General features: G+C 55.1%; 51 protein-coding genes (1 of these 51 running past the window's edge). 19 read left to right on the top strand and 32 right to left on the bottom strand.

Translation table 11 applies throughout. From position 1 onward, the window contains the following. Nucleotides 1-1266, top strand: partial view of an LTA synthase family protein gene (locus BCV73_RS30735; RefSeq protein ID WP_256993056.1) — the 3' portion only. The gene continues 579 nt to the left of window position 1, outside the view; only the last 1266 of its 1845 coding nucleotides appear in the window; the start codon falls outside the window, past its left edge; the stop codon is at nucleotides 1264-1266. 267 nt (nucleotides 1267-1533) lie between these two features. Continuing rightward, nucleotides 1534-2514, top strand: a complete 981-nt coding sequence (locus tag BCV73_RS30730) for a glycoside hydrolase family 113 (protein ID WP_089550476.1) — start codon at nucleotides 1534-1536, stop codon at nucleotides 2512-2514. A gap of 186 nt (nucleotides 2515-2700) precedes the next feature. Here BCV73_RS30730 and BCV73_RS30725 read toward each other — a convergent pair whose 3' ends face one another. Next, nucleotides 2701-3771: a LacI family DNA-binding transcriptional regulator gene (locus tag BCV73_RS30725; RefSeq protein WP_089549657.1), complete on the bottom strand. Its 1071-nt coding sequence runs from the start codon at nucleotides 3769-3771 to the stop codon at nucleotides 2701-2703. Between the two features lie 334 nt (nucleotides 3772-4105). On the opposite strand from BCV73_RS30725, the gene BCV73_RS35245 reads away from it, so the two are divergent. Genes BCV73_RS35245 through BCV73_RS30710 form a run of 3 tightly spaced genes read left to right on the top strand, consistent with a single transcriptional unit; the run spans nucleotide 4106 to nucleotide 8094 of the window. After that, nucleotides 4106-4507: a hypothetical protein gene (locus tag BCV73_RS35245; protein ID WP_179232100.1), complete on the top strand. Its 402-nt coding sequence runs from the start codon at nucleotides 4106-4108 to the stop codon at nucleotides 4505-4507. Between the two features lie 10 nt (nucleotides 4508-4517). After that, nucleotides 4518-6263 carry an ABC transporter ATP-binding protein gene (locus tag BCV73_RS30715; protein WP_089549656.1) on the top strand — a complete coding sequence of 582 codons (1746 nt, stop codon included), beginning with the start codon at nucleotides 4518-4520 and terminating at the stop codon, nucleotides 6261-6263. After that, nucleotides 6247-8094 (top strand): ABC transporter ATP-binding protein, encoded by a 1848-nt coding sequence (locus tag BCV73_RS30710; protein ID WP_481855813.1) that lies wholly within the window; start codon nucleotides 6247-6249, stop codon nucleotides 8092-8094. The genes BCV73_RS30715 and BCV73_RS30710 overlap by 17 nt, the downstream gene beginning before the upstream one ends. A 195-nt stretch (nucleotides 8095-8289) precedes the next feature. On the opposite strand, the gene BCV73_RS30705 is transcribed toward BCV73_RS30710, so the two are convergent. The 3 genes from BCV73_RS30705 to BCV73_RS30695 form a co-directional block, all read right to left on the bottom strand. Further along, nucleotides 8290-9294 (bottom strand): alpha/beta hydrolase, encoded by a 1005-nt coding sequence (locus tag BCV73_RS30705; RefSeq protein WP_089549655.1) that lies wholly within the window; start codon nucleotides 9292-9294, stop codon nucleotides 8290-8292. Nucleotides 9295-9462: 168 nt separating this feature from the next. Continuing rightward, nucleotides 9463-9879: an OadG family protein gene (locus BCV73_RS30700; protein ID WP_089549654.1), complete on the bottom strand. Its 417-nt coding sequence runs from the start codon at nucleotides 9877-9879 to the stop codon at nucleotides 9463-9465. A gap of 10 nt (nucleotides 9880-9889) precedes the next feature. Beyond that, complete coding sequence (locus tag BCV73_RS30695) at nucleotides 9890-10438, bottom strand: NAD(P)H-dependent oxidoreductase (protein ID WP_076171918.1); 549 nt, start codon at nucleotides 10436-10438, stop codon at nucleotides 9890-9892. Between the two features lie 178 nt (nucleotides 10439-10616). Between BCV73_RS30695 and BCV73_RS30690 the strand changes: the two genes are divergently transcribed. The 3 genes from BCV73_RS30690 to BCV73_RS30680 all read left to right on the top strand — a co-directional run bounded on the left by BCV73_RS30690 (nucleotide 10617) and on the right by BCV73_RS30680 (nucleotide 13630). Next, the gene (locus BCV73_RS30690; RefSeq protein WP_089549653.1) at nucleotides 10617-11252 is read left to right on the top strand and encodes an HlyD family secretion protein; all 636 of its coding nucleotides are present in this window, start codon (nucleotides 10617-10619) and stop codon (nucleotides 11250-11252) included. Between the two features lie 12 nt (nucleotides 11253-11264). Further along, nucleotides 11265-12809 carry a DHA2 family efflux MFS transporter permease subunit gene (locus tag BCV73_RS30685; protein ID WP_076171922.1) on the top strand — a complete coding sequence of 515 codons (1545 nt, stop codon included), beginning with the start codon at nucleotides 11265-11267 and terminating at the stop codon, nucleotides 12807-12809. A 191-nt stretch (nucleotides 12810-13000) separates the two neighbouring features. Continuing rightward, nucleotides 13001-13630 (top strand): LysE family transporter, encoded by a 630-nt coding sequence (locus tag BCV73_RS30680; RefSeq protein WP_076171924.1) that lies wholly within the window; start codon nucleotides 13001-13003, stop codon nucleotides 13628-13630. On the opposite strand, the gene BCV73_RS30675 is transcribed toward BCV73_RS30680, so the two are convergent. Next, entirely contained in the window at nucleotides 13572-15011 is a 1440-nt protein-coding gene (locus BCV73_RS30675) for an amino acid permease (protein ID WP_089549652.1), read from the bottom strand. The genes BCV73_RS30680 and BCV73_RS30675 overlap by 59 nt on opposite strands. Before the next feature lie 173 nt (nucleotides 15012-15184). Beyond that, on the bottom strand, nucleotides 15185-16444 hold the full coding sequence (locus BCV73_RS30670; RefSeq protein WP_076171929.1) for an alkaline phosphatase: 1260 nt from the start codon (nucleotides 16442-16444) through the stop codon (nucleotides 15185-15187). A gap of 236 nt (nucleotides 16445-16680) precedes the next feature. Here BCV73_RS30670 and fumC point away from each other — a divergent pair, with 236 nt between their 5' ends. Beyond that, nucleotides 16681-18069, top strand: coding sequence for a class II fumarate hydratase (fumC, locus tag BCV73_RS30665; RefSeq protein ID WP_089549651.1), 1389 nt, complete (start codon nucleotides 16681-16683; stop codon nucleotides 18067-18069). An 84-nt stretch (nucleotides 18070-18153) separates the two neighbouring features. On the opposite strand, the gene BCV73_RS30660 is transcribed toward fumC, so the two are convergent. The 13 genes from BCV73_RS30660 to BCV73_RS30605 form a co-directional block, all read right to left on the bottom strand. Beyond that, the gene (locus BCV73_RS30660) at nucleotides 18154-19410 is read right to left on the bottom strand and encodes an MFS transporter (RefSeq protein WP_089549650.1); all 1257 of its coding nucleotides are present in this window, start codon (nucleotides 19408-19410) and stop codon (nucleotides 18154-18156) included. Between the two features lie 180 nt (nucleotides 19411-19590). Further along, the gene (locus BCV73_RS30655; RefSeq protein ID WP_076171937.1) at nucleotides 19591-20178 is read right to left on the bottom strand and encodes a TetR/AcrR family transcriptional regulator; all 588 of its coding nucleotides are present in this window, start codon (nucleotides 20176-20178) and stop codon (nucleotides 19591-19593) included. Nucleotides 20179-20358: 180 nt separating this feature from the next. Beyond that, nucleotides 20359-20520: a hypothetical protein gene (locus tag BCV73_RS35240; RefSeq protein WP_163881934.1), complete on the bottom strand. Its 162-nt coding sequence runs from the start codon at nucleotides 20518-20520 to the stop codon at nucleotides 20359-20361. 94 nt (nucleotides 20521-20614) lie between these two features. Next, a complete protein-coding gene (gene cydC / locus BCV73_RS30650; protein ID WP_089549648.1) occupies nucleotides 20615-22384 on the bottom strand; it encodes a thiol reductant ABC exporter subunit CydC in 1770 nt (589 codons plus the stop codon). Further along, nucleotides 22381-24243, bottom strand: a complete 1863-nt coding sequence (locus BCV73_RS30645) for an ABC transporter ATP-binding protein/permease (protein ID WP_089549647.1) — start codon at nucleotides 24241-24243, stop codon at nucleotides 22381-22383. Before BCV73_RS30645 ends, cydC begins: the two co-directional genes overlap by 4 nt. Nucleotides 24244-24248: 5 nt before the next feature. Further along, on the bottom strand, nucleotides 24249-25268 hold the full coding sequence (gene cydB / locus BCV73_RS30640) for a cytochrome d ubiquinol oxidase subunit II (protein ID WP_076171943.1): 1020 nt from the start codon (nucleotides 25266-25268) through the stop codon (nucleotides 24249-24251). Then, on the bottom strand, nucleotides 25252-26664 hold the full coding sequence (locus BCV73_RS30635) for a cytochrome ubiquinol oxidase subunit I (protein WP_089549646.1): 1413 nt from the start codon (nucleotides 26662-26664) through the stop codon (nucleotides 25252-25254). Before BCV73_RS30635 ends, cydB begins: the two co-directional genes overlap by 17 nt. 285 nt (nucleotides 26665-26949) lie before the next feature. Next, complete coding sequence (locus BCV73_RS30630) at nucleotides 26950-27432, bottom strand: hypothetical protein (RefSeq protein ID WP_076171947.1); 483 nt, start codon at nucleotides 27430-27432, stop codon at nucleotides 26950-26952. Between the two features lie 280 nt (nucleotides 27433-27712). Next, complete coding sequence (locus BCV73_RS30625) at nucleotides 27713-28015, bottom strand: hypothetical protein (RefSeq protein WP_076171949.1); 303 nt, start codon at nucleotides 28013-28015, stop codon at nucleotides 27713-27715. A gap of 61 nt (nucleotides 28016-28076) precedes the next feature. Then, nucleotides 28077-30155 carry an iron ABC transporter permease gene (locus BCV73_RS30620; protein ID WP_256993055.1) on the bottom strand — a complete coding sequence of 693 codons (2079 nt, stop codon included), beginning with the start codon at nucleotides 30153-30155 and terminating at the stop codon, nucleotides 28077-28079. After that, on the bottom strand, nucleotides 30152-31183 hold the full coding sequence (locus BCV73_RS30615; protein ID WP_076171951.1) for an ABC transporter substrate-binding protein: 1032 nt from the start codon (nucleotides 31181-31183) through the stop codon (nucleotides 30152-30154). The genes BCV73_RS30620 and BCV73_RS30615 overlap by 4 nt, the downstream gene beginning before the upstream one ends. A gap of 201 nt (nucleotides 31184-31384) precedes the next feature. Continuing rightward, nucleotides 31385-33019 (bottom strand): hypothetical protein, encoded by a 1635-nt coding sequence (locus BCV73_RS30610; protein ID WP_089549645.1) that lies wholly within the window; start codon nucleotides 33017-33019, stop codon nucleotides 31385-31387. Next, a complete protein-coding gene (locus BCV73_RS30605) occupies nucleotides 33016-33813 on the bottom strand; it encodes an ABC transporter ATP-binding protein (RefSeq protein ID WP_076171955.1) in 798 nt (265 codons plus the stop codon). The genes BCV73_RS30610 and BCV73_RS30605 overlap by 4 nt, the downstream gene beginning before the upstream one ends. Nucleotides 33814-34004: 191 nt before the next feature. Between BCV73_RS30605 and BCV73_RS30600 the strand changes: the two genes are divergently transcribed. Further along, nucleotides 34005-34430, top strand: a complete 426-nt coding sequence (locus BCV73_RS30600) for a DUF2500 domain-containing protein (RefSeq protein WP_481855846.1) — start codon at nucleotides 34005-34007, stop codon at nucleotides 34428-34430. 173 nt (nucleotides 34431-34603) lie between these two features. On the opposite strand, the gene BCV73_RS30595 is transcribed toward BCV73_RS30600, so the two are convergent. Next, nucleotides 34604-35353: a YheC/YheD family protein gene (locus BCV73_RS30595; protein ID WP_089549644.1), complete on the bottom strand. Its 750-nt coding sequence runs from the start codon at nucleotides 35351-35353 to the stop codon at nucleotides 34604-34606. 237 nt (nucleotides 35354-35590) lie between these two features. Between BCV73_RS30595 and BCV73_RS30590 the strand changes: the two genes are divergently transcribed. Continuing rightward, nucleotides 35591-36676 carry a glycosyltransferase family 4 protein gene (locus BCV73_RS30590; protein WP_089549643.1) on the top strand — a complete coding sequence of 362 codons (1086 nt, stop codon included), beginning with the start codon at nucleotides 35591-35593 and terminating at the stop codon, nucleotides 36674-36676. Between the two features lie 33 nt (nucleotides 36677-36709). Here the strand turns inward: BCV73_RS30590 and BCV73_RS30585 are convergent, their stop codons facing one another. The 3 genes from BCV73_RS30585 to BCV73_RS30575 all read right to left on the bottom strand — a co-directional run bounded on the left by BCV73_RS30585 (nucleotide 36710) and on the right by BCV73_RS30575 (nucleotide 40491). Next, nucleotides 36710-37585, bottom strand: a complete 876-nt coding sequence (locus BCV73_RS30585) for a hypothetical protein (RefSeq protein WP_256993054.1) — start codon at nucleotides 37583-37585, stop codon at nucleotides 36710-36712. Nucleotides 37586-37925: 340 nt separating this feature from the next. Further along, nucleotides 37926-39245 carry an MFS transporter gene (locus BCV73_RS30580; RefSeq protein ID WP_089549642.1) on the bottom strand — a complete coding sequence of 440 codons (1320 nt, stop codon included), beginning with the start codon at nucleotides 39243-39245 and terminating at the stop codon, nucleotides 37926-37928. A gap of 67 nt (nucleotides 39246-39312) precedes the next feature. Beyond that, the gene (locus tag BCV73_RS30575) at nucleotides 39313-40491 is read right to left on the bottom strand and encodes a winged helix-turn-helix domain-containing protein (RefSeq protein ID WP_218828208.1); all 1179 of its coding nucleotides are present in this window, start codon (nucleotides 40489-40491) and stop codon (nucleotides 39313-39315) included. A 176-nt stretch (nucleotides 40492-40667) separates the two neighbouring features. On the opposite strand from BCV73_RS30575, the gene BCV73_RS30570 reads away from it, so the two are divergent. Together BCV73_RS30570 and BCV73_RS30565 are read left to right on the top strand one after the other, a co-directional pair. Then, nucleotides 40668-41243 (top strand): hypothetical protein, encoded by a 576-nt coding sequence (locus BCV73_RS30570; protein WP_089549640.1) that lies wholly within the window; start codon nucleotides 40668-40670, stop codon nucleotides 41241-41243. A gap of 40 nt (nucleotides 41244-41283) precedes the next feature. Beyond that, a complete protein-coding gene (locus BCV73_RS30565; RefSeq protein ID WP_089549639.1) occupies nucleotides 41284-41622 on the top strand; it encodes a hypothetical protein in 339 nt (112 codons plus the stop codon). A 223-nt stretch (nucleotides 41623-41845) separates the two neighbouring features. Here BCV73_RS30565 and BCV73_RS30560 read toward each other — a convergent pair whose 3' ends face one another. From BCV73_RS30560 to BCV73_RS30545, 4 genes are all read right to left on the bottom strand, one after another. Next, nucleotides 41846-42823 (bottom strand): siderophore ABC transporter substrate-binding protein, encoded by a 978-nt coding sequence (locus tag BCV73_RS30560; RefSeq protein ID WP_244169317.1) that lies wholly within the window; start codon nucleotides 42821-42823, stop codon nucleotides 41846-41848. Between the two features lie 235 nt (nucleotides 42824-43058). Further along, nucleotides 43059-43817 carry an iron ABC transporter ATP-binding protein gene (locus tag BCV73_RS30555; protein WP_089549638.1) on the bottom strand — a complete coding sequence of 253 codons (759 nt, stop codon included), beginning with the start codon at nucleotides 43815-43817 and terminating at the stop codon, nucleotides 43059-43061. Further along, the gene (locus BCV73_RS30550) at nucleotides 43814-44770 is read right to left on the bottom strand and encodes an iron chelate uptake ABC transporter family permease subunit (RefSeq protein ID WP_089549637.1); all 957 of its coding nucleotides are present in this window, start codon (nucleotides 44768-44770) and stop codon (nucleotides 43814-43816) included. Before BCV73_RS30550 ends, BCV73_RS30555 begins: the two co-directional genes overlap by 4 nt. After that, nucleotides 44767-45726 carry an ABC transporter permease gene (locus BCV73_RS30545; protein WP_089549636.1) on the bottom strand — a complete coding sequence of 320 codons (960 nt, stop codon included), beginning with the start codon at nucleotides 45724-45726 and terminating at the stop codon, nucleotides 44767-44769. Before BCV73_RS30545 ends, BCV73_RS30550 begins: the two co-directional genes overlap by 4 nt. A 268-nt stretch (nucleotides 45727-45994) precedes the next feature. Here BCV73_RS30545 and BCV73_RS30540 point away from each other — a divergent pair, with 268 nt between their 5' ends. Continuing rightward, nucleotides 45995-46123: a DUF4023 family protein gene (locus tag BCV73_RS30540; RefSeq protein ID WP_076171988.1), complete on the top strand. Its 129-nt coding sequence runs from the start codon at nucleotides 45995-45997 to the stop codon at nucleotides 46121-46123. A 307-nt stretch (nucleotides 46124-46430) separates the two neighbouring features. Beyond that, nucleotides 46431-47057, top strand: coding sequence for a DedA family protein (locus BCV73_RS30535; RefSeq protein ID WP_076171991.1), 627 nt, complete (start codon nucleotides 46431-46433; stop codon nucleotides 47055-47057). Between the two features lie 146 nt (nucleotides 47058-47203). Here the strand turns inward: BCV73_RS30535 and BCV73_RS30530 are convergent, their stop codons facing one another. The 4 genes from BCV73_RS30530 to BCV73_RS30515 form a co-directional block, all read right to left on the bottom strand. Next, nucleotides 47204-48022, bottom strand: a complete 819-nt coding sequence (locus BCV73_RS30530; protein WP_089549635.1) for a carbohydrate ABC transporter permease — start codon at nucleotides 48020-48022, stop codon at nucleotides 47204-47206. Beyond that, nucleotides 48022-48888 (bottom strand): carbohydrate ABC transporter permease, encoded by an 867-nt coding sequence (locus BCV73_RS30525; RefSeq protein ID WP_089549634.1) that lies wholly within the window; start codon nucleotides 48886-48888, stop codon nucleotides 48022-48024. Before BCV73_RS30525 ends, BCV73_RS30530 begins: the two co-directional genes overlap by 1 nt. 29 nt (nucleotides 48889-48917) lie before the next feature. Next, nucleotides 48918-50141: an ABC transporter substrate-binding protein gene (locus BCV73_RS30520; protein ID WP_089549633.1), complete on the bottom strand. Its 1224-nt coding sequence runs from the start codon at nucleotides 50139-50141 to the stop codon at nucleotides 48918-48920. A gap of 192 nt (nucleotides 50142-50333) precedes the next feature. Further along, nucleotides 50334-50711 (bottom strand): c-type cytochrome, encoded by a 378-nt coding sequence (locus BCV73_RS30515; RefSeq protein ID WP_089549632.1) that lies wholly within the window; start codon nucleotides 50709-50711, stop codon nucleotides 50334-50336. A gap of 182 nt (nucleotides 50712-50893) precedes the next feature. Here BCV73_RS30515 and BCV73_RS30510 point away from each other — a divergent pair, with 182 nt between their 5' ends. The 4 genes from BCV73_RS30510 to BCV73_RS30495 all read left to right on the top strand — a co-directional run bounded on the left by BCV73_RS30510 (nucleotide 50894) and on the right by BCV73_RS30495 (nucleotide 54659). Continuing rightward, the gene (locus BCV73_RS30510) at nucleotides 50894-51670 is read left to right on the top strand and encodes a gluconate 2-dehydrogenase subunit 3 family protein (RefSeq protein WP_076172005.1); all 777 of its coding nucleotides are present in this window, start codon (nucleotides 50894-50896) and stop codon (nucleotides 51668-51670) included. Between the two features lie 33 nt (nucleotides 51671-51703). Beyond that, nucleotides 51704-53425, top strand: coding sequence for a GMC family oxidoreductase (locus BCV73_RS30505; protein ID WP_076172008.1), 1722 nt, complete (start codon nucleotides 51704-51706; stop codon nucleotides 53423-53425). Nucleotides 53426-53469: 44 nt separating this feature from the next. Next, complete coding sequence (tatC, locus tag BCV73_RS30500; RefSeq protein ID WP_089549631.1) at nucleotides 53470-54198, top strand: twin-arginine translocase subunit TatC; 729 nt, start codon at nucleotides 53470-53472, stop codon at nucleotides 54196-54198. Nucleotides 54199-54458: 260 nt separating this feature from the next. Then, a complete protein-coding gene (locus BCV73_RS30495; protein WP_076172013.1) occupies nucleotides 54459-54659 on the top strand; it encodes a twin-arginine translocase TatA/TatE family subunit in 201 nt (66 codons plus the stop codon). A 2187-nt stretch (nucleotides 54660-56846) separates the two neighbouring features. Here BCV73_RS30495 and BCV73_RS36000 read toward each other — a convergent pair. Continuing rightward, nucleotides 56847-57671, bottom strand: an 825-nt coding sequence (locus BCV73_RS36000) for an ABC transporter ATP-binding protein (protein ID WP_256993053.1), incomplete at its 5' end; no start/stop codon positions are given.

The raw sequence follows: 57671 nt of genomic DNA, 5'->3' as shown, positions 1-57671 counted from the left end.
ATTTTCTCCAAGAAGAAAGAGGACATCGTTCCGCTGAACAGCATTACCCAGGCCTCGATCGATGAGCTCAAAGGCATCAAGAAGACCGATCAGCCGCAGCATTTCGGGGATGCCAAAGGCAAGAACGTCATCATTATCCAGCTGGAATCGTTTCAGAATTTCCTGATCAACCTGAAGATCGACGGCCAGGAAATTACGCCTAATATGAACAAGCTGGCCAAAGAGCAGTACTACTTCCCGAACTTCAACCAAATGGTCGGCCAAGGCAATACATCAGATGCCGAATTCGTCGTGAACACCTCGTTCTATGTTCCGCCGAGCGGAGCAGCCACGCAGAACTATGTCGACAAGAAGCTGCCGAGCCTGCCGAGGCTGATGGAGAGCAACGGTTACTCGACCGCGACCTTCCATACGAACGACGTGGAGTTCTGGAACCGCGGGGAGCTGTATTCGTCCCTTGGCTTCCAGCATTATTACGACAAGTCCTTCTTCGGTGACGAAGATTCCTTCTTCTTCGGCCCATCGGATGAAGTGCTGTATAAGAAGACTGCCGCGAAAATGAAGGAAATGGACCAGGAAGACAAACCGTTCTATGCCCAGGTCATCTCGATGTCGGCGCATCATCCGTTCACGATTCCGGAGAGAAAATACCACATGCAGCTCCCTGAGCGATACGACGGTACGTTTGTCGGGGATTATATCCGCGCCCAGAATTATGCGGATTATGCGCTGGGCCAGTTTATCGATGAACTGAAGACTAACGGCCTCTGGGAAGACAGCCTCATCGTCATCTACGGGGATCACATGGGACTGCCGCTGTACTCCCTGGACCGTGATGATAAAGAATTGATGAAGGAAATTTACGGACATGAATATTCCTATTCGGATATGATTAACATCCCGCTGATTCTGGCGGGCGGCTCGATCCAACATCCGGAAGTGAACAACACGGTGGGCGGACAGGTCGACATCCTGCCGACGGTCGCCAATCTGACGGGCGTTTCCGTCAAAGACCATATTCATTTCGGACAGGATCTCTTAAATCAGAGCTATAATCTGATTCCGGAGCGTTATTATTTGCCGACCGGTTCCTTCCTGACCGACAATGCGCTCTTCGTGTCGGGAGCCGGATATGAGGATGGAGCGCAGTACCCGCTGAGCGGCCGAACCTCAGTGGACGGCGGCACTACGGAAGAGGAATATAACCGGGCGCTTAAGCTCCTTAATTTGTCCGACAGCTACGTGAATCAGCAGCCGCTTAAATAGAGAATGGCCTCATGCATATCAAGCCTTGCCTGTACAATTACGGGCAGGGCTTTTATTTTTCACCTTTGTTATCAATGTGTTATCTATTTTTCACGCACCCTATCTCCACACCAAGACGGGTATACCATCTATAATCATCATATTTTCACAACCGCACACTTGATCTTCAGACGCATTTTGTTTATAACAAGTATATAAAGTTATCATAACTAAATAACGAAATACGCTAACAAAATAACACAAGAAGAGGTGCACACGGTGAATTTAATGCGCAATAACTTGCTGGAAGGATATATCGGCGGCATGACCTGGGGATGGACCGGCATCCGGGGAACATGGAACACCCCTGAGGCCGGACATTCGATGGAGGAAATGGTAAAACGCCTCGGCGTGAACTGGACGGCCGTCACCTTTGCGGCCCTGCAGGATACGGCCCATTCGACGGAAATCCACTTTGCGGAAGAGCCGACCGTAACGGATGAAGAGGTTCGCCATGCGATTGCCTCCGCCAAACGTCTCGGCTTGCGCGTCTGCCTGAAACCGGTCGTCAACTGCACCGACGGAACTTGGCGGGCCCATATTAACTTTTTCGATATTGACGTGCCTTGTGAACCGAAATGGTCCGAGTGGTTTGACTCTTATACCCGGTTTATGCTGCACTATGCGGCTATGGCCGAGGAAACCGGCTGCGAAATGCTGTGCATCGGGTGCGAGATGGTGCAGACCGACCGAAGGGAACGGGAATGGCGCGAGCTCATCCGCCAGGTTCGGCAAGTATACTCCGGCATCGTTACCTATAACTGCGACAAATATCAGGAAGGCCAGGTGGCATGGTGGGATGCCGTGGATGTCATTTCATCCAGCGGCTATTACCCGATCGACAGTTGGGAAGAGCAGCTGGACCGCATTGAGCCGGTCGTCCGCCGGTACGGCAAGCCCTTCTTCTTTATGGAGGCGGGATGTCCCAGCCGGACCGGTTCGAGCCGGATTCCAAACGACTGGGGACTGCCCGGAGACCCAAACGAGGACGAACAAGCCGCTTATTATGAGCGGATGTTTGAAGCCTGCGCCAGCCGTTCATGGGTGGGAGGATTTATGCTGTGGGACTGGCCGGCGGCGCTATATGCACCGGGGGATGCCGCAGGGAATGATGATTACTGCCCTTATGCGAAAAAGGCGGAGGGCCTCATCCGCGATCATTACACGGCACAAATCCGCGAATTCGATGGACTGCCTGCCCAGCCGTAAGCGATCTAAAGGGCGCACAGGAAGATTGAACCTCGCGATTTCAGCTCTTTCAACTCGCACAACGGCAACCCTGTGCACTTTCCGGAAACTTCGAAACTTCCTTTATCGATAAAAAGCATCCCGCCTGTTGGGCGGGATGCTTTTTTTGTTATGACCGGCTGAGATTGTATCGTACCTGCCGTGATGTCAGCTCCCGGAGCCATCCGGCGCCTGCGCCGTGGAATCACGGTAGACGATATCGCCGGCGAGCAGGATTTTTTCCAGAGGCGTATCCGCCTTGTCCATTCGTTCGAGCAGCTTCTCGACAGCCCGGCGGCCCATCGCCTCCTTCGGAACATGAACGGTCGTCAGGGACGGACTGCCCTTGGCCGCATCGGCGATATTGTCAAATCCGGAGACCGACACCTCCTCCGGAACCCGCACGCCAAGCTCGATCAGGATATCCCGGGCCGTCAGCGCAATCGCATCGTTGGCGCAGACCAGTGCGGTCGGCAGCGATTTGGATTTGATTTTCCGCGAGATCCACGACCGGATCTCGGGCTCGAAGCTGCCGTTCTCCAAATCGGGAAGCGGAATGACCAGCCCTTCCTGGCTCGGCAGCCCCTGCTCATCCAGCGCCGTCCGGTACCCGATGGAGCGGTCCCGGAAGCTGCGCGAATACCGGTCGTTTCCGATGAACTGCAGCCGCTGATGGCCGATGCCGATTAGGTGGGTCGTCAGCCGGGCCATCACATCCATATTGTTCGCAAAGACCGTGTCGGACGGAATGAGCGGATCCTCCATGTCGACCAGCACGATCGGCAGCCCCATCCGGTGCACCTCCAGCAGCAGCGGCGTGGAAATTTCCCCGACCCCAATGAGTCCGAGAATCCCTTCCGGATTCAGGAGACTGACAAAGTTGTCCACGTTCTGCTCAGAGATGATCACCATGCCCAGTCCCCGTTCCTCAAGGCTGATCGAAATCCCCTCCATAATCTTGCCCCAGTACAGCGATTCCCTGTTCTGAAAACGGATATTGGGCATCAGGACGATCACGGAATGCTTGGCGCCGCTGCGCTTAAGCGTGTTAGGTTCCGTGCGGGGGCTCCTCATATAGGCTTTCTTTTGCGAAAAATAGCCGAGCTGGGAAGCCGCCTGGATCACCCGCTCCCGGGTCATTTCATTAACTCCGCCCTTGCCGGACAGCGCTTTGGATACAACGAACTTCGAAACGCCCAGGTGGTCGGCGATTTGCTGCATCGTAATCTTTTTGGCCATCGTCTTTATTTCACCTCAAATAAACTGTCATTCATATTACGAATATCGTAAAGGGCTGCATCGGGCGTGCCGCTTCCAAGGCGGTTTAGACGCCGGTGATGCTCCGGGTCCGGATACAGCCGTTTCTGGAACCATGTTTGTTAGTCTGCGGAATCAACAACATTATAACAAAATGGACGCTGGCATTATATAGAGACGATAACGAAGATCAGAGAAAGCTGGATTTATCCAGATTTAGGGTAAAAAGAATTGACTCTCACCACACAATTGTATACATTTGTATACAAACAGCATTACACGTATACACATCCACTAATTCTAAGGAGTGACGTCAATGAAAGAAGATATGAACAACGAGGGCGGCCGCTGGGAGCGAGGCGACCGGCGCGGCGGGGGCCGCGGACACGGGCACCACGACCACGGCCGGCGCGGCAAAAGGGAGCATCACGGCGACGACGAGGGCGGCCGGAGCTTTCAGAGCGCCCAGACGTTTCGGCGCGGCCGCGTGCTGATGTTTCTGGAGCGTATGCAGGTCATGCGCAGCACGCTGATGCAGCAGCTGAGCCAGCCCGAGTTCCAGCCGATCCAGCAGGTCATTACCGGTGAGCTGAAAGCCGTTGACCAGATGATCCAGGAGTACATCCATACGTTCGAGCTGCGTGAAACGGCGGATGGCGGAGCCTCGGGTTCTTCGCCGGGAGGCCAGGCGCAGGCTGCCGATTCTAATACCAAGTGAGGTCCCGCCCATGTGGAAACTGATGATATCCTACCTTCGTCCGTATAAGGTGTCGGCCCTGCTGGCTCCTCTGCTGATGCTGCTTGAGGTATCCATGGACCTGCTGCAGCCAGCGCTGATGGCGAACATCGTTAATAAAGGAGTTATCCCCGGCGATCTTGCGTACATCGAGCGAACGGGTCTTCTGATGATCGGGGTTGCCGTAGTCGGCCTGCTGGGCGGCGTGGGGTGCACCATCTTTTCAACTTATGCCTCTCAGCATTTCGGCACCGATCTCCGGGACCATCTGTTCCGGAAAATACAAACCTTTTCCTTCCGCAATCTTGACGAGCTGAAGACCGGATCGCTGATCACCCGGCTGACGAATGACGTCGTTCAGCTGCAGACAGTGGTCCAGATGATCCTGCGGAGCATCCGCTCCCCGCTGCTGTTCCTCGGCAGCCTCATCCTGGCCCTCTGGATCAGTCCCCGGCTGACGCTGGTCCTGGCGGTATCGATCCCTGTCCTGGTCGTCTTTCTGGTGCTGCTGATCCGGAAGTCTTTTCCGCTGTTCGGCCGGGTTCAGTCGATGCTGGACCAAGTGAACGGCGTCCTGCAGGAGAACCTCGCCGGCATTCGGGTCGTCAAGGCCTTCGTCCGCGCAGGTTATGAACGCAAGCGCTTTGCCGGCGCTAACGGTGATTACACGAAGGAGGCCATCTCGGCCAACCGGCTCTTGGGGCTGAACATGCCGGTCATGACGCTGATCCTGAATTTGAGCATCGTCGCGGTGCTCTGGTACGGGGGTGCCCTTACCCGTGACGGATCCCTTCCCGCCGGCGATTTGATCGCTTATATCAATTACGTGACACAGCTCCTGTTCGCCATGCTGATGGTAAGCAACATGCTGACCTTCATCTCCCGGGCCAGAGTCTCCGCGGCCCGGGTGCAGGAAGTGTTTGACGCGCAGCCGGACATTGTCGATCCCACCGGCGCCCAGGCCAAGGAACCGGCGGCCGCGGACGTGGTCTTCGAGAATGTATCCTTCGGTTACGGGGAGCATCCGTATGCCGATCCGGTGCTCAGTGGGATCAGCTTTACAGCCAAACCGGGACAGACGACCGCCATTCTCGGCGTTACCGGATCCGGCAAATCCTCGCTCGTACACCTGATCCCGCGGCTCTATGACCCCACCGGAGGCCGCGTGCTCATCGGCGGCACGGATGTCCGCGACATCCCGCTGGACATCCTGCGCGGGATGGTGGGCATGACGCTGCAGCAGTCCGTGCTGTTCAGCGGCACGGTGCTGGATAACATCCGTTACGGCCGGCCCGCCGCTCCGCTGGAGGAAGTGACTGCGGCGGCCAAGGCCGCCCAGGCCCACGATTTTATCATGCAGATGCCGGATGGCTATGAGACCGTGATCGGGCAAAAAGGCGTCAACCTGTCCGGCGGGCAGAAGCAGCGCCTGTCGATCGCCCGCGCGCTGCTCGTTAAGCCGCGGATCCTCATCCTGGACGACAGCACGAGCGCGGTCGACGTCGGCACGGAATCACGCATCCAGGCGGCGCTGAAGGAGCTGATGAGCCGCAGCACCAACATCATCATCGCGCAGCGGATCAGTTCAGTCATGGAGGCCGACCAAATTCTGGTGCTGGAGAACGGCTCCATTGCCGCCCGGGGGACCCACGAAGAACTGCTGCGGACCAGCGCGATCTATCAGGATATTTACCGTTCGCAGCGGAAGGAGGAAGATACGCATGCCGCAGCCAACTAAACCCGCCGGCGCTGAAGCCGGCCGCGGGGGCCCTCCCATGATGGGCCATGGACCCGGCCGAAACATGGTCATGCAGAAAGCCAAGCCCAAGCAGGCTGGTGCTACCCTCAGAAGACTGTGGGCCTATCTGAGCCGGCAGCAGTTCGGGTTGATCATCGTATATATTACGACCATTCTCAGCGCGGTCATTTCCCTGATCGGCCCTTTCCTGCTCGGCAAAGCGATCGACCGCTTCATTATGCCGAAGGAGCATGAAGGCTTCTGGTCGCTCTGCTTGCTGATGATCGGCATCTATGCACTGGGCAGCGTCGTTTCCTGGATTCAGGTGTACGTCATGACGGCGGTCTCCCAGCGCACCGTCTTGGCTCTCCGCCAGGACCTGTTCGATAAATACCAGCAGCTGCCGCTGCGCTTTTTTGATACCCATCCGACCGGAGAGCTGATGAGCCGCACGACCAATGACATCGAGAACGTGTCGAACACGCTGAACCAGAGCGTAACGCAGCTCCTGAACAGCATCATTACGCTGGCCGGGTCGCTGGTCATCATGCTGAGGCTCAACCTGCCCCTTACACTCGTCAGCCTCATCAGCATTCCGCTCGTGCTCGTGGCAACACGTCAAATCACGCGGCTGACCCGAAAGCTGTTCAAAGCCCAGCAGCAGCACCTCGGCGAGCTCAACGGCTTTATTGAGGAGACCGTCAGCGGGCAGAAAATCGTCAAGCTGTTCCGGCGGGAGCCTGTCGCGGTCGAGCAGTTCCAGAAGATCAACCACAAGCTGAATCAGGTCGGCATCCGCGCGCAGATCGCCTCCGGCATGGTCGGGCCGGTCATGAACATGGTGAACAACCTCAGCTTCGCCCTGATCGCGGCGGCCGGCGGCTGGATGGTGTTGCAAGGGCACACCTCCGTCGGCATCGTCGTCAGCTTTCTGAACTACTCCAAGCAGTTCGGCCGGCCGATCACCGAACTGGCCAACCAGTTCAACCTGATGCAGTCCGCCATTGCGGGTGCCGAGCGCGTATTTGAGATTTTCGACCTCGACACCGAGTATACAGAAGACCACAAGCGGGCCGTCGCGGAGCTTGGAGAGGTAAAGGGCAGCGTCGAATTCCGGAATGTAACTTTCTGCTATAAACCGGGAACGCCGGTGCTGCAGGACGTATCCTTTACCGCCGAGCCCGGCCAGATGATCGCCCTCGTCGGCCCTACGGGTGCAGGCAAAACGACAATCATCAACCTGCTGACCCGGTTTTACGAGATCGACCAAGGCGACATTTGCATCGACGGGGTGAGCATCCGCGATATGGATAAAGACAGCCTGCGGAGCAAGGTGGGGATCGTCCTCCAGGACGCCTACGTTTTTTCCGGCAGCATCCGCGAAAACATCCGGTTCGGACGGTTGGATGCGACCGATGCCGAAGTGGAGCATGCCGCCAGGCTGGCGAATGCTGACCGCTTTATATCCCGTCTGCCGGACGGGTATGATACCGTCCTGGCCGCCGAGGGCAGCAATCTCAGCCACGGCCAGCGCCAGCTGCTGACCATCGCCCGGGCGATCCTCGCCGATCCGGCCATCCTCATACTGGACGAAGCCACCAGCAGCGTCGATACCCGGACCGAAATGCATGTCCAGGAAGCGATGCAGACGCTGATGAAGGGACGGACCAGCTTTGTCATCGCCCACCGGCTGAGCACGATTCAGGATGCGGACCGGATTCTGTTCATCCACGGCGGACGCATTGCCGAGCAGGGGGACCACCGTCAGCTGCTGGAAGCCAAAGGTTTTTATTATGACTTGTACACCAGCCAGTTTCAGCGGGCGATATAACTTATTGGGTATAAGAAAAACGTCTATCGACGTACCTTCAAAGAAGACAGACCGCGTCTAAAGGAAGTTTTTCTTGCGAGATCAGGAAGCAGAAGCTCCGAAATTTATACTTTCTGATCTCTTAAAAAAACTCCGGATGCCTTCACAGGCGCTTCCGGAGTTTTTTTCGAATGAACGATGTTGTCAGGTCAGGATTTAACCCTCCACGGGGGTCAGAACAGCCTGCGGCTCCGATCCGGGAATCATCTCCTTTTCCGTCCCCTTCCCTAACCGGATATAACGCCCAATAAATTGGCGTATCTTGCGTTCGTACTCTTTTTTGTCCACAAAATAAGCGTTCGCATGCGAAGCCCCCTGAACCACATAGACTTCCTTATCCCCTGCCGCGGCATCCACAAGACGGTGCAGCATCGCGTATGGGACAAAGGTATCGCGGTCCCCGTGAATAAACAGAATCGGGAGCTTCGTCACGGCGACCTGCTTCAACGCTGAGGCTTCTCCGAAGGAGTATCCTGCCCGCAGCTTGCACATCAGGCTGGTTGCCGGCAGCAGCGGAAATGGCGGGAGCTTATACATCTGCTTGAGCTGATGGGTCAAAATGTCACGCACTGACGTGTAGGCACAGTCCGATACGATGCACTTCACCTGACCCGGGAGCTCCTCCCCGCTTACCATCAGCACCGTCGCTCCGCCCATGGATACGCCGTGCAGTATGATTTCCGCCCCGGGTCCGCTGCGGTCAATGACCGTGCCGATCCACCGCATAATATCCCTGCGGTCCGGCCATCCAAACCCGATGTAATTCCCTCCGCTTTGGCCGTGCCCCCGGTTATCCGGCATCAGCACGTTCATGCCCATCTCATGGTACAGCTTAGCAAAAGCCCCCATTTCCCGGCCCTGGCTGGAATAGCCGTGCACGACGATGGCGGTTTGGCGGGCAGGCGTCGCTGCGGGGATGAAATATCCTTTGAGGGCAATACCGTCCGAGGACGTCAGTTCCAACGTCTCTACAGGCTGGCTGCGGAGCCACTCCTCCTCAAGCTCCCAGGGGTGCTCTTCTTTGACCAGCGCCGGATCGGCTTCCAAAAACTCCTTCGTGCTGCGCTTGATGCCCACATTATAAAAATAAGCACTTGCCGCGGCCAGCAGCAAAACGATCACGGCCAGGCAAATGATGGCGACCCATACGGCGGTGAACATGATGGTGATCTTTCCCTCCCGGTCTTAGGCGATTATTGGATATGTATAAAATAACATTCCGCAGCACGGCATACAATGGCGGTTCTGCGTCCGTTCCTCACGATCACGCAAAAACAGCCCTTTCGGTCCATCACCGAAAGCGGCTGTTCGCTGTGCTGCAGGATCGTGCTACTTTTTGTTCTTCGCCATCGACCGCAGCGCTTCCCGGTAGGCGTTGTCCGTACTGTAGTCCGGCTTTGGCGCCGGGGGCTCCTCCTCCTTGGCCGGCGTGCCTCCGGCGAACTGCCGGAGAGCATCGCGGTAAGCCCGGTCGCCCTGCTGCTCCGCAGCCTGCGGCCTCCGGGTTGTCACCGGCACCGGCTCGGGTCTTCTTACCGGTTCAGAGGTCACCGGTCCGGTGGTTGCCGGCGGCGGTTCTGCCGCCTTCACTGGTTCAAGATGCGCAGCTGGCTCCGCCGCCTCTGGGTTGTTTGGGGCGGATTCCGGAGCATCCTTTTTTTTCGCCGTTTTCTTGGACATTCGGGCATTGTAAATAAAAAGAAAAACCAGGGCGAGGACAGCCAGAACGATAAAGGCGATAATCATAGCCTGTACCTTACCTTGCTGCCGAGGAGAATCGTCCGGCCAATTCGGCTACGCGCTTGCCTAATGCTCGGCCCAGGGCGAGGTCGTTTTCGCCGGGCAGGTTTTTGGGATCGTCATCCGAAAGCTCCACGGGACACGTCACACCCACGCCGTAATACGATCCGTACAGGGCATTCTCCGGTATGTTTCCGGGAAGACCGACAACGATCATGCCGTTGTGAAGCATCGGCGTCAGCAGGTTGATCATGGTGGATTCCACCCCTCCATGCACGGTTGCTGTCGTGCAGAATACGGCCCCTACTTTGTTGACCAGTTTGCCCTGCGCCCACAGGTAGCCGAGCCGGTCAATCCAATTTTTGAGTCCTGAGCTGATGGTTCCAAAATGCCCCGGGCATCCCCATACGATGGCGTCCATATCCTCAAGTTTATAAATGTCCGCTTCATTGACGTGAGCGATCTCTGCTTCAGCTCCGTCTACGCCCTTAGCCCCTTCCCATACGGAACGCGCCAAGGCTTCCGTGTGGCCGTTTTCGCTGTCGTAAACCACGTACACTTTCATGCATAACTCCCCTTTCATCAACTGGATTTCTTATTTATCCCCAGGGCAGCGTTCCTTTATCCTAGCAGTGATCCGGGAAATTCCTCTGCTGAATATGAATGGGGCAATTAGGAGATGCTCTTGGATATCTGTTTTCAATCGATAACTAGGAAGCAACTTTAGGAGGGATCATGCTTTTATGAACTCGCGTGCACTGCTGGTCAACGTTGTAGTCGTCATCATTGTGCTCGTCCTAGGCGGCGCGGCCATTTATTACTACAACCAGACGTCCAACTACATTAAAACCGACAACGCCCAAGTCACCGGACAGGGGGTATCCATCACCGCACCAGCGGCCGGCAAGCTTACGACCTGGAACGGATCCGTCGGTAAATATTACAATTCCGGCGATGTCGTAGGAAGCGTAACTTCCGGAGGTACCCGGGTCGATATTTCGTTCCCTGTGAACTCCACCATCGTTCAGCAAACAGCGGTTCCCAATTCTTTTGTATCCCCGGGAACTTCGCTGGCAAGAGCCTTCAACCTGAACAACCTGTGGGTTACAGCCAATATTGAAGAAACCAAGCTGGATAAAATCAAGGTCGGCCAAACCGTCGACGTCTACGTTGATGCTTTTCCGGATACAACGCTAACTGGCAAGATCGATCAAATCGGACTGGCTACCGCGTCTACGTTTTCGCTGTTTCCAACGACTAATTCCAACGCCAACTACACCAAAGTGACGCAAGTCATCCCTATCGTCGTAACCATTGAAGGATATAAAGGCCTCGGGCTCGTTCCAGGCATGAATGCGACTGTCCGAATCCATATTTAGGGGGCTTGTCTAATGGAAAATATACACTTGGGGCGGACGTTGACGGTACTCATGCTTGGGGCGTTCGTCTCTATCCTGAACCAGACGCTGCTGAATGTGGCGATCCCCCACCTGATGAACGATTTTAACGTGTCCGCAACGACGGTGCAGTGGCTGTCCACCGCCTACATGCTGGTGAACGGCGTGCTCGTTCCGGTCACGGCTTTTCTGATTGAGTCCTACGGGACCCGGGTGCTCTTTATTACGGCCATGAGCCTATTCACCATCGGGGCGGTGCTCTGCGCCGTCAGCACCAACTTTCCGCTGATGCTGTTCGGCCGCGTTGTGCAGGCCAGCGGGGCAGGGATCATTATGCCCGTCGTGATGAACGTGTTCCTGACGGTGTTCCCGCCCGAAAAACGCGGGACCGCGATGGGCATGATGGGGATTGCCATGATGTTCGCACCGGCGATCGGACCGACGTTATCGGGATGGATCGTGGAGCACTATACGTGGCGCATCCTGTTTTTCATGGTCATTCCGCTGGCCGTTCTTGATATACTGTTCGCCCTGAAGTGGCTGAAAAACATCAACCGCCTGACCAAACCGAAATTCGACTTCTGGGGCGTCGTCTTCTCTACCCTGGGCTTCGGGATCCTGCTGTACGGATTCAGCTCCGCCGGAGACAAGGGCTGGACCAGCTTTACGGTGCTTGGCTCGCTGATTGTTGGCGCCATATTTATCATCCTGTTTATCGTGCGCGAGCTGAACATGGAATCGCCGATGCTCGATTTCCGCGTTTTTAAGTACGACATCTTCTCGGTTTCGACGGTCGTCGGCGGCCTCGTCAACATGACGATGTTCGGAGCGATGCTGCTGCTTCCGATCTACCTGCAAAATATCCGGGGGTTCACCCCGCTCCAGTCCGGCCTGCTCCTTCTGCCAGGGGCGATCCTGATGGGGATCATGTCCCCGATCTCGGGAGCGATTTTCGATAAAATCGGCGCACGGCCCCTGGCCATTATCGGGCTGCTCATCACTGCGGTCATGACCTTTGAATTCAGCCGGTTGACCGACGCTACGTCGTATTCGCATCTGATGATGCTCTACACGATTCGCAGCTTCGGCATGTCGCTGATCATGATGTCGGTGCAGACCGAGGGACTCAACCAGCTTCCCTACTACCTCGGAAGCCACGGAACGGCGATGTCCAATACGATGCGGCAGGTGGCCGGGTCGATCGGAACCGCGCTGCTGGTGACGGTGATGTCGACGCGGACCACTTTTCACATCGCGGAATCGTCCACGCTCTACAACGAAGACAATCCGTTCATCATGCAGGATATCGCTGCACTTGGGCAGGAGGTTGCCACCACCGCAGGGGTTCCCGCCGAGACCGGCGTATCGCTGGCACTGCAGTCAGTGCTGGGGCTGGTGTCGTCGAATGCAAGCATTAACGGGATTAACGACGCCTTTATCGTGGCGACCTGGTTCGCCATCGCCGCCCTGTTCTTTTCCCTCTTCCTGCGCCGGGCGCGCAAAGGCAAACGGTCCGGGAGCCCGGCTAAGCAGCCCTAAGCTTCTAGACCCAAAGCGCAGCACCAAGATATTGGGCCTCATGATCGGGGTACATATACAAAGCCGCTATCCCGCATGGGATAACGGCTCTTTTATTTTTCGGACAAGATTTGCTTTTTTTAGTCGTACAAGCAGAGCCCCTCTCATAGGATGTAACAATGCGACAGACCGATGAAGGGGGTTCTCTTTGAATGAGTGTATGGATCAGCCATTTCCTGCTTGGCCTTTCCCTGGCCGCTCCGATTGGTCCCATCAATGCGGCACAGATGGACCGCGGGCTGCGCGGAGGCTTTTTACACGCGTGGCTGGTGGGCCTCGGGGCCATGGTGGCCGACGGAATTTTTATGCTGCTTGTGTATTTCGGGGTCATTCATTTTCTTAACATTCCTTTTATGAAAACGTTTCTGCTGCTGTTCGGCTTTTTTATCCTGACTTATATCGGCGTAGAAAGCCTCCTGACCGCAGGAAAAGCGGGTATGGAAACCCGCAGCAGTAATGAATCGCATGTGAAATCCTTCAGCGCCGGCTTTATCATGTCCATCTCTAACCCGCTGTCTATCCTGTTCTGGATGGGGATTTACGGGTCGGTTCTCGCCGACATGATCGCTAAGTACGAAGCCAAAGAGGTGTTCTTGTACAGCTGCGCCATCATGGCCGGCCTCCTGCTGTGGGATGTGCTGATGGCAATCGTAGCCAGCATGTTCCGGCGGGTGCTTACGCAGCGCCTGGTCAGCGCGATTTCGGTCATTTCCGGCATTTCACTTATCGGATTCGGCCTCTACTTCGGATACGAGGCATACCGAATTTTGTTCGGGTCCTGATCGTCCTCGGGCCAGACTCTGCTTGCTCTTTGGTATCGTACGAGCTCTTCTTCGGCCCATCGGTCTTGTTCCAGAAATGGCGCATGACCAGCGTAACACAGCCAATCACGACGATAAATCCGAGACTGATGAAAAAACCGGGACGGCTGATTTTATGAAACAGCGTTCCGATCAGTGTCAAGGCGATCAGCGCCATGCCGATATACCGCTTGGCTTTGCCCCATCCGGTCAGCTCCAGCAGCTTGCCGGACGTGACGAGAATAAACATCCAGTTATACAGCAGCATCATGCCCGCAGCCGTCGTAATGTACTCATATACGCTTTTCGGCATCAGCAGAGCGGATACCACGGAAGCGAGGAGCCCCACAGCCGTCAGACCGATGGCCGGCAGGGGCTTTTTGCCTTCCTTCTTCTTGCCCTTGATGAAAAAGGGCGGTGCGTCCCCATCGCTGGCCAGCGTAACGATCATCGTCGTCACCGCAAACAGCGAGGCCGTCATCGTCGAGAAGCCGGCAATAATGAGGACCGCATTAAACAAATGCGGCACAAACGGAAGCTTATAATCGACAAGAGCCACCACAAACGGGCTCTCCTCGGCGGCATAGGATTTCCATGGCTCGAGAATAAGCGCCAGTCCGATGGAAATGACATAAATGGACACTAACAGCAGCAGCATCACTTTGCCAGCCTTCGGCGCATCTTTGGGCTCCTTCAGCCTCATGGTCATCAGACCTAACGCTTCCAGACCCCCGTATCCGTAAAAAGCAAAAATGAGCGCCGCCCAAAATCCTGTGAGCCCGCCCGGTACCCAATCCCGCGGAAAGGCGGGACCGTGAGCTTTGGTCGGGAGTACGCCGGATACCGCCAGAATGGCGATGACCATAAACATAAAGATCGCCGCAATTTTTAGCACGGCAAAAATGTTCTCCATTCGCTCGAATCCCTTGGTTCCAATCCAAATAATAAGGAGCCCGAGAACACCGTACCCCGCCGCAAAGCACCACATCGGAACCTGCGGAAACCAAAAGCGCGAAAACAAGGCAAGCGCCGTTAATTGGCTCCCCATAATAAGCAGCTCCGACGACCAGTACACCCAGCCGCTGCTGAACCCTGCCCACCGGCCGAAAGCCTTCTTGGCGTAAGAGCGGAACGAGCCCTCCATCGGATCCTCCGCTGTCATTTGAGACAGCTTGTCATAGACCAGGTAGGCCCCGAACGCCGCCAGGGCGTACGCAACGACCGCGGAAGGGCCGCCGATCTCGATCGCAATATGAGAGCCCAGGAAAAAACCCGTACCGACCGTGCAGGCCACCCCAAGGAGCGACAGCTGCCACCATTTCAGTTTCTTTTCTTTCGTCTGGGAGCCTTGATTCTGTGCCATAAATGATTCCCTCCACCGTATTGGTCGAACTCTGTTATCATCCCCTGGAGGTGACATCTTATGTACATTATGGCTGGCCCCGAAATACCAAAAAACCGCAGCTGCAGGGACTTTCGCCATCCTGCAAACTGCGGCTTTGAAACAATAGATTTATGATTCCTTTTAACGATTCGTTACTTCTTGATTCCCCAAGCTTTCAAAATGGCATCATGCACATACGTGTTTTCATAGACGCCTGCAAACAGCTCGGCTCCGCTGCCCGTAGCCGTCAGCGGCACGTCCACGCCGGAATGGCCGGAAGTCGTCCAGTCCACATAGAACTGATTCTTCGAGTTCGCGATGGCGAACGGACCGTCTTCCTTCGAGATGCCGTCTCCGGACTCGTCCTTGTCATCCGGCTCTTCGATCGTCAGGCCGCCTGTCTCATGGTCGGCCAGCACAAGCACCAGCGTGTCAGGATGCTTTTTCGCGAATTCCTTGGCGACGCCTACCGCTTTATCCAGCTCCTGGCCGGCTTTGATCGTCAGCTTGGCGTTATTTTCATGCGCCATTTCGTCCGTACCTTCTTCCTCCACCATCAGGAAAAAGCCCTTCTTATTCGTAGAGAGGGTATCGAGCGCCTTTTTCGTCATATCCACAAGCGGTACCGTCGGGTTGTATAGGTCGCCTTGTCCTTCCTCTCTTTGCTGGAACATTTCTTCATTGGCGAACAGGCCGAGAATTCTGCCGTTCTTCGCTTTGCTCAGCTCTTCTTTGTTCGTTACAAATTGATATCCGAGCTGCTTGGCTTTCTCCACCAGGTTGCCCTGAGTGCCCTTGCTGCCTTCCGACGGATCTTCAGCAGGCTGGTCCGGATGCGGCCCCGGCGTACCTTGCGGGTACCAGAAATCCTCACCGCCGCCCAGCAGGACGTCTACTTTTTTCTCCAAGTATTGCTTGGCGATATCGCTTTGCTTCGAGCGGTCCTCCACATGCGATGCGAATGCTGCAGGCGTTGCGTCGGTAATTTGGCTCGTCGTCACCAGGCCCGTAGATTTGCCTTTCTCCTTGGCGATTTCAAGCAGCGTTTTGACCGGTTTTTTGTTGGCGTCCACGCCGACGGCTCCATTGTAAGTCTTCACGCCGCTGGCAATCGCCGTTGCCGCTGCAGCGGAGTCGGTGACCGTAGTTGTGGAATGGGTACGAAGAAGTCCAACATATGGCATATCGTCCATTTGCAGCTTGCCGTTAACGCCAACCGTGCTCAGACGGATGGCATCGCGAGCTGCGGTGCCCATGCCGTCACCGACAAACAGGATCACGTTTTTGGCTTTGCCTGCATTGGGCGAAGGGGCTTTCGAGTTTCCTTGGGCGCTGACCGAGCCCGTAAAAATTAAACTTGCCGCCGCGCTCAGGCAGAAAGCGGTTTGAACCAGACGTTTACTGCGTTTCATTCATCATTCACTCCTTTAAAGGATTCTAGCATGTCCCCATTATAGGAGCCGATTGTTAAACGGGATGGCGGAGTTTGTAAAATGTATTTCATCTTTACGAAGAGGCAGGCGGATCGGGGCCGGACAGGTCCAAACTGGCTTCGGGTGAAATCTGTTTTCTCCTGGTCCCCGGATTATGATATATTTCATATCAGGAAGACCTATTTTTCATAGAAGTGGAGAAGGAGGAAACACAATTGGAATTCAGAATTGAGAAAGACACCATCGGCGAGATCAAGGTTCCGGCGGACAAGCTTTGGGCGGCGCAAACCCAGCGCAGCTTTGAAAATTTTGAAATCGGCACGGAGAAAATGCCCCTTGAGCTGATTCGTGAATTCGCCATCCTCAAGAAAAGCGCAGCTCTCGCCAATAAAGAGCTCGGCAAGCTGAATGCAGAAAAAGCCGACGCTATCGTCGCAGCGGCCGACGAAGTGATTGCCGGCAAACTGAACGATCATTTTCCGCTCGCCGTATGGCAGACCGGAAGCGGCACCCAGTCCAACATGAACGTAAACGAAGTCATCGCCAACCGGGGGAACCAGCTGCTTCAGGAACAAGGCAGCGACCAGCGTATCCATCCGAACGACGACGTCAACAAGTCGCAAAGCTCCAATGACACCTTCCCGACCGCTATGCATATTGCCGCCCTGATCGCCGTGGAGGATCAAGTCCTGCCTTCCCTGGTGAAGCTGAAGGAGACTTTCCGGGCGAAGAGCGAGCAGTTTATGGATATTATCAAGATTGGCCGGACCCACCTTCAGGACGCGACTCCGCTGACCTTGGGCCAGGAAATCAGCGGATGGCACCGGATGCTGGAGAAAAGCGAAGGCATGATCCGCAGCAGCCTGGAGTCCCTGCGCGAGCTGGCGATCGGCGGGACCGCGGTAGGAACCGGGATTAACGCCCATCCGAAGTTCGGCGAGATGACGGCAGCCAATATCAGCAAGCTGACCGGCAAAACGTTCACATCGGCAGAAAACAAATTCCACGCGCTCACGAGCCATGACGAGATCGTCTATGTTCACGGCGCGCTGAAAGCGCTTGCCGCAGATCTCATGAAAATCGCCAACGACGTGCGCTGGCTGGCCAGCGGTCCGCGCTGCGGCATCGGCGAGCTGACGATCCCGGCCAATGAACCGGGCAGCTCCATCATGCCGGGCAAGGTCAACCCGACGCAGAGCGAAGCACTGACGATGGTCGTCTGCCAGGTTATGGGCAACGATGCAGCGATCGGCTTCGCGGCGAGCCAAGGCAATTTCGAGCTGAACGTGTTCAAGCCGGTCATCATCTATAACTTCCTGCAGTCCGCCCGCCTGCTGGGCGACGCCATGCGCTCATTCAACGATCATTGCGCCGTGGGCATCGAACCAAACCGCGCAGTCATCGAACGCAACCTGAATCAGTCGCTCATGCTCGTGACGGCACTCAATCCGCACATCGGCTACGAAAACGCCGCCGCGGTCGCCAAGCTGGCACACAAGGAAGGACTGACGCTGAAAGAAGCGGCCCTGAAGAGCAACCTGCTCACCGAAGAGCAGTTCGACGCGGTCGTGCGTCCGGAGGAAATGATTCATCCGAAGGAATAGTTAGAGATAGAAAAAAAAGTCGAGTTAAGGTCAGGAATCTTCCTGGCCTACTCGACTTTTTTTATTTCTCTCACCATACTCCCCTCAGCTTGTCATTGCCCCTCGGTCAGCCCCAGCGGCGGCAGGTTTGGCTTTGGAGCGTGCCAGCCGGATTTCCTCCTGCTTTCTCGCGGCGTAATAACGCCGGAAGCGGACGGAATAACCGAGCATATACAGCACCAACAGCGAGGCCAGCGTGTTCAGCACCACGAGCGACACATGCAGATCGAAAAAGTACGTCAACACGCCGGTGCCGACAACCGGTACGATAAACCCGGCATAACCGGCAAGGTAGAAGGTCGTGATGACCTTTGACCGAGCCTCGGCGTGCGGCAGCTCACCAGCCAGACGCAAGCTGATTTGGAACGTCCAGCCACTGCCAAGGGCTTGAACCAGTACCCCGATCCACAGCAGAACGATGCTTCCGGTGGATCCTGAGAAGACGACCAGCCATGCCCCGATCGACAGCAGCGCGATGCCCAGCCGAAGACGGGTAACCGGTTCGCTCGCCAGCGGCAACAATTGCAGCAGGGCCCCTCCTCCAAGCAGCAGCAGGATCAGCAGGCCGGAGACGGACAGGTTGGATGAATGGAGCACGCTTTTCACAAAGGAAGGAATCAGGGACAAAATAATACCATTCAGCGTAAACAGCGTAAAGATCGGCAGGGCGCTGAACGACCAGAAATGCGGGCTGATCTCGGACGGCACTCCCAGCGATATCGGTGCAGGTGCCGCTTTCGGCTTGCCTTTTTGAGCCAGAAAATCGGCATCCTTTAACGTTTCCAGAGCCATCCACGCGGTCACCAATAATGCCGTCAACAGCCAGAAAGGAACGCGCAGCGGCATCAAGTGCAGATACTGAATGACCAGTCCCGTCAAAGCCGGACCGAGACCGAATCCGACCGATACCGTTATACCTGATAAGGTGATGGCCAGCGGGATTTTATCACCCGGCGTCTGCTTCAGCAGAAACGCCACCGCGGTACCGGTAAACGTCCCGTAAGCGATCCCCTCCAGAATTCTTGCGGCATACACGAGCCATGCCTGCTGACTGCCCATAAATACCAGAGTGGCAAGAATGGAGATCCCTATGCTGATCCGGAGCACCCGCTTGAGCCCCCAACCGCTTCCCCGGGATCCGGAAACCAGCAGTGACGGCAGCAGGAACAAGGCGTATACCGCAAACAAAATCGTGATCTGCAGGCTGCTTAAATGGTAACGCTCCTGATAGAGCGGAAATAACGGGGACGTAAACGTCGCCCCGATCGACATCATTAAAATGATCCAAAGCATGCGTTTCATATGATTACCCTCACTTTTATTGGAATGTTCGTTCAAGAAAAAGGGTTAAAAATCGGCCTCCTCCCTACAAAAGGGAGAAGCAGCCGGTGCTGTAACTACATTTATCTGAACGCTCGTTCAAGAAAATCTCAAAAAAATAGGGTCCAGACTCGCTGAAAACTTCCCCATTTCTATTTATCTTTAAAAAACCGTAGACACCGCGACGGCACAAATATCCTCCAGTACGCCGCGATCAGCCGTCGTCCGGGCCATGACATGGACGCCCTGCTTGACGCCGTTCAAAAAACGGGCCAGCTGGCGCAGACTTTGCTTGCTTCGCACCAGCCCTTTGTTTTGCGCCCGCATCAAGAAGCTGAACAGCAGCCCTTCTGTATGCATATAGTGCGCATCGATCCGGCTGGCGACGTTCGGGACATAAGCTACCGCTCCCAGGGTCGTGTTCGTCATGAGGCAGCCGCGCCCACGGGCCGCGTTACTCAGCGAAACGTCCATCACTCTGGAAAAATAACGCTCCAGCTGCTCCTTGGGCGAGTCGCTGTCCTCTTTTAAAATATAGTTGTAATTCTCGTCCGTCCTTGCGCTGAAACGGTCCAGGCAGGCCAAAAACAGCTCGTGCTTGTCGCCGAACGTATCGTACAAGCTGCCCCGGTGAATCCCGAGATGATCGCACAAATCCTGGATTGAGGTGCTCTCGTAGCCCTTCTCCCAGAACAGGTCCAGCGCCTGGTCGATGGCTTTCTCCTGGTCGAATTCCTTATGTCTGCCCATACCGTAAACGCCCCTTTCTTGATCATGATGTGAGGATAACATTTTCTTGAACGTTCAGTCAAGTATTTTGCGCAAAAACAGGCGGGACGCCCCCGATCTTCACGATCTCCTTAAGGCGTCCCGACGTCATATCGCTGCTATAAATGGAAAATGGTCTTTTGGCCAAAGCCCGAGGGCCGATTATTCGTTATCCTGGGTTGGCTGCTGGCTGAACGCTTCTTTAGCGTCCTTCACCATTTCTTTGGCGAACTCTTCTCTTTGTTTGTCCGGTACCGGCATTTTGTTCAGCTCGGTTCTTTGGACTTCGTATTTGCTAGGCTCTTGATCGTTGTGATTCGTCATGTCCGGGTGCACCTCCTTTAATTGCAAAAAACTGCCCAAGTGGTAGGATGCACCAGTCCGGTTTTTTTATGCATGGCTAGCCTTCCACAGCCGCTTAATTGGCCTTGATCAGCAGCGCCTCCGGCCGGTCCAGCTGGTACAAGCTGCGGTAGCGGGGCTCGTTCTCCATCAGCTCGGCATGGCTGCCGCGCATCACGATCCTGCCGTCCTCCATAAACACGATTTCGTCCATGTGTTCCGCTCCGGCCAAATGATGCGTCACCCAGATCAGCGACTTCCCCTGCAGCGAATCGAGCATGATCCGGATCAGCTCATTCTCTGTCCGGGGGTCCAGGCCAACCGTCGGTTCGTCCAGCAGGACCACCGGGTTGTTCCGCAGCCAAATCCGGGCCAAAGCGATCCGCTGGCGCTCGCCTCCGGAGAACCGCTGACCGGTCTCGTGCATCCGGGTATGGTAGCGGTCCGGCAGCGATTCGATCAGCCGGTCCAGCTTCACCTGCCGGGCGGCCCGCACGATATCCTCCTCGCCGGCGTCCTGGCTGCCGAGCCGGATATTGTTGGCCACGCTCGTATCGAACAGATACGGATTCTGGTTCAGCACGGAAACGATATGGGGCATATGCTCTCCGATCGCCGCGGCCGGAACGCCGTTCAGCGTGACCTCGCCTTCGCTGGGGGTAAGCGCCCCTTCCAGCAGCTTAAGCAGGGTCGATTTGCCCGCACCGCTGCGGCCGATGATGGCGACCTTTTTGCCCTGCGGAATATCGAGGGATATATCCCGAAGTGTCCAGGACGGATCGCCTTCATAGCGAAAGCCGGCGCGTTCCACCCGAATATGAACGGCGCCGCCGGCCATTGCTGCGGCTTGATCCCCGCTCACCTGTCCGTTTCCGTATCCATTCACGTTAGACTCCTCCCCTTCCAAATCCGAGAGCCGCCGCAGGGAATCCCGGTAGCGGGGAAGATGCTCCACGGCTTCCGAGACCGGGAGCAGGGCATCCGTCACCGGGAACACGACCAGCACAAAGGCCGCGATCAGCACGGCAGGCAGCTTCCCGTCGGCATACATTCCTGCCGCCCAGACCAGCACCGCCAGCAGGATCAGGCCGACAACGCACTGGCCGGCCAATTGTCTGAAGCGTACCCAGGCGCGGAGCTTCGCATCCGTTCGGGCAGCTTCCCCGGCCTTCGCCTCGTATGCCGCCAGAAACTGGGCCTCCCGGCCGCTGATCACCCAGTCGCCCATACCCAGCACAGCATCGGTCAAATGCCGGTACATGCCGGCTTTCTGTGTTTTGGCCAGCTTCGTTTTGGCCTTGGTCATCAGCAGGGATAGCCACGGCAGAATGCCGACAAGGATGAACATATACAGCGCCAGGACCAGGGCAAAGCGAAGATCCCAGCGGCCCACCGCCGCTGCGGCTGCCGCGTACATGACCAGCGCCGACGCTCCGGGAAACACGGTTCGCAAATACACATCCTGCAGATGCTCGATGTCGGCGGACAGCACGCCCAATACGTCTCCGGCGCGAAACCGCGACTGGATCCAGAGCGCCTGGGGCTCCAAGATCCGGTACAGCCGCTCGCGCATGGAGGATACGATCCGAAGGACCGTACCATGGCCCGCCAGCCGCTCGGCATAGAACAGGACGGCCCGCCCGATGCCGAACGTGCGGACGAGCACGATCGGCACGTACACCATCAGAATGTTCTCCGGGCGCAGCGCCGATTTGGAGATCAGCAGTCCGGAGGTGAACATCAGGCCTGCCGCGAACAGCAGCGCGAGACTGCCAAGCCCGATAATCAGCAGGCAGCGTCCCCAGTGGGCCCGGATGTATGGCACAATCCATCCTTCTTTTCTCACCTTACTCCCTCCATTTGCGATCGAATCAAAGCGTCATACGCCCCGCCCTTGCCGAGCAGCCCCGAATGGGTGCCCTCCTCAACGATTCTGCCGTGGTCCATCACCAATACACGGTCCATATCGGGCATCCAGTGCAGGCGGTGGGTGGCCAGAAAAACAAGCTTGCCCCGGAACAGGCGCAGCATCGTTTGCTTCAGTTCATACTCGGTTTCAATATCGAGATGGGCCGTCGGCTCATCCAGCAAAATAATCGGCCGGTCGCTCAGAAAAGCTCTGGCGAGCGCCACGCGCTGCGCCTGCCCGCCGCTCAGCTGGCGCCCGCCCTCGCCGATCGGCTCATCCAGGCCACCCGGCAGACTGCGGACCAGCCCGGCAAGGCCGGCTGCTTCCACGGCCTGCAGCGCTTCCTCCCGGGACGCCTCCGGCGAGTAGAACCGGATGTTGTCCAGCAGGGAGCAGCTGAACAGATACGGATGCTGCGGGATGTAAGTGATCTGGCTGCGCCACGCTTCACCGGCCAGCGAACCGACCGGCGTCCCGTTCAGGCAAATCTCGCCTGCATCGGGTGCGAGGAACCCGCCCAGCACGTCGATCAGCGTGGATTTGCCCGCGCCGCTGGCGCCGATGATGCCGATGGTCGGCATGCCCTGAACCTCAAGGGACACGCCATCCAAGGAACGAGGGCTCTGGGGGCTCTGCCCCTGCCCTTGCTCCTGCCCGGTCCCATCCGTACAGCCCTCAGCAGGCCGGTCAGCCCCAGCCTCCCGTCCGCGTTCCGCACCATCCGTCTCCGGTGCTGAACCGTACGCCTCAGCCTGGTGCTGCACGGTCACCCCCGACAGCGTCAGCCGGCTGAACGGCGACCAGCGCCAATCAGCGCCCGGGCCCGGCGCTCCGCCGGAATCAGCCGGCTCTCCCTCCGGCCGGTCCAGGATGGACTGCATCACGGCGCCCGCCTCTTTGCCGTCCTGCGTCGCATGGAAATCCGTGCCGACCTGCCGGACGGGCAGGAAATATTCCGGCGCCAGGATCAGCACCGTCAGCGCGGTGACCAGCTCAAGCTGGCCGTTCACAAGCCGCAGGCCAAGGCCGACGGCGACGACGGCCACCGACAGCATCGTGAAGAAGTCGAGCGCGAACGAGGACAGGAAGGCGACGCGCAGCGTGCGCATCGTCGCTGTCCGGTAGCGGTCGCTCACCTTGGCTACCGATGCGCCGTGCTCCCGGCTCTGGCCCAGCAGCTTCAGCGTCTCCAGGCCGCGCAGCGAATCAACGAAGTGGTTGGACAGCACCCGGAAGGTGTCCATCTGCTTCTCGGCCTGCTTGCGGGCCGCCAGGCCGATGAGGATCATGAAGGCGATCAGGATCGGCATGGAAACCAGCAGAATGACGCCGGACGTGATGTCGCGGAAAAAGACGTAGGCCAGAATCAGCCAAGGAATGATGGACATGCCTGCCATCCGGGGCAGGATCAGCTCCAGGTATTTGCGGAACTTCTCCGTCCCTTCGAGCGCCAGCGTGACCAGATGGCCCGTGCCTTCGGTTCGCGCAAACCGCGGGCCGAGCCGGAACAGCTTGCGCAGCACCCGCCCCCGGACATCGGCCGCGGTGCGGTCCGCAAATGCGCTGCCGATTTTCTGCTGCAGCAGTCCGAGCCCGTGCCGGAGCAGGAAAGCACCCAGGAACATCGCGATCCTGCCGGTCTGCCCGGATAGCGGCGCCCCGGCGAACAGAGCCGACACGGCCTCGGCCAGCCCCTTGGCCATCATCAGGATGGAGACGCCTTGCAAAACCGTCAGGAGCAGCATGACGGCGAAAACGGGCTTTATCCCTTTGTAACCCAGCAGCTGCTTATCCATCGTGCTCAGTACTCCAGATGGCTCTGCTCGTGAACCCGTTTATGAAAGACGAAATAGCTCCAAATCTGATAGCCAAGCACGAACGGCAGCAGGGATAAAGCCACGATCGTCATGACTTTCAGGGAATACGGACCCGATGCGGCGTTGGTCAGCGTCAGGTTGAACGCCTGATCGATCGAGCTGATCATGACGTTCGGGAACAGTCCGGCAAAGAAGAAAGCAATCGTCAGCGCAATGACGGCGCCCGTCATGCCGAATGCCCAGCCGTCACGGCGCTTGGCGATGAAAACGGCGGCCAGCACGTAAGCGGCGACGATCACCACGCCCATGACGGTCAGCAGGAAGGCACGGCCCTCAAAAATGTCCGTTTCGAAATAGGTCATCGCCCCGAACGCCGCAATCAGTACCGCCAGCGGGGCAAGCAGCACCTCCGCCAAGCGGCGGGCCCGCACCTGCAGGTCGCCGGTGACCCGAAGCGTCGTAAACATCAGTCCGTGCACGAGGCAGAGCACTACCATGGTGAGCCCGCCGACCACGGAATACAGGTTGACGATGTCGCCGAAGAATCCGGCTTTCATCTCCATCGCCTGGTCGATCGGCAGCCCCCGGATCAGGTCGGCGAAGACGACGCCGAGCAGCAGCGGCGGCAGCAGACTGCCGATGAAGATGACGACATCCCACGTTTTTTTCCAAGCTGCGGTCTGCACCTTGCCGCGGAATTCAAAAGCCACCCCGCGCCCGATCAGGGCGAGCAGCAGGAGCACCAGCGGCGTATAAAATCCGCTGAACAGCGTCGCGTACCAGTTCGGGAATGCGGCGAACATCGCGCCGCCGGCCGTCAGCAGCCACACCTCGTTGGCATCCCAGAAGGGGCCGATCGAATTGATCAGCACCCGGCGCTCCGTATCGTTTTTGGCCAGAATGCCCGTGGACATCCCGACCCCGAAGTCAAAACCCTCCAGAAAGAAAAACCCGATAAACAGAACAGCTACAAGGACAAACCACAGCTCATTGAGAGACAGCATGCGGAACTCCCTCCTTATCAAATGGATCGGCCGACTCATTCGAATGAGCAGCGTTGTCGGCGTACGGTCCTTTTTTGATGACGCGGACGAACAGATACACCATGACCATCGCCAGAATGGCGTAAATGGCCGTAAAAGCAATGATGGAGAACAATACCTGGCCGGCCGTGACGCTCGGCGACACCCCGTCGGCGGTCGTCATCAGCCCGAATACGGTCCAAGGCTGGCGTCCAATCTCCGTCATGATCCAGCCCGACGTATTGGCGATAAACGGCAGCGAAATGGCAAACAGCATCAGGCGCATAAACCAGGTGTTGCGGTTGTCGAGCTTTTTGCGTGCCGCAAGATAGACGCCGTATAAGCTGAGCACAATCAGCAGCGAGCCGCTGGCCACCATGATGCGGAAGCTCCAGAAGGTCGTGCGCACCGGAGGAATGTAATCCCCGGGGCCGTACAGCTGTTCATATTGGGACTGCAGCTCCTTCATCCCCGTTACTTCGCCGGAAAACTTGCTGTAAGACAAGAAGCTGAGAAGATAGGGAATTTGGTATTCCCCGGTATTGGTCTGATTTTTCGTATCAATAAATGCGGTGACGGTCCACGGCGCGGGATCGCTGCTCGTTTCCCAGAGCGCTTCGGTCGCAGCCATTTTCATCGGCTGGGTCTTCACCAAATATTGCGCCTGCTGGTGGCCCACCAGTGCCACGCCGATCGAGGACACAAGCCCGATGATCACCGCGATGGCAAAAGATTTTTTGAAAAAGGCGGTATCCTGTTTCTTCAGCAGCTTGTAGGCGCTGACCCCGGTGACCAGAAAGGCGCCGGTCATAAAAGCCGCCAGAATCGTGTGCGGGAACTCCAGCAGCAGCTGGCCGTTCGTAATCAAAGCTAGAAAGTCGTTCATCTCCGCGCGGCCGTTATGGATCGTATAACCGACCGGACGCTGCATAAAGGAGTTGGCTGCCAAAATCCAGAACGCCGACATCACCGTGCCGAACGCGACCAGCCAGATGCAGATCATGTGGACCTTTTTGGACAGACGCTCCCACCCGAAAATCCACAGGCCGATAAACGTCGATTCGAGGAAAAACGCAAGCAGCGCTTCGATCGCCAGCGGCGCCCCGAAGACGTCACCTACAAAGCGGGAGTAAGCCGACCAGTTCATGCCGAACTGGAACTCCTGCAAAATCCCCGTCACCACGCCGACAGCGAAGTTGATCAGGAACAGCTTCCCCCAAAATTTAGCCATTCGTTTGTACTCTTCTTTGCCTTTGACGACATACATCGTTTCCATGATCGCGATCGTGAACACCAGCCCAATGGACAGCGGCACGAAAAAAAAGTGAAAAATCGTCGTCGCGGCAAACTGGATACGTGACAGCATAACTACATCCATCGTCTCTTCCCTCTTTCCTGTCGTTATTCTTAAAACCCGCCTAACAGGTTCCGATAACTTGGCTTCATCGTTTCTTCCTGTATCATGGCAGACTTTGAATCCGAATATTGTGATAAATGTCACAATACAAAGCCCAAATCGTTGGTTTTGTGAAATTAGTCACAAAATATTAAAAAATGTGGCCCTTCAAGCACAAAAAAGACGCCCGCACCTTTCGGCGCAGCCGTCCAATTCTTCAGTTCCTCTATATATGTTGCCTGCTTCAGGCTCGTTCGTGAAATCATGCTAGTCCCGTGCCACATAGTATTTATTGGTCATGTACCAGGCATCGCCCTTATCGGTCGGCACTCTGCCCTTCTTCTTGTCCAAAAATACGATTTCCTTGCACTTGGAACAATACCATTTGGTCGTGTAGTATTGGGAAAAGGTCGTGTAAGTCGTACCGCATTTGCAATCGACCTTGAAGTACACCCGGTTTTCTTCGTACGCCTTCGACAGCTGATCCGTGTTGTCGGACTCCGAAGAAGGAACCACGGGCTTGATCAGTTCAGCGTAATTGGAGAACCGATTATGCACTTTAAAATCGGCGACCAGCTCCGGATTCAGGCCAAAAAACTCCTTACCGATCGCTGTGATGAATTTCGCATCCGTGCGATAGCACTCGATCCATTCCTGAATCTGCTTATTGGATAAAGGTACAGTTCCTTTAATGCCGCTATTCAAGGTGTAGGTCATGATGCTCAAATTCTCATTGTCTTCATAGAACATTAATTCGGAAACCTCCTTATGATTTCAATTAATAATGTACTACTTCTGAGGGACAGAATCAAAGTGAGAAATAGTGCCAAGTGCCGGAAATATAAAAAAGCCCCCTTTCGGGGGCCTTCCAAAGCGGGAAACCCGCAGCTGCCGGATGTAGAGCGCTTTAATGCGGCATGCGTGCGGCTTCATTTTTTGTATGAAATTACGACAAAAGGATAACATTTACCAGCCATTTTGTCGAAATCCGCCTGGTGTAAACGGTTGTTAGCCGCAGAAACAAGTCCGATTAAAGACGACGGTATGGGCCGGGATACGGACCGTGTGGATAGTGTGGATGCGGAACATGATGGTGACGGCCGTCCGCCAGCACAATCACCAGCAGATCAAACAGTACGAGCGGCAGAATGAAAGGAAAAAACGAGATATGCGCCTTTCCGGGACTGCTCGAGACCGAGGAAACCTTCAGGTATACCTTGGAACTGCTGACCTTGACGATCTTACCGTAGAACGTGCTTCCGTACTTCGTCTTGATCTTTACCCGGCGGTTCATATACTTCTTGGCAGCCGAATAATGCTTGGATGTCGTCATGCGTCTCACCCCCTTCTCCCCAGCTTATTCCAGCTGAGGCGAAGGGAGCCGGGGCGGAAGGCTATTTCCTGAGCCGGTTGGAGCGGAACATCAGAAAGAGCAGGTAAGGCGTTCCGATGACCGCTGCGACAAGTCCGACCGGAATTTCCTTGGGGGCGATCAGCAGCCGGCCGACGATATCGGATACGACCATCAACAGGCCCCCGAGCAGCGCCGACAGCACGACCGCGCGCCGGGTATGATGCCCGGTCAGCAGGCGGACGGCGTGCGGTGCCAGCAGGCCGACGAAACCGACCGTGCCAACGGCCTGAACGACGGCAGCCGCGATGAGCACGCCGATCAGCGCTGTGAGCAGCCGGGCCCGCGTCAGCGCCAGGCCAAGCCCCTGGGATACGGCATCGCCGAATCCCAGCAGGTCCGCCCGGCGGCCGATCAGCCAGGCCGCCGGAAGCAGGACGATCAGCAGCGCCGCCAGCCTGATCAAATCGCTCCAGCCGCGGGCATAGACGGTGCCGGCCAGCCAGGCCAGCGCCGGAGCAGCCCCCATGCCGGAGCGGATGACCAGGAACTGGATCGCCGCGGCGCAGGCCGCCGACACGGCGATGCCGACCAGCGTCAGCGTGCTGGTCTCCAGCCCCTTCCGCCAGGACAGCACGCCGACCACGGCTGCTGCACCCACAGCGCCCACGATGGCCGCAGCCGGCAGCCATCCGCCGGAGGCGGCCGGGAAGAGCACGATCAGCAGCAGCGCCCCAACGCCCGCGCCGGAGGTGACGCCCACCACCGAGGCATCCGCCAGCGGATTGCGGACGGTGCTCTGCAGCATGACGCCGGCCACGGCGAGACCGGCTCCGGCCAGCATCGATACGAGCAGGCGGGGCAGACGCATATCAAGGATGATATTGCGGTACATCGCCTCCCCGCCGCCGCTCAGGACCGCGAGCGTATCGCCCAGCGGGATGCGCAGGCTGCCTGCCGATATGCCGATGACCGATGCCAGCAGGATCAGCACCATCATGGCGGCAAGCAGCAGCGGGTACGGCGGGCGCTTATGCAGCACGCCGGCGCTCATCCCGCCTCCGCCGTCCGCCGCAGCCGTGCGGCTGGCCCGCAGCGCCAGCCAGATCAGCCACGGAGCGCCGAACAGCGCCGTGACGGCCCCCGCCGGCAGCTCCCCGAGCGTGCCGCGGAACAACCGGGCAATGGCGTCGGCACCCAGCAGGATGACCGCGCCCCATAACGCGCTGCCTGGAATGAGCAGCGCATGCCGCCGCATCCCGAGCAAGCGGATGAGATGCGGGGCGATCAACCCCACAAAACCGATCGGGCCCACCACGCTGACGGTGACCCCGGCGAGCAGGACCGCCGCGGCGAGTGCGGCGGTGCGGGCCAGCCCGACCCGCTGGCCCAGCGCCTGGGCGGTCTCGTCCCCCATCTCCAGCAGGTCCAGCTGGCGCCGGAACAGCCATGCCAAAACGAGGACGCCGGTCACCCACGGCCAGCTGTAGGCCGCTCCGTGCCAATCGTTCTGGTTCAGCGAACCCGAGCCCCAGACGAACAGCCCATTCGTCTCGTTCTCAAACAGCAGCTGAAGCGCGCCGGTGAACGAGGCGAGCACCAGCGACACGATCATGCCGGAGAGCGCCATCCGGACCGGCGTGCTCCGGCTTGCCCCAGCCAGCAGGTAAGACAGCCCTGCGCCCAGGCAGCCGCCGAGCAAAGCCGTGATAAGCGGTGACGCATGAATCAGGGACGGCATAAAGATCGTGCACAGCACCACGGCAAAATAAGCGCCGGCATTGATGCCGAAGGTTCCCGCTTCCGCCAGGGCGTTCCGCGTCACCGTCTGCAGCAGGGCGCCTGCCGCAGCCAGGGCGGCACCGGCCAATATGCCCATGACGGCTCTGGGCAGCCGCAGGCCGCGAATGGTATGGTGTTCCGCGATGTTTTCCGGGTGAACGATCGCCTCATACACCGTACGAAGCGGAATATGAAGCTCCCCTTGCGTCAGGCTCAGCACCAGAAGGATCACAAGGAGAATACCTCCCCCGGCAAACACCAGCAGATTCAGGCTGATTCGGCGGTTTTCCGGCCTTATGGCAGCCACAGGTTCCGTCACCTGCTCCATTACCGGCTTCATTGCGTCAGCAGGCTGACCGTCTTATCGACCAGGATTTTCGCCGACAGCGGGCCGCCGTATACCCACATATCGCCGCCGAGAGAATACGTTTGTTGTTCCTTGACGAAATGCAAGCCGTTCCAGACGGCATTGTTCTTCATCTGCTTCTCGATAATGTTATCATCGTCCTGAACGACGTACAGCAGATTGGCATCCTGTACAGGTACCAGCGATTCCACTGTCGTCTGGGCGTAGCCGTCCTCCGGAAGGGGATTAGGCTGATAGGCATTCTCGAAGCCCGCACGCTTCAGCGCGCCTGCAGCAATCGAGTTGTCCGAGTACAGCAGCATGACCGCCGCATCCTGATTCGAAAAGCCTTGAATCAAAGCGTATTTCACATGTTCTTTGCCCGCGGCCTTCAGCTTCGCTTTGGCATCGTCAAAGGTGGCCTGCACGTCAGCGAGCACCTTCTCGCCTTCTTCTTTCTTGCCGACGATATCGGCAATCGTCCGGAAGGAATTTTCCATCGTGGCGTATTGATCCTGGGAAGCTTCTTTGGAGTAGTTATCAAAAACTACGGTCGGCGCAATCGCCTTTAGCTGCTCGTATGTATCCTTCACGCGGAAATTTTCCGCGATAATCAGGTCCGGTTTGAGGCTTGTAATCAGCTCCAGACTGGGCTCCTGCCGTGTACCTACATCGATGACGTCCGCCGACAGCCCCGGCTGGGCGTTCACGTATTTCTTATACCCTTCCACGTCGGCGACACCTTTGGGTTGAATGCCCAGTGCAATCAAATCCTCCGCGTACGTCCATTCCAGAACGACGATGTTTTTCGGCGTCCCTTTCATCTCGGCGGTTCCCATCGAGTGTTGGATCGTGCGCACCTCTTCCTGTTGGGCCGGTGTGCTTGAATCTCCGCTGCCAGCCTGTGCCGCAGCTCCTTCCTTGGCTTCTCCCCCCGTACTGCAGCCTGCAGTGAATAAAGCGATGAGGCAGCACATGATGAACGGGGCGAACAGCCCCCTTTTTAACCGGAATGTCTTCATGAACACAATCTCCCTCTCTGCTATGTACTTATTATTGATATTGAGAATCAGTATCAATTAAATATCTAAATGATATTGGTTCTCAATTGGGATGTCAATAGCGATTTTGGGCATTAAAAAGCGGCCTTCCGCCGCATTGGCGGAGCCGCTTATGTACAGTTTGATAGAAGACCGCTTGCAGAATATATTCCGGCCCTTAGCTTAAAGGTTACGGAAGGCCAGTTTCCATGCGGCAATATTGGCGATCAAGGCCACAGCCATCAGCACATATACTCCGTAAGTCAAGAAACGGAGTGCAAAATGAAGCCCTGCCATGGCCCCTAATATTAAAAAAAGCAGGAGCATCAGGCCGGTCCTTCCGGATTGCGTTCCTGCCTGAGCGGGTTCGGTAAACGGCATCTCCAAACCCATCAGCCGGAAGCTGATCACGGTATACAGCAGGGTCATAACGAGTATGACCAGCAGATCCGGCAGGATCCTTACGCCGAAAATCACCGTAAAGATCATGCTCTCCACAACGAAAATCGGCAAAATATGCTGAGCAATGCATGCTTTAAGCGTGCCTTTATAGACAGGCTCATAATTACGCAGCGGTACCGTACTGAAAATCCACGCCCCTTTCGGCGTGCTGGTGTACTGCAGCATCATGACGGCGCTGGGGATCATCACCGCACAGAAATACATAAACAAATAAGAGTTACCTGCACGAATCTCCTCCCAGCTGCTGCCCGAATTAAACGTATTAAACATGAAAATAAACGGAAAGATGAGCGAGAGTCCCAGCGAAGGGTACACCTTCAGTTTATAATCCCGCTCCTTCCGGATCATGCCGAGCGCAAAGCGGAAAAACACCTGCTCTTCCCGGCTTCTGCAGATCCAGCGCCCCAGAACATCCGGCCACCGTCCGCCCCTTCCCTTCTTGCGGGCAGTCTGGGTGGACAGTTTCCGCAAATTGGCTTCAAACGAAGGGATCATCCGAACATAAATCCAGACGGCCAGGAGCGGCAGGAGGACCGACAATAGGCTGAAAACGATGATCGCCTCTCCCCTATGTCCACCGAACAGCCATTCAAACGGAGCCGCAAACCAGACCGGGAACAGAAATACATGCCACCATTGGGCTTCATACCCGATCTGCAGATCCACTAAATTGAATACTCTGGCGATGAGCTGATAACCAACCGCCATGACCATCGTGAGGCCGATTTGCACATAATTGATGATGTCCTTCAGCTTTTCTCCGTCGAAGAAGCGGAGGACGAGCCAGTACAACAATGCCGTTATCGCGACGATCAGCAGATCCATCAGTACGATCTCCAGCACAAATACCAAAAAGAACAAGATACCATAACGGAACAGGACACCAACGAGCGGTGCGGCCGTAATCGAGCCTGTAATAAAAAACAAATAAATCATGATATGAATGGCCTTAGCCATATTGATCGTCTTAGCGTTCACTGGTTTGGAACCCAAAATGGTATGGTCCCGAACATCCAGCAATACGGAGGAGAAGTCGGAAATCATCGACGTCGTGATCATAAACATCAAGATACCGAATACGATGCTCATCTGAAAAATAAGGTTGTGACCCATGACCACGAACGGCGTCATGACCGCCCCCATCACGGCATAGATCCACAGCGACTTAAGAAATTGGTTCGACAGCTCATCAGGATCAGCAGATCGGGAAGTTTTACCGATGAGTGTCGGCGCCCGGCGGCCATCCATCGTGAGTTTGACCTGTAGTATACGGCGCATCTGCACATAATCCATCCCTGCCTTTTCGAATAAACCCTTGCAGCGGTCCAGCAGAATCAGCGTTTTGAAATCATTCATCGCTGTACCTCTTTTACAATGGACACGATTCGGGCTGCCGTATCTTTATGCTCATGATACCCGGTCAGCTCTGTAAAAATTTCTTCCAGTGTTCCTTCATGCAGCTGTTCCTGCAGCTGCTCGAAGCTGCCGTCGGCGACAACGTTCCCTTCATTCAGCAAAACGATCCGACTGCTGATCTTCTCCACAACCTCCATAATATGAGACGAATAAAAGATCGTTTTGCCTTCGGCTGCAAGGCTCGCCAGCATTTCCTTCACCACCATAACGCTGTTTGCATCCAGTCCGCTGAGCGGCTCATCCAAAAAAAGAATGTCAGGATTATGCAGGAGGCTTGAGATTAACAGTACCTTCTGGCGCATGCCTTTGCTTAAAGAGGAGATCCGGTTAAAGTACACCTCTTCCAAGCCAAACTGCTCCATCAGCCGCTGCGCTTTGTGATCGGCAAGCCGCCGCTCCAGACCGTACAGCTCGCCAACGAACGTCAGATATTCCTGAGCGGTCAAGCTATCATACATCTCGGCGATCTCCGGAACATAGCCGATCTTGGCCTTATACTCTACCTCTCCGTCCGAAATATCCTTGCCGAAGATGCGAACCCGGCCGCTGTAGCCTTTGATCAGTCCCAGCATGATTTTGACCGTCGTACTTTTTCCCGCGCCGTTCGGGCCGATATATCCGATGATTTGCCCTTCATACACATCCAGGTTGATGCCCTTCAGAACCTGCTTTCCCCCATAGTTCATTTCGAGTCCTTGGATGGAGATGATCGGCTCACGGTTTGATTCTGGCATAGCGGCTCCCCCTATCATCTTATTTTCCAAATACTAGCATAGCAGATATAGGGATGGAAGCGGCCATGAATCATGCATTCGGCGTAATTTTTTACGAAATGCGACAACTTTCCTTGATTTTGCGCGTTCTAAACGATGTCCGGTTGAATGCACACCAAACCGGCATCATGAAAGGAGAATGACACGTTATGGTGACTCCCGGACCACCGCCATTTGGCGGAGGAGGCTTTAGCTTCGACTTTATGTTTACCCTCGTACCTGTTTTAATCGGCATCGTGTTCGTTATCGTCATTGTCGGCATCATTATGAACGGTGCCCGTTATTTCAAAAATGCCCGTACGCCCCGGTCGTCGATGTACGCCCGCGTCATTTCCAAACGGATGGACATCCGCCATCACAGCGGCAGTCATCATGATAACGGCAGCGGTTTTGTGAATTCCGGCAGCTCTTCCAGAACGTATTATTACATCACCCTGGAATTTGATAACGGAGAGCGGGTGGAATATTTGGACGTGAAGAATCTGTACGGCTTGGTTGCCGAAGGAGATGCGGGATATGCCGCGGTCCAGGGCGATTGGATCGTCGGTTTTGAACGGGATGTTCGGCAAACGCCTTAATACGGAAAAAGCAGCCTTGCCGCAGGCTTACCTGCAAGACAATGGCTGCATTTTTAACATTCGGGGAAGCCGCCAATGATAAGTGCCTCATTATTCAAAAAAAGAAGGCCGGCGCTTCAGCCAAGCCCTTCCCCGCATATAATGCTTATGAACGGCATCCGGCAGATGCCTGCTTACTTCCAAGCCTGTTTGAACTTCATCACTTTACGATACATGGATTTGTCCTTCAGCTGGTTAAAAATGTACGGATCGGGCATCGTGTTCACTTCAATGATCCACGGCGTCCACGTCCGGTCAAAGCCGATGTCCAGGCCGATGTGCCGGAAACCGGGGTATTTTTTGTGCAGATGCTTTGCGGTAGTCACTCCGAGCTTGTTCAGGGATTGGATGACTTTAGCCGTCTCTTTCTCATTCAAATGGGCCCCGAGCAGCGTTTTGACATCCATCGGCGTGCCCCCGCTGTGGTAATTGGTCACGATTTTGCCTTCGCGGGCGACTCTTCCGATCAAACCGGTCGCCTCCCAATCTCCTCCAGGACGCCGCTGCACCATCACCCGGATATCAAAACGACGCTTACGGTACTTTACGAGATGAATCCCTTTTTGAATCAGGTAGCTTCGCTTCCCGGTCAGCTTCTGCAGCGATTGATAGAACGGATCATAGCTGCCGAAGGTCTTTTTTACCGTCTCCACCTGATACGTATAATCTCCGTTCTCCAGCTGTTCCGCCCGAATCACCCCTTTGCCGTGGGTGCCGTTTTCCGGTTTGACATAGACCATACGGTACGACTTGAGCATCTCCTTCAGGTCGGTTTTGCTGATTTTACGGGTATCGAGCATAAACGGCCGGACTTCCTTGCTGCCAAGCAGCACTTTCGTTTTAATCCACTTGCTGACGACTGCCGTGCGGTTCTTCTCCCCCATCCACCGATCTCTCCTGTCCTGTCTTCAAAATTGATGGTAACGCGCTTGCAAAACCTGTTTATTGTATGCAAGGCACGGCGGACTGGACAGGACATTCATCCCGCAAGCAGAACAATAGATTCCGTTACTGGGCTGGCATCCCGTACTCCCTTATGGGGGCACGCATAAATAATAGAAGGATCAATTGAAGCAGCAGGTGCGGGGATCAGCATCTTTGCTGTAAGGGAGGAAAGCGGCTTGAACATACTGATCGTAGCCCCCGAACGGCTCCCTGTTCCCGGCAGCGGCTCGGTGGAAATCTGCATTTTATCCATCGCCAGGCAGCTAGCCAAGAAGCATGCGGTAACCGTCTTAAGCAGAGCCTCCGCGGGATTGCCTATGGAGAGCACGGATGAGGGGGTCCGCATTGTCAGGGTCCGTTCCGGCAGCTCCAAAGTCTACCTCGCTTCGGTGCTTCGATTCATTCATGGGAAAACTTACGACGTCATCCAGGTGGATAACCGTCCCCACTATATGGCCGCTATTCAGCGGGCTGTTCCCCAGTCCAAAGTAACCCTGTTTCTGCATTCGCTCACTTTCGTGCCTTCGACACGGCTCGTTGCCGCGAGCCTGAAGCATGCATGGTGGATTGTCGCCAACAGCGCTTCGCTAAAGCAAAAGCTGTCCGTACGGTTTCCCTCACAAGCGCACAAAATACGTACGGTCGAGCTTGGCGTCGACACCGACCGGTTCCGTCCGCCAACCGATTTTGAGCGGGCGCAGGCCCGCAGCCGGTATGGGATCGGGGATGTCTTCACCGTGCTGTTCACTGGACGGATCATCCCGAGAAAAGGCGTGCCCGTTCTGCTGAAAGCCGCGCAAATCGCAAGCAAGCAAGTCCCACTGCATCTTGTGATTGCAGGCCGGAGCAAGGAGGGATATATCCGGAAGCTGAAAGCCGAGGCCGCCAAGCTGAGGGTAGCGGTCACCTGGACCGGCAACAAAAACCACAGCGAAATTCACAGCATCTACCGGATGGCCGACTGCTTTGTCTGTCCCTCCCAGCGGCACGAAGCCTTCGGCCTCGTTAACGTCGAGGCCATGGCATCCGGGCTTCCGGTCATCGCCTCGCAGATCGGCGGCATTCCCGAGATTATTAAGCACGGGGTAAATGGTTACCTGGTGGATGACTACTGGCGCCCGGAAGGTTTTGCGGAATATCTGGTCACACTGGCCCAAAGCAAAGAGCTGCGGCGCAGCCTGGGCGGCAGCGGACGCAGCATGGTACTTCAGTCTTTCACATGGGGCCGGACCGCCGAAAAGCTCGCGGCGCTGTATTCCTAAAGGGTACTCCTCTGGCTGCTGAAGACAAATGACTCAATGCATTTTTCTCAATAATCCGTCCGCGTTGCGCAGCATCAAAGCACCGGCAGCCAAGGAGAGCAGGAAGCAGAAGCCGGCGGCGACAGTGAGCGTTGACCATTCAAGAACCGTATGGCCCAACAAAGTCTGCCATCCGATGAAGACCAATCCAAGCACGTAGCAAATGCCCGTCAGGTGAATCATGCGGAGACGTACCCAAATGGAAAGCGAAGTCCGAGTACTCAGCCAGGCGACGAGCGGGATGGCTTGAAGTGCGTGGAAGCCCAAACCGTGCAGCCAAATAATGTTGCCATGGAGCCCCACGGTCCGGCCTTGGTTAACCGAAATCCAGATTCCCGCTGCAAAAGACAGCATCACGGCTACCATGGCATAACGGATGCCCGTCACCAGCTCAGGATGAGCCGCGTATACTTTGCGACGGAAATACTGCGCGGCCAGGAACAGATAAAAGACGACGAGGAGCAGGGCGACGGTCGCAAAAATGTTGCCCACAGCCTTGTCAAAAGCGGACCCGTCTTTGACAAACCGGGGATTAACTCCCCGGAAGTTTTGTACCGTTTCGGCAAAATAGGAATACAGTGCGAGCACGATGTAGGGGTAGCGGTAAAAGGCTCTGCCTCTTCGTCCGAGCCCCGAATACGGGATAATGAGAGCCGTCGACAGCAAAAACATCCCGATCGCAGCGTTAAAAGAAAACGCGCTTTGAACATTGCCCCCAGGGGCTACTTCCGCCCCGTTCACAAGGGTCCAGATCCCGCAGAAGGCGGACAGCAGAAATCCCAGGACAGCGGTCAGGACCAGCCACTTCTCCCCTTCAAACCAGCGGAACGCCGGCCGGGTGCCCACGCTCCTTACATTGACCATTTCCATTAATAATCTCCTCCATCCGAACGTTTTCGCATTGATTACGTCTTATTGTACAGAGAAGGAGGTTCCGGCAATTCTATCCGGGGTCCAGACTTTTCCCTGGACTTTGGTCGATGCCGTCCCCGACCAAAGTGCGGGATCCAAGCCTCTTCATTGTTTCGCTTACAGAATAAGCAGGGGGAGTTTCAGCCAGGACAAACAGCCCTGAGCCGGTTGATTGGCTCAGGGCTGTATTGGTTAAGGCTTTGTTTGTCTGGCTGCCAAGCCGCTTCTGGTTGAGCTCGCAGAAGGAGTGCACATGTCCGGGAGCTATCTGGCCTGCACAGGATCAAGGCAGCACCATCTACCCGGAAACCTGCCGCAGAGGTTCTTCATGGGTGTGTTTCTTGCTGCCTGCCGGCCACAAAACCCGCTGCAGCAGAAGGCAGATGATCCCAAAGGCAAGAACGAGCAGGCCAAGGACGCAGAACACCTCTCCCACGCCAAATCCTTTGATCAGCAAACCACCGGCCAATGGAGCTGCGATCATAATCGTACTGGACATCATGTTCTGAATGCCGAATATCCGTCCGGTCATCCCTTCCGGCGTTTCTTTTTGCAGCGCGTAATTGTTCGTCACCATAAACAGCCCGTTGCCGATCCCGATGACAAGGCCCAGCACGATGCTCCAGATCTCCGGAGAACCGGGTCTCAGCAGCCCCATCGCCCCGATCGCTGCGCCTACCAGGACGATGCCGCCCCCGATCCCTGTGCCGTAACCGATCCGGTTCCGGCGGTTCAAGATCATGATCGTGGCTACGGCACCCACGCCGGTTGAGGAGACCATCCAGCCCAGAAGAGATTCGTTATCCGGCGCAATCTCTCTATAGAGCGTAGGAAACTGGAAATCGATCATAAGAATAACGAGGATGACCGTCATATTCACGATCAGCGTGGTGAGCAGAATCCGGCGCTGCAGCAGCACTGCCCAGCCCTGCTTCCATTGCTCGATGAAGCCCGGTCTGTGCTCCGGACCGGCATTTTCACCCGGATTCATGTCCTCCTGGGGAGCCGTATGATTTGCCTCGATTCGGCGCAGCGTAAACAGCAGAAGGCAGGAAATCAACCGGGTTACGGCATTCACCAGAATACACAGCTGCGGGGAAAGCACCGTCAGGACGACCGCGCCCAGCAGCGGACCGGCAATTTTGGAGAACTGGTTGACCAGGCCGTTGTAGGAAGTGGCCTTCAGCAGCTGATCCTCGTGGACCACCTGGCGTGTCAGCGCCTGATGGGACGGGACCCGGAATACGCCCATAGCGGCACGCAGCGCCAGCAGCGGCAGCAGCCAGTACATGCCGGGAGCAAACAGCAGCAGGACCGTTAGAACGGTCTCGGCCGCATCGGCGATCAGCATCAGGTTGACCTTTTTCCACCGGTCGGCGACCACCCCCGCGAGCGACCCGAGAAGGATGCCCGGCAGGGCCATCATGACCGGGATCAGCGCAATCATTAAGGGATCGGCCTGCCAGCGGTAGGCGACCAAAACCTGGATCGCAAAGGCGTCGAACCATTCGCCGAACGACGAGATGGCGTAAGCCGTAAACATTTTGGCATAGATGCGGTTGGTCCACACCGATTTCGATTTTGCGGGCGGCCGAGGCTCGGTAACAAGGGTAGACATGAAAAATTCCTCCGTTCAGTCAGAATGTGGCGTACTCTCACTGTAACGAAGGAATATCAGAGGAACATCAGACAGCGTCCAGAATGCTTTCAATTTTCTCTTCGATCGGCGCTTTATTGGCTTCCAGTTGATACATCCGGTTATATTCGGCGTATTTTGCGGCAAACTGGCGGTGAAGCTGGGGATCCTGCACGCTGCGCTCCAGATAAACCAGCGTTTCCCGAATCGATCCGACGATCAGCGGCACGTTGTGCGTCATCTCTCCAACCTCAATGCCGTAGTTCAGGGCAGCCGCGGCCTCGGCGCGTTTCCCCTGCCGGAGCAGCATCCGGCCTTTAAGCCCGTGATAAAAGCAAATTTCCCGCAAATACGGGGTTTCCTCCAGCTTCCGTTCGACTTCGCCTGCGCAGCGTTCGGCTTCGGGCAGGTTGTCTGCACCCAGGTGGACGTACATCTCCGCCATTTTGATATGGACGTTGAACATATCCAGATCTCCCCCCGCCTCGCGAACGGCCTCGTATGCCGCCTTAACCCTGGACAGATCCTCTTCGGCCCGGCCGTTGTCGGTATACAGCCCGATAATATTTAAAATCCTCAGCTCCCGCTGATGATCCTCCGGACCAATGTTGGCGGCCATGGTTCGCTCGAAATAATCCAGGCATTTTCCCGGCTCGTTGTAAAAGTACAAGTAAAAATGCAGCAAATAATACAGCTTGCTCGACGGCGGAAATTCGGTATCCGTTAAAAACCAGTTGATATCCGCCTGCGCATACCGGATAAAAATCAGGTGGGACGGGGGCAGCTCAAATCCGAGCAGATCCTGCTGGCTCGCCAGCGTAATCATCGATTTGCATTGACCGTACATGAGGTACTTGTTCATCAGCTGCCGCATTTGGGCCTGCAGCTCGGTATCCTGCATCGACGGATTGCGGAGATCCGGCTCTTTGACCGTCAGGCTGTAGCCATAGCCGCGCACCGTGTTCAGAAAGACCCGGTTACTCCAAGGACGCAGCTTCTTACGCAGACGGTAAATGTGGTCGTCCACCGTCCGCTCCACCGGATATTCCATCGGCCATACCCGGTCCAACAGCTGTTCCCGGCTGAAAGCCTGACCGCGATGGCTGTATAAAAATTGCAGCAGGGCATACTCTTTGGCAAGCAGCGAAATGCGCTCCTCCTGGTAGCTGACTGTATATCCGCTAGGATCAAAATCCAGCTGGGCCACCATGCTCCCCCCTTTCTTCAACCGCGCATGTTGGCGACCGTTTGTAACCCTTTCTGTTATTTAAGCATATTCCCGATTTACCGCACAATAGGATGGAGGCGTATGATGAAATGATACTGTTAAGCCAACTTTTACCGCAGCGTAACGTTCAAGAGTAAAAGACGTTGGATTTTGAGATATGAGTAGGAGGTGCACCCGTGATCAAAATTCAAACCAGACTGGTCATGGTACCGATTGTGTTATATGCCATCTGCCTGTTGATAGGCTGCAGCCAAGCAACGTCGGCCTCGCCCGGCCCTCCATGGTTTCACAGTGCTGAACAGGCCGTGGAATATGGCCTTCATGAAGAGCAGGTTGAACGGTCCGACGTACTCACGACCATCACGGTCGACGGGGAAGAGCTTATCTTTTACGAAAAATACGGCGCCTTCGGTGTGGGCGGGGTGAACGAGGGATCCCGCGGATATCAGTGGTACCGGTTATCTGCCTATTTGAACTTTGAAGGAGAGGACACCCCTTATATGACCGGAGGCTTTACCGTTCAAACCGCTAAGGGGCGTAATGTGAACATTCTTGCCGGAAAAGTGTTTGATCCGAAGATTACCAGCATGACCGTAAAAGGGAATAACGAAGCTCAAGAGCTGTCCGTTACAGGGCATTCCCGTTTCTTCTTTATGGTCCACCAATCGCCTTTTTCTGAATTGGAGGTCACTCCGGTTATGGGCGGCGGGGGCAGCCAGGATGGGGAACGAAAGGAACCCATAGATAGATAGCACCCCGATTTATTCAAGTGACGAAAGAGGTGTTTTACCGATGATACGCCAACTCAGCCGCCCGGCAGCTCTGCTCGCAACGATTGCCGGTACAGCCACCATCCTGCTTTGGATGAAGCTGGGCTTTTTCAATCCGTATTCATCCAGCCTCGAAACCGGCCCCCTTCAAATCACCTTCTTTACGCTGTGCGTGCCGGCCGTCCTTGCGATCGTGTCTGCTTGGTTTCGCCTTAAAGCGCTTGTGCTGATCGCTTTTCTTTGGTCCCTGCCCATTAGTTTGTACCTCGCGATGACCCCGGGCATATTTGCATGGTTTGGCGCTACCTCTTGCGCTTATCTGGTCACCTACTTCCTGATGCTGGCGGAACGACAGCGATAAGGTGACAGAGAAGGCAGTAAGAGTAAATAGGTGCACAAGTACATCTATTTCAATTTCAGTCGCGTGTCCCCTCCAGTCCCCGATTCCCCGCCTCTCCCTGTTTGCCTCCCAACACTTCGCCTGCTGTACCCACCAAACGCAAAAAACCGCCGCGGCGTCCTTTCGGACCTCCGCGACAGCTCCTGGTGGCACGCGCCTAAACGGCCGCGCACTTTTTGCCTAACTACTGAATACTTGCGCCGACTTCCTTGACCATTTCCTGCACGGACAGCAGTCCGCCGCCGGAGAGGTACCAGTAGTTCGGATCGAGATATACGATATGCCCTTCTTTGAAGGCTTTCGTATTTTTGATCAGATCGTTCTCCACCGTCTGCTTGGCGGATACGGATTCTCCGCCTTCTCCGGCCACAGCCGCGCCGCGGTCCACAACAAACAGGTAGTCCGGATTCTTCTCGGCTACGTATTCGGATGTGACGCTTTGACCGTGCGTAGAAGCTTCAATGTTTGCATCCACCGGCGTAAAGCCCAGCACGTCGTGGATCAGTCCGAAGCGGGAGCCCGCGCCGTAAGCGCTCAGCTTGCCTTCATTCGCCAGCACGATCAGGGCGTTTTTGCCCGATGCAGCGGCTTTATCGTGAATTTCCGCGATCGTCTTGTCGACATGGTCCAGCTCTGTTTGGATCTCGTCTTCTTTGCCGAAGATCTGGCCGACGGTGTTCATATTCTCCTTAAACGATTCCATGTACCGTGTCGTATCCAGGCCCAGGTAGACCGTCGGCGCGATCTTGCTGAGCTCTTCGTAAGCATCGGATTGGCGGCCGGAGATAATAATCAGGTCCGGGCTCAGTGCGTTGATTTTTTCAAAATCCGGCTCTTTCAGGCTCCCCACGTTGCTGTATGCATCTTTGTCGGCGTACTTGGACAGGTACGGAGGAATGTTCGCCTGCGGAACCCCGGTAACCTGAACGCCCAATTTATCCAATGTATCCAGAATGCCAAAGTCGAACACGACGACCTTCTGCGGATTTTTTTTGACCTTTGTCTCGCCAAGCTTATGTTTAATCGTCAGCTCCTCGGAACCGGAAGCCGCCGAAGTGTTGGTTGGTTCAGCAGACGCCTCTTTCGCGGGTTCTGCCGTATTTTTATTGCCGCATGCCGCCAGGACGACGACCAATACGGCCGTGATGATGAACAGCATCATCTTTCTTGTATTCAACTTCATCCACCCCATATTCTGATTTGGTTTTCGGCTTGAACCAAGCCGTAAATGTATAAAATTATGTGATGAACTATCCGCCGGCGCCTGGCTGGGATGAGTCCACGCATATAATTTCCCTTGGTTAGCACTGCATATGATTCTTCACTTGGCCCGTTCAACGCAGGGAGAACTTTATTTTTCGAACAAACTGCCTCTTACCTCTCCCGGGCCTCCGGCTTCAGGCAAAATAAACGCAAATTTTGTTGTTGTTAATGTTCTCAATGGGGATATCCATCCCGTAGACCTGCTTCAGCACCGGCGTATCGATGATCTCGTCAGCCGTTCCTTCCTTCACGACTCTGCCGTTCTTCAGCGCGACGATGTCGTCCGAATAGACGGAGGCAAAATTGATGTCATGAATGACGATAATGACCGTCTTACCCAGCTCATCCACCATCCGCCGCAGCACCTTCATGATCTGCACCGAGTGCTTCATGTCCAGGTTGTTCAGCGGTTCATCCAGCAGCACGTAGTCGGTGTTCTGGGCAATGACCATGGCGATAAAGGCCCGCTGCTGCTGCCCACCGCTCAGCCGGTCCAGGTACTGGTCCTGCAGATCGCCGAGCTCCATATAATCGATGGCTTCCTGAACGTATTTCCAGTCCTCCGGCTTCAGCCGGCCCTGCGAGTATGGGAACCGCCCGAAGCTTACCAGTTCCTTGACCGTCAAGCGGACGTTAATATGATTGGACTGCTTCAGAATCGAGATCTTCTTGGCGAGTTCGCTGCTCTTGCAGCGGTCCACCCGCTCCCCTTCGATCAGGATTTCACCGCCGTCACAGGAAATGAGGCGGCTGATCATGGAGAGAAGCGTGCTTTTGCCCGCCCCGTTGGCACCGATAAAGGAGGTGATTTTCCCTTTGGCGATGTTCACCGAGACGTTGTCGACCACTGTTTTGCCGCCATATAGTTTGGAAACCCCTTTAACCTCGATCACGATGATTTACTCCCCTTTAGCAAAAGATAGATAAAGTACGCGCCGCCGACCATATTGATGATGACGCTCAGCGTCGTGGAGAAGGTAAACACCCGCTCCACCAGCAGCTGCCCGCCTACAAGGGCGACGATGCTGATCAGCACCGCAGCCGGAATCAGCATCGTGTGTCGGTAGGTCCGCATCAGCTGATAGGCCACGTTCGCCACGAGCAACCCCAGGAAGGTGATCGGCCCGACGAGCGCCGTCGCGATGGAAATGAGCACCGCCACAACAATGAGCAGCCTTTTCACCACCCGGTCGTAATCGACGCCCAGATTGACGGCGTGATCCCTTCCCATAGCAATAACATCGAGATACTTGGTATAGCGCGTAAAATAGGCGGTCACCAGCACGATCCCTGCCGCCGACACCAGCAGCAGATCCGTATTGACGTTGTTGAAGCTGGCGAACATTTTATCCTGGACGATTTGGAACTCGTTCGGATCGATGAGCACCTCCATAAAGGAGGACAGGCTCTGAAACAATGTGCCGAAGATCAGACCGAGCAGAAGTAGAAAGTAAATGTTCTGGCCTTCCCTTTTAAACAGGAGCTTGTAGAACACCACCGAGAACGCGGCCATCATACCGACGGAGATGAGAAAATTCACGTTTTTGCCCATCGCCGTCAGGCTGATTGAGCCGAACACATAGACCATGAAGGTCTGAAACAGCATATAAAGGGAATCCAGCCCCATAATGCTCGGTGTCAAAATGCGGTTGTTGGTAATCGTCTGGAACACGACCGTCGAGAAGGCGATCGCTCCGCCGGTCAGGACCATGGCCAGCACTTTTTTGCCTCTGCGCGGAAGGATATAATCCCAGTTGCCCCCGGACTGGATCACCATAAAGACAGCAATCAGGACAAGTGCGATGACGGTTAGAACGATCAGCTTGGTCAGGTTGGATTTGCTCATGTATAAGCCCTTCTTCTCAGCAGTAAATAGATAAAGATCGCGCTGCCAATCACCCCGACGGTGACGCCGATGGAGATTTCATACGGAAAGATGATGACCCGGCCCAGAATGTCGCAGAACAGCACGAACACGGCTCCCAGCAGTGCGGTATGTAGCAGGCTTTTCTTCAGATGATCCCCCAGATACATCGTGACGATGTTCGGAACGACCAGGCCCAGAAAAGGAATCATGCCCACGGTTAAAATCACGACCGATGAAATAGCGGCGACGATGACCAGTCCGATATTGACGACGGCCTTATAGTTAAGCCCCAAGTTCACCGCGAACTCCTCCCCCATGCCCGCAATTGTAAAGCGGTTCGCGAACAGATAGGCGATGATCAGGAGCGGAATGCTGATGTACAGCATCTCGTATCGGCCCTTGAGGATCATGGAAAAGTCGCCCTGCAGCCAGGAGGACATGTTCTGGATCAGATCGTTTTTATAGGCAAAAAACGTCGTGACCGAGCTGACAATGTTGCCGAACATGAGTCCCACAAGCGGAATGAAAATCGCGTCCTTGTATTTGACCTTATCCAGGATCCGCATAAAGATCATCGTTCCCAGCAGGGCAAAAACGAAGGCCACCAGCATTTTCACCAGCGGCGCCGCGTTACCAAACACCATGAGGGCCACCAAAATGCCGAACCTTGCCGAGTCCATCGTTCCGGCCGTCGTCGGCGACACGAACTTGTTTCTCGTCAGCTGCTGCATGATCAGGCCGATAATGCTCATGCTCGTGCCGGCAATGATAATGCTGATCAGGCGCGGCAGGCGGCTGATCCAGAGCACCTGCTTCTGTTCGGCTGTGAGATGAAACAGATCCAGCGGGGAAATATCCTTCACCCCGATAAACAAAGAAGCGGCTGAGAATACGATAAGCAGGATCCACAGCGTCCACAGGTAAGTGTTTTTCATGGCTATCCAACGCTTTCTTTAGTCTGGCCAGTCATTGAAAATAATGAAAATATTCCGAAAAAGCATATGTCACTCTCGATCTAATTAATAATGATATTCATTCTCAATTAACTGACTTAGTTATTATTCTAACAGCTGACCGGTTTTTGTCAAACGTTTCTGGGTATTTTTATTCTTCTGCCTTCTTCCCGCAGGATGAATGCAGGCCGCCCGGAGTGGTCATAGTAACAGGGAATGCCGACTGCAAACACAAGGAGGTTGAACAGCCATGGACAGCACGCACGAGTATGTGGAGAAGCTCCACGATACCCAGGAAAAAGCCCGCAAACACAAGGATGGCATCAGCAAAGGAGCCAGCGCAAAGCTTCCGACCAAGCAGCATGGCACGAAGAAATAACCGCAAACCTTAAAAATGGGCATTTCCCTTTCGACCGAAGGGGAAGTGTCCTTTTTATTTGAAGATATATGAAAGTATAAGCTCCAGAGAGTGCTCCTCCTTATATCGCAAGATAGGCGTTTTTCTTATTATTCAGGGATTTTCGCAAAGTTTCTGCAATCTCCAAGACCAAAGTCCAGTTTGATCCTAGTCCAGAGACAGTTTCTGGATGGCCTGCCGCTCCGTTAGAATGAACGAAAGCATGAGACGGCATCGGCCTCAGGTTGGATTTGACTGCAGGCGGCGAAGGCCGGTAAGGAGAGAAACTATGGAGTGGATCATCCATCTGTTTGAACAATACGGGTATATGGTGCTGTTTGGTGGCCTTTTCGCCGAATCGTTGGCAATTCCCTTCCCGGGAGAGCTGGCCATGGCCATCTCCGGCCATATGTCGACGCTGGGGAGCTTTCACCTGCTGCAAATTATTTTGTATTCGTATATCGGCGCCATCGTCGGCACGACGGTGACGTATATTATCGGGTATCGTATGGGAACGCCCTTCTTTGAAAAATACGGCAAGTACGTCCTCCTGAACCCGGCCCGGATCGCCAAAATTACCGGCTGGTTCGACCGGTACGGCACCAAGCTCATTCTGATCTGTTACTTCGTGCCTGGACTCCGGCATTTTACCGGATACGTGTCCGGCGTGCTCCGGATCAATGTCCGGACCTTCTTTATCTATAACTACATCGGCGGACTCGCCTGGGTCATCGTCTATGTCATGATCGGCAGACTGGTCGGCTCGAAGATCGAGCAGTTCCTGCATTTGATTTCCCAGTATTCGCTTGCCGCGATCCTGGTGGCTGCTGCGGTCCTCGTTCTCGTCGTGTACCTAAAGCGGAGAAAAAAATCTGCAGTCCCCCGGGTCAAAGCCGAAGTGCGGCAGGAGGACTAAGGGCAAGCGCACACGAACGAGCAGCTAACAGCTGTGGGACAGCCGACGCCCGATGACCGCACGCCTAGCACTGGCTATCGTCTAGAACGTCAAAAGCCGCCCCCGGTGCTTGCCCGGGGAGCGGCTTGTAACAAACGCTTTACACTTTATTTGACGGCGCCCTGTGTCACGCCGTTGATGATCCATTTTTGCGCGAACAGGTAGATGATGATCATCGGCAGCATCGCCATCAGATACGAAGCGAAGGCCAGGTTGTAGTCCGTGTTAAACTGTCCCTGGAAAATGTACTGCACGAGCGGCAGCGTATAGCTCGACTGGTCGCTGATGATGATCAGCGGGAGCAGGAAGTCGTTGTAGGTCGACAGGCAGATCAGGATGCCGACGGTGGCGTTGATCGGCGCCATCAGCGGGAAGATGATCCGCCAGAACGTGCCCCACGTCGTTGCCCCGTCCACCGTGGCAGCCTCCTCGAGCGCCGTCGGGATCGAGCGGATGTAGCCGACGTAGACGAAGACGTTAAAGGCCAGCGCATACACCGTATGCAGAATCGTCAGGCCGACCAGATTGGTCATGTGCAGCGCCGACGCCAGCTTGACGATCGGCAGCATGATGATCGGGAACGGAATGAACATCGCGCTGATGAAGTAGAAGTACAGCCCTTTGAAGAACTTCCGGTGCATATTCCGGGCGATGGCGTACGCCACGAGCGAGTTGGTGAGCAGCGTCAGCACCACCGTGGAGATCGTAACGAGCGCGCTGTTGCGGAATGCGCGGAAGAAGTTGGTCATTTTCACCGCGTTCGAGAAGTTTTCCCAGTGAAACGTCGTCGGAATCGCGAAGACCGACCGTGTCATCTCCTCGGGATTTTTCAGCGCAATGGTCAAGGTCATGTACAGCGGGAACAAAATCAGCAGCGTCCCCAGGGCAATCAGGATCATGACGGCCCAGTTCGTTTTCGTTCTCATTACATATCGCTCTCCCTTCCTTGAAGAAATTTAAGCTGCAGGATGGAGATGATCGCAATGACGATAAAATAAATGACCGAGTTGGCAGACTGGTAGGCGAACTCGCCTCCCTGGAACCCGCCGATGTAGATCAGGTGCGAAATGGACTGTGTCGCCCGGCCGGGCCCGCCATTGGTCAAGGCGACGATCTGGTCGAAGACCATCAGCGAGTTTTTCATCGCCAGCACCATATTGATCGTGAAAAACGGGGAAATGAGCGGAAAGGTAATTCTCCAGAATTCCTGCCAGCGGCTGGCCCCGTCCAAATTTGAAGCTTCATACAGCGAAGCCGGGATGGTCTGGAGTCCCGCCAGATACAGAATCGTATTAAACGCAATCCCCTGCCATACCGCCACGATGACGACCCCGATCCAGGCCAGATTTTCGTTGCCCAGTATGTTCGTTGAGAACGCATGGATGCCCAGGTTCTGCCCCCAGATCGTAAAGACGTTGGAGAACAGGTAGTTGAAAATGTAACCGACGATCAGCACGCTCAAAATGTTCGGCAAAAAGTAAATGCCGCGGAAGAAGTTGCGCGCCTTGATCCGCGCGTTCAGGCCAAGGGCGATCAGCAGACTGAGCACATTGATCAGAATGGTGACGACAATGGCGAACTTGAAGGTGAACAGATAGGCGTTCCCCACGTTGCTGTCCGTAAAGAGGTTTGCGTAGTTGCGGAACCCGATAAAGTCGTAATGTTTACCGAACCCGTTCCAGTTCGTGAACGAATAGTAAATGCCCTGCAGGGCGGGCAGTGTCATAAATACGAAGAACAGTACGACCGCCGGCACGGTCATCCAATAAAACGCCGTAAGTCGCTTGGACATCCCTTCATCCTCCTCTTTTAGTCATGATGTTATTTCCGGCTCTGGACTTTGTCCCACTCGGTATCGAGCGTTTTCAGGTAGGCGTCGATATTCCGGTTTTGCAGAAATCCCTGAACGATCGAGTTCAGCTGCACGGCGGCCGGGATATAGTGGTCGGCAAAATCGACGACTCGGCCCGCCTTGAAATAAGGCTGCAGCTCGGCAACCGCTGGGTCGTCCTGCGTCACACCTTTAACGGCCGAGAACGCGGTCTGCTCTTTGATGTACTGGCCGATGTTGTCCGGCTCGAGGAGAAAAGCGATGAATTCCTCCGCTTCTTTTTTATGCTTGGTGCTCTCGGAGATGGTCAGCAGCGTGTCCACCCCGGAGATCAGCTTGTTCTTGTCCGGGTCGTTTCCGGTCGGGAACGGGAAGAAGCCGATATTCGCGTTCGGGTTCGATTTCCGGATTTCCGGAATGGCCCAGCTTCCCTGGATATACATGGCCGATTCCCCGCGCGCAAAAGCACGATTGCCGTCCGCGTACGTTTTCCCGAAGTTGTCCCCATGTCCGTAATCGAGCAGCTTCAGCTGCTTCTCCGCCACCTCGCGGAATTTCTCCTGGAAGGTCACCTGATTTTCACGGCGCTGCTTGAAGAAATCGATGCCGACCAGGTTGGGTGCCAGCGCATTAAACGGCAGGTTCGTCTGCCAGTCGTCCTTGTATGTAAAATAAAACGGAATGATGCCGCTGTCCTTCACCTTTTGGGCAGTCGCAATCAGCTCATCCCACGTTTTCGGAACGCTCAGCCCCAGCTTCTTGAAGATGTCCTTGTTGTACATAATGCCGTTGGCGTTGGTTGCGTAAGGGATGCCGGTAATTTTACTCAGCCCCGTTACGTCCTTGAGCATTTTTATGTAGTTCGGATCAATGGATTCGACCAGCTTGCTCTGGGTCAGATCGGCGAAAATATCGCTCTGCGCCAGGATCGAATACGTGTCGGTCGCGCCCATGCCGATGACGTCAGGAATGTCGTTCTTGACGACCCTTGTCTTCAAGACCGTTTCGGCATCCGGCGGATTCACCTGGGTGACCTGAATCCCGGGGTGCGAAGCGTTGAACTTGGCCACCAGCTTATCAAAGGAGCCTTTGGCCTCCGGTTTGTTTTGAAAAAACTCCAGCTTGACCTTCCCGGCGTTCTCCCCGTTGTTCCCGCAGGCCGTCAGCATCGACGCGAGCAGCAGGCAGGCCAGAAGGATTCTTCCCATTTTCATGCGAAACCCCCCATATCGAAATTCTTGATGTTGAATTTTCACTAAAATTACCCGATTTTGTCGAAAAATAAACAAGCCGCCAAGCATGAAGCCTGCAGCGAACATGCGAATGCAGCGCCGTCTTCCCGGCGAAGTAAAAAAGCAGCCCCCTGACGGAAAGGCTGCTTTTTGCATGGCTGGGCCGAAGCGCGCTTATTTTTTGGCGGCCAACCACTGGGCTACGCCTTGAATGTCAGCATCGGACAGTTGGCCTTTGAAAGCCGGCATGCCGCCGCGGCCGTTCGATACGATCCCGGCGATTTCGTCCGCGGAGTATTTGGCTCCGACCTTTTGCAGGTTCGGTCCTAAAGCGCCTTCGAGGTTGTTGCCGTGGCAGCTGACACAGTTCGCTTTAAAGGTCGCTTCCCCGTTGCCGGCTGCTGCATTGCCGCCGGTTTGACCGGTTGTTGCACCCGTATTCCCGGCGTTGTTATTGGCTGCGCCCTGATTGTTGTTATTGTCGCTGCTTTTACCGCAGGCGGACAGGGAAAGAACGAGCAGCAAGCTCAGGAAAATGATCGATTTTTTCATTGGGGGTGTCTCCCTTCAACTTTTTCAAATTTGCCTCAATACAGCTACGATGCCCCAGCAATAAGCTTTTCATGTACGCGGATTATCGTGATTTCTCGGATTTGCGGTTTTTTCGCCTTGGCGTGGCATGTGCATAATATACCCAGCAAAGGGGAACATATCCCTCAAGGAGGAATGCAACCATGGCAGAACAACAAAAGGAACAACCACCAAGCGGGTCCAGGCGCCAGTTCCTGAAATATTCAGGGACGGCGATCGGCGGTCTGGTCGTCGGGGGCGTGATCGGCGGAGCCATTACCGGCGGCTTCAACAAGAAAAAGCCGGCTGCGAATGCGCCGACATCGCCGCAAACCGGAACGCAGCCTGCTGCAGATTATAACCATGCGACCATGTACTTCAACCAGCGCCAGCTGCAAATTACACAGGCAGCGACAGAGCGCATTTTCCCTAAGGACGATAACGGTCCTGGAGCCAACGATTTGGGTGTTGCTTACTACATCGACCACCAGTTAGCCGGTCACTGGGGCTTCAATGCCCGCGAATACCGCATGGGGCCTTTTGTTAAAGGGGAAGCCACACAGGGCGACTATCAGAGCATTAACCGTAACGAGGTCTTCCTGCTCGGGCTTACCGCCATTGACAATGCAAGCCAGAAAAAGTACCAAAAGGGGTTTACCGACCTTGCCGACGAAGAAAAAGACGCCATTCTGACTTCGCTCGAAAAGGGTGACATTGAAGTGATTAACGGCATCACCGGCAAAAGCTTCTTCGATCTGCTTCGCAATATGACGCTGGAAGGCGTATATGCGGACCCGCTCTATGGCGGCAACGTCAACATGGAGGGCTGGAAGATGCGGAACTATCCGGGCAACCAGATGTCCTATGCCAAAATTGTCGGTGAGGACGCTTTTGCAAAAACAGATCCGCTCAGCCTGCATGACCATTTGGCCACACATTAATTTTTACATGCTGACAGAGAAGGAGAGTTATCCATGGCTACGAAATTGCCAAGAGTCCCGGTATTGATCGTCGGGATGGGATGGATCGGTGGCATTATCGCCGCTGAATTAAGCAAACAGGGAATCAAGGTCGTCGGCCTGGAACGCGGTAAACCCCGTTCCACCGAGGATTATTACATGGTCCATGACGAGCTCCGTTACGCCCAGCGCTATGAACTGATGCAGGATTTGTCCAAGGAAACGATCACCTTTCGGAACACGTCGAAAATGACCGCCCTGCCGATGCGCCAGTACGGCGCCTTCCTGCTCGGGGAAGGCCTCGGAGGCGCAGGCATCCACTGGAATGGACAAACGTACCGGTTTCTGCCGTACGATTTCGAGATCCGGAGCAAAACGATCGAGCGCTATGGGAAGAAAAAAATTCCGGATGGCATGACCATTCAGGACTGGGGCATTACATACGACGAGCTGGAGCCCTATTTCTACAAGTTCGAAGAGGTCGCAGGCATCTCCGGGGAACAAGAACAGACGCCGATGGTCGGCAAGCGCTCCAAACCGTTCCCGACCAAGCCGATGATCAAGACGCCGATGATCAAAATGTTCGAGGAAGCGACCAAAAAACTGGGCTACCATCCGTATATGATGCCGTCGGCCAACCTGTCCGAGCAGTATACGAACCCGGACGGCATTACCCGCGCCCCTTGCCAGTACTGCGGCTATTGCGAGCGCTTCGGCTGCGAATACGGCGCCAAGGCCGATCCGGTCGTGACCGTGCTTCCGGTCGCACAGAAATCGGGTCATTTCGAGCTGCGTGAGTATGCCAACGTGACGGATATTTTGCATGACGGGAAAAAGGCCACCGGCGTGAAATACGTCAACCCGTTGACCGGCCAGGAATATGAGCAGCCGGCAGACGTCGTCATTCTGGCGAGCTACGTGTTCAACAACGTCCGGCTGCTGCTGACGTCCAAGCTCGGCAAGCCGTACGATCCGAATACGGGAACAGGCGTCGTGGGCAAAAACTACGCTTACCAAACGAATGGCGGGTCGGCGACGGGATTTTATGACGACCAGCAGTTCAACCTGTTTGCCGGAGCCGGCGCGCTTGGCATGGAGATCCCGGACTTCAACGGCGACAACTTTGACCACAGCGATCTGAATTTCATCCACGGTGCCGGCATCCGGATTTCGCAAACCGGGCTCCGCCCGATCGCGAACAATTCGGTTCCGAAAGGGACGCCAACGTGGGGCAAAGACTTTAAAGCGACCTCGCTGAAATACGCGAACAACTACTTGACCGTGGCGGCGCAGGGATCGAGCATGCCTTGGAGGCATCACTATCTCGATCTGGATCCGACCTACAAGGATGCTTACGGTAAACCGCTGGTCCGGATCACGTTCGACTTTGAGGAGCAGGACCGGCAGATGATCGCCTTCATGGCAGGTAAAACCGAAGCCATCATGAAGGAAATGAAGCCTTCGTCCATCGGCTCCTCCAAAGAGCTGGGGCCGTTCAATATCGTGCCGTATCAATCCACGCACAACACCGGCGGCGCGATAATGGGATCCGACCCTTCGACTTCGGTCGTCAACAACTATCTCCAAATGTGGGATGCCGAAAACGTGTTTGTCGTCGGCGCATCCGCCTTCCCGCATAACAGCGGTTATAACCCGACGGGTACCGTTGGCGCCCTCGCTTACCGGGCTGCGGAAGGCATTGCGAAGTATTTGAAATCAGGCGGATCTCTCGTTTAAGCGAAAACACCGCCTGGGGGCAAGGAAAAAGCGGAGGGAATCAAATGGATCAAGACAACTGGATTGTTCATGTCGCCGAGGCGCGAAAGCGGCTGATCATCGTCGGCATCTGCTTCATCGTGACGTTTGCCGCCGGATTGTACGCCGCCCCCGGCATCCTGCTCTACCTCAAGTCTCAGCCTTTGGCGGAGCCGATCGCCTGGAACGTGTTTTCCTTTACGGACGGCATTCTGATCTACATGAAGTGCGCGCTGATCTTCGCGCTCATGTTCACGGTTCCCGTCCTGCTGTACCAGCTATGGGCTTTTGTGAAGCCGGGGCTCACGGAGCATGAGGCGAAGAGCGCGTTCCCCTTCATTCCGGTCGCATTCATGCTTTTTCTGGCCGGGCTGTCGTTCAGCTATTACGTCGTGTTTCCGATGATGCTGAAGTTCATGAAGCGCATGAACCAAACGATCGGGGCGATCGAAACGTACGGGATTGACCGGTACTTCGGGTTCCTGTTCGATCTGGTCATCCCGATGGCCATCGCCTTCGAGCTTCCAGTGGTCATTCTGTTCCTGACCCGAATCGGAATCCTGACGCCCGATACGCTGAAAAAGACGCGCAAATACGCGTACCTAGGGCTGGCGATCCTCGGCTCCTGTATTTCGCCGCCGGATTTCGTCTCGCACCTGTCCGTCACCATTCCGCTCATCCTGCTGTTCGAGATCAGCGTTTACGTATCCGGCCGCCAGTGGCGGAAAATGCAGTCCAGCCCGTCCGGCAGCTAGGTCGCTGCATTCCCGCCATCCGGTTGCTGGGCTACTGCAGTTCCTGCTCATTAGCAGCTGCACAATCCCAAAGTCTGGCAACTGCAGCAGTTCAATCCGTCTGGCAGCCAGGAAATTGCACTCTCCGTCTATCCGAGACCGCATCAGTTCCGTAGTCCGGCAACTCGGGGTTGCAGTCCTGACCATATGACAGCCGCCATCCGTCCAGCGTTCAGTCATCTGGGGCTAGGACGTTAATCCAGAAAAGAGGTGTACATGCTATGCTGAACAACATTGGTGTATCCGGCCTGGTCATTATTTTGGCCATCGCCCTCGTCCTCTTCGGGCCATCGAAGCTCCCGCAGCTCGGAAGAGCGTTCGGGGACACGCTCCGCGAGTTCCGGAGCTCCACACGCGGAATCGTCGAGGAAGAAGAGACTTCCTCCGAGTCTTCGGTGAAGCAGCTTGTCGAGAAGCGCTAATATGCCCAACGCAACGCCTATTAAACCGATAAAAAGCAGCCTCCCCTATGGGGAATGGCTGCTTTTTCAATGAGGGTCCCTTCGATGGGGACTCTTTTTGGCTCTTCAATGGGACCCTCTGAAGAGACTAGTTGCTTATTAATGAGGGTTCATTTCCGGGGACCCCTGCACGACTCACTTCTATGTGCCCTTCGCTTACTTTATAAGAATAAAGAGGGGGGTATACGAAAATCGTCCTTTTCTAGTGTACATTTCTCTATTTTGTCCCACAAAAGAAAGACACGGCACTTATATTCTCCAGCCCTCGAATCAAAGAGGATACCTCTATATTTAGTGTTAAAACTCACGGACAATCTATATCTAGAAATTTACGATGGACCAAAGGTATGGTACTAGTGTCCACCTTTTAAAAGACAAAAACGAGGTTTGTTCGTTGTCAGTAGACAAATCCAGCCTAATTGGGACCAGCAAGAGGGCGTAAGGGCCCAAACCGTTCTTTTCTCCCGTTGTTCTCCTGGTTTTAAATTCACCAACTGCTCCCTTGCACTCCACAATTCACAAGCCAATCAACTGCTCCACGGCACTCCAAAAATCTCAAGTCAATCAGCCTTTTCTCCGGCACTGTTCAGATTTCAAAACCACCAACACTTTTCCTGATCTCAAAACCACTAACTGCTCCTGACAATCACAAATCCCAAATCAATCAGCTTTTCTCCGGCACTGTTCAGATCTCAAACCACCAACACTTTTCCTCCTGATCTCAAACCCACTAACTGCTCTCAACAATCAAAAATCCCAAATCAATCAGCCTTTTCTCCGGCACTGTTCAGATCTCAAACCAGCAACACTTTTCCTCCTGATCTCAAACCCACTAACTGCTCTCAACAATCACAAATCCCAAATCAATCAGCCTTTTCTCCGGTACTGTTCAGATCTCAAACCACCAACACTTTTCCTCCTGATCTCAAACCCACTAACTGCTCTCAACAATCACAAATCCCAAATCAATCAGCCTTTTCGCTGGTACTGTTCAGATCTCAAACCACCAACACTTTTCCTCCTGATCTCAAACCCACTAACTGCTCTCAACAATCACAAATCCCAAATCAATCAGCCTTTTCGCTGGTACTGTTCAGATCTCAAACCACCAACACTTTTCCTCCTGATCTCAAACCCACTAACTGCTCTCAACAATCACAAATCCCAAATCAATCAGCCTTTTCGCTGGTACTGTTCAGATCTCAAACCACCAACACTTTTCCTCCTGATCTCAAACCCACTAACTGCTCTCAACAATCACAAATCCCAAATCAATCAGCCTTTTCGCTGGTACTGTTCAGATCTCAAACCACCAACACTTTTCCTCCTGATCTCAAACCCACTAACTGCTCTCAACAATCACAAATCCCAAATCAATCAGCCTTTTCGCTGGTACTGTTCAGATCTCAAACCACCAACACTTTTCCTCCTGATCTCAAACCCACTAACTGCTCTCAACAATCACAAATCCCAAATCAATCAGCCTTTTCGCTGGTACTGTTCAGATCTCAAACCACCAACACTTTTCCTCCTGATCTCAAACCCACTAACTGCTCTCAACAATCACAAATCCCAAATCAATCAGCCTTTTCTCGTCTCAAAACCACTACCTGCTCCCCGACACTCTCGATTTTGAAATAGCAATCGCACTTCCTCTGTCCTCATATAATGGACATATCTTTGTTTTGTTTTATAAAAGGAGGACACGACACTATATTTCTTCTACGGGCGGTTGGATAGAAATTTTTCCTATATTTTGTGTTATTATTTATGTTCAAATCAATATATGGGGTTGTGACTGAGGACAAAGATATGGTGTTAGTGTCCACCATTTAAAAGACAAAATCGAAATTTGTTCGTTACGAGTGAACAAACACTATGAAAATAAAAATTTAGGTTTTGTTCATTGTCAGTAAACAAACATCTTGAAAGATACAATCTGAATGTGTTCGTTGTCACGGAACAAATACCGTGAAAGATACGATTTGAATGTGTTGGCTGTCAGTGAACAAACACCTAGATACACATCGAAATGTGTTTGTTGTCAGTGAACAAACTCCTTTAAACTCTACGATCTGAATGTGTTCGATCTGGTTAAGACAAATTCAATAGAATCGTGAACAAGCTCCGGGAGCGCAAGCCGACCCATTATTCTCCTGCGCTCTCCAGGTTTTTGAACTGGCTCTCGAACATCCGGGCGTAGAAGCCCTGGCGCCCGATCAATTCGTCGTGGCTGCCCTGCTCCACGATCTCACCATGATCGATGACCATGATGTTGTCGGCGTCCCGGATCGTGTTGAGCCGATGCGCGATAATGAAGGTCGTACGATCCTTCATGATTTGGAGCAGCGCATCCTGGATATGCAGCTCGGTTCGCGTGTCGATACTGCTCGTTGCCTCGTCGAGGATGAGGATCGATGGTTTTGCCAGAATGACGCGGGTGATGGCCAGCAGCTGGCGCTGACCCTGGCTGAGATTACCGCCGTTCTCCGACAGCTCCGTCTCATAGCCGTCCGGCAGGCGGCGGATGAATACGTCGGCGTTCGCCATCACGGCGGCTTCGCGGATTTCCTCATCCGTCGCGTCAGGCTTGCCGTACTTGATGTTTTCCTTGATCGTGCCGGAGAACAGGTACGTGTCCTGCAGCACGATCCCGAATGTGCGGCGGAGGCTGTCGCGGGTGTAATGGCGGATATCGACGCCGTCGATCCGGATGGAACCCCCCGTCACGTCGTAGAACCGTGTCAGCAGATTGACGATCGTCGTCTTGCCCGCCCCTGTCGGCCCCACCAAGGCCGTACTGGTCCCCGGCCTCGATTCGAAGCTGACCCTTTTCAGGATCGGCACCTCTGGCCGGTACCCGAAGCTTACGTCCTCGAATACGACGTGGCCTTTGGTGCGATCGAGCCGTACCGCATCCGGCAAATCGTCCGGCTCCTCCCGCTCGTCCAGCACCTCGAACACCCGCTCTGC

The organism is Paenibacillus sp. SSG-1, from assembly GCF_002224835.1.
Lineage (GTDB): Bacteria > Bacillota > Bacilli > Paenibacillales > Paenibacillaceae > Paenibacillus_AQ > Paenibacillus_AQ favisporus.
The sequence above is the reverse complement of the archived record's forward strand: the minus strand, read 5'-3'. Positions and strand labels throughout refer to the sequence as shown.

Coding starts and splice junctions, on each gene's coding strand:
- BCV73_RS30730 (WP_089550476.1), top strand. CDS start 1,534: ATGCGCAATAACTTGCTGGAAGGATATATCGGCGGCATGACCTGGGGA.
- BCV73_RS30725 (WP_089549657.1), bottom strand. CDS start 3,771: ATGGCCAAAAAGATTACGATGCAGCAAATCGCCGACCACCTGGGCGTT.
- BCV73_RS35245 (WP_179232100.1), top strand. CDS start 4,106: ATGAAAGAAGATATGAACAACGAGGGCGGCCGCTGGGAGCGAGGCGAC.
- BCV73_RS30715 (WP_089549656.1), top strand. CDS start 4,518: ATGTGGAAACTGATGATATCCTACCTTCGTCCGTATAAGGTGTCGGCC.
- BCV73_RS30710 (WP_481855813.1), top strand. CDS start 6,247: ATGCCGCAGCCAACTAAACCCGCCGGCGCTGAAGCCGGCCGCGGGGGC.
- BCV73_RS30705 (WP_089549655.1), bottom strand. CDS start 9,294: ATGTTCACCGCCGTATGGGTCGCCATCATTTGCCTGGCCGTGATCGTT.
- BCV73_RS30700 (WP_089549654.1), bottom strand. CDS start 9,879: ATGATTATCGCCTTTATCGTTCTGGCTGTCCTCGCCCTGGTTTTTCTT.
- BCV73_RS30695 (WP_076171918.1), bottom strand. CDS start 10,438: ATGAAAGTGTACGTGGTTTACGACAGCGAAAACGGCCACACGGAAGCC.
- BCV73_RS30690 (WP_089549653.1), top strand. CDS start 10,617: ATGAACTCGCGTGCACTGCTGGTCAACGTTGTAGTCGTCATCATTGTG.
- BCV73_RS30685 (WP_076171922.1), top strand. CDS start 11,265: ATGGAAAATATACACTTGGGGCGGACGTTGACGGTACTCATGCTTGGG.
- BCV73_RS30680 (WP_076171924.1), top strand. CDS start 13,001: ATGAGTGTATGGATCAGCCATTTCCTGCTTGGCCTTTCCCTGGCCGCT.
- BCV73_RS30675 (WP_089549652.1), bottom strand. CDS start 15,011: ATGGCACAGAATCAAGGCTCCCAGACGAAAGAAAAGAAACTGAAATGG.
- BCV73_RS30670 (WP_076171929.1), bottom strand. CDS start 16,444: ATGAAACGCAGTAAACGTCTGGTTCAAACCGCTTTCTGCCTGAGCGCG.
- BCV73_RS30660 (WP_089549650.1), bottom strand. CDS start 19,410: ATGAAACGCATGCTTTGGATCATTTTAATGATGTCGATCGGGGCGACG.
- BCV73_RS30655 (WP_076171937.1), bottom strand. CDS start 20,178: ATGGGCAGACATAAGGAATTCGACCAGGAGAAAGCCATCGACCAGGCG.
- BCV73_RS35240 (WP_163881934.1), bottom strand. CDS start 20,520: ATGACGAATCACAACGATCAAGAGCCTAGCAAATACGAAGTCCAAAGA.
- BCV73_RS30645 (WP_089549647.1), bottom strand. CDS start 24,243: ATGGATAAGCAGCTGCTGGGTTACAAAGGGATAAAGCCCGTTTTCGCC.
- cydB (WP_076171943.1), bottom strand. CDS start 25,268: ATGCTGTCTCTCAATGAGCTGTGGTTTGTCCTTGTAGCTGTTCTGTTT.
- BCV73_RS30635 (WP_089549646.1), bottom strand. CDS start 26,664: ATGGATGTAGTTATGCTGTCACGTATCCAGTTTGCCGCGACGACGATT.
- BCV73_RS30630 (WP_076171947.1), bottom strand. CDS start 27,432: ATGTTCTATGAAGACAATGAGAATTTGAGCATCATGACCTACACCTTG.
- BCV73_RS30625 (WP_076171949.1), bottom strand. CDS start 28,015: ATGACGACATCCAAGCATTATTCGGCTGCCAAGAAGTATATGAACCGC.
- BCV73_RS30620 (WP_256993055.1), bottom strand. CDS start 30,155: ATGAAGCCGGTAATGGAGCAGGTGACGGAACCTGTGGCTGCCATAAGG.
- BCV73_RS30615 (WP_076171951.1), bottom strand. CDS start 31,183: ATGAAGACATTCCGGTTAAAAAGGGGGCTGTTCGCCCCGTTCATCATG.
- BCV73_RS30610 (WP_089549645.1), bottom strand. CDS start 33,019: ATGAATGATTTCAAAACGCTGATTCTGCTGGACCGCTGCAAGGGTTTA.
- BCV73_RS30605 (WP_076171955.1), bottom strand. CDS start 33,813: ATGCCAGAATCAAACCGTGAGCCGATCATCTCCATCCAAGGACTCGAA.
- BCV73_RS30595 (WP_089549644.1), bottom strand. CDS start 35,353: ATGGGGGAGAAGAACCGCACGGCAGTCGTCAGCAAGTGGATTAAAACG.
- BCV73_RS30585 (WP_256993054.1), bottom strand. CDS start 37,585: ATGGAAATGGTCAATGTAAGGAGCGTGGGCACCCGGCCGGCGTTCCGC.
- BCV73_RS30580 (WP_089549642.1), bottom strand. CDS start 39,245: ATGTCTACCCTTGTTACCGAGCCTCGGCCGCCCGCAAAATCGAAATCG.
- BCV73_RS30565 (WP_089549639.1), top strand. CDS start 41,284: ATGATACGCCAACTCAGCCGCCCGGCAGCTCTGCTCGCAACGATTGCC.
- BCV73_RS30560 (WP_244169317.1), bottom strand. CDS start 42,823: ATGATGCTGTTCATCATCACGGCCGTATTGGTCGTCGTCCTGGCGGCA.
- BCV73_RS30550 (WP_089549637.1), bottom strand. CDS start 44,770: ATGAGCAAATCCAACCTGACCAAGCTGATCGTTCTAACCGTCATCGCA.
- BCV73_RS30545 (WP_089549636.1), bottom strand. CDS start 45,726: ATGAAAAACACTTACCTGTGGACGCTGTGGATCCTGCTTATCGTATTC.
- BCV73_RS30540 (WP_076171988.1), top strand. CDS start 45,995: ATGGACAGCACGCACGAGTATGTGGAGAAGCTCCACGATACCCAGGAA.
- BCV73_RS30535 (WP_076171991.1), top strand. CDS start 46,431: ATGGAGTGGATCATCCATCTGTTTGAACAATACGGGTATATGGTGCTG.
- BCV73_RS30530 (WP_089549635.1), bottom strand. CDS start 48,022: ATGAGAACGAAAACGAACTGGGCCGTCATGATCCTGATTGCCCTGGGG.
- BCV73_RS30525 (WP_089549634.1), bottom strand. CDS start 48,888: ATGTCCAAGCGACTTACGGCGTTTTATTGGATGACCGTGCCGGCGGTC.
- BCV73_RS30520 (WP_089549633.1), bottom strand. CDS start 50,141: ATGAAAATGGGAAGAATCCTTCTGGCCTGCCTGCTGCTCGCGTCGATG.
- BCV73_RS30515 (WP_089549632.1), bottom strand. CDS start 50,711: ATGAAAAAATCGATCATTTTCCTGAGCTTGCTGCTCGTTCTTTCCCTG.
- BCV73_RS30510 (WP_076172005.1), top strand. CDS start 50,894: ATGGCAGAACAACAAAAGGAACAACCACCAAGCGGGTCCAGGCGCCAG.
- BCV73_RS30505 (WP_076172008.1), top strand. CDS start 51,704: ATGGCTACGAAATTGCCAAGAGTCCCGGTATTGATCGTCGGGATGGGA.
- tatC (WP_089549631.1), top strand. CDS start 53,470: ATGGATCAAGACAACTGGATTGTTCATGTCGCCGAGGCGCGAAAGCGG.
- BCV73_RS30495 (WP_076172013.1), top strand. CDS start 54,459: ATGCTGAACAACATTGGTGTATCCGGCCTGGTCATTATTTTGGCCATC.